Origin of the sequence: Bacillus sp. HNG, assembly GCF_003400205.1 — a bacterium.
Lineage (GTDB): Bacteria > Bacillota > Bacilli > Bacillales > Bacillaceae_L > Ferdinandcohnia.
The window spans coordinates 461,371-519,041 of sequence record NZ_QUQV01000002.1 but is presented as its reverse complement, the minus strand read 5'-3'; the positions used below and the strand labels follow the sequence as shown (position 1 = coordinate 519,041).

The window sequence follows — 57,671 nt, the reverse complement described above, 5'->3', positions numbered from 1 at the left end:
AAAAGAACCATTTTTCCTCGCATTAAATCTGGAAAAGGAGGTAGGTAAAATGGGTGTGAATTTATATGATGTTGCGTATGGAGTTGAAAAGGCAATTCGTGAGAGTGATGAGTTTAAACAGTTAAAGCAACTATACGATCAAGTCAACAATGACCCAGGTGCAAAGAAATTATTTGAAAGCTTCCGAAACATACAATTATCCCTTCAGCAAAAACAAATGATGGGTGAAGATATTTCACAAGCAGAAGTAGAGCAAGCTCAACGACAAGTAGCGCTTGTTCAACAGCATCCTACTATTGCAAGACTTATGGAAGCTGAGCAACGTATGAGCGTTGTCATCGGTGAACTAAATCAGATCATGTTAAAGCCACTTGAAGAACTATATGGCAGCATGCAACAATAAGGTTTGAGGAACCCTACGCGAATTGGCGGGGGTTCTTTTTGTTTTCGTTCATACATGTGAAACCTAATGTTCTAATCAACTTTATTTTTTCATAACCATAAATATAGGGACAGCAACACCGAGAAGGAGGACCTGCATATGTATAGGTTACTTGCAATAAATGTTGATGGAACATTACTCCGTCCGAATGGTCGGCTTCAAAGTGGAACAAAGGAAGCGATTGATTACGTAAGAGCAAAGGAAGTTTATGTGACTCTCGTAACAAGGCGTCACTTCGCATCGACGAAAAAAATAGCCAAGGCTTTAAAGCTAGACTCATTTTTAATTACGCATAATGGAGGTTTCATTAGCACAAATCTAGATGATCCCATTTTTGTAAAACGAATATCTGAAGAGAAAACTTTTAACATTGTCCAAGTTTTAGAAAACTTTAAGTGTAGCATTCGCCTCCAACATGAAAAGTTTTCAATTGGTAATCGGATGAGGTTCCCTGGTAACCTTATCGCAAAGGCAATGTTTGGCTCAGGCGACCCACTCTTTTATCCAATGCAGTTCGTCGATTCACTGGGTGATTATTTAACAGACAATCCTGTTGCCCCACCTAAAATAGAGGTGTATTCACAAAGCGAAGATGAACTGGTGACGATTAAGGAAACCATTAATGAGCACTTCCGGGATATCCAAGTCGATTTAACTGAACCGCATAAGCTAGAAATTACACCATTAGGAGTTTCTAAACTCAATGGCTTACAAGCGCTAGCCAATCATTTAGAAATTCCATTACATGAAACAGTCGTCATTGGTGATTCAACAGATGATATTGAAATGATTAAATCCGCTGGGTTAGGGGTTGCGATGTGGAACGCACCGAAGGAAGTTAAATTTGCAGCCGACTGGGTAACGCGTTCTAACAATATGAATGGGGTCTCCTACATGATCAAAGAGTATTTCCGAAAGCAGCAGAGAATTGAGTTTTTAAAACAGATTAAGGTTGAAAAATAAAGCTGGTTTTGAGTACCTCCACAGTTTGTGGAGGTTTTTATATGGGCAAAGTTGCAAATGTCGATAGATATGGATTATCGCCGCAGAAATGAAATAACGCCGATAGATCATCATCGCGAAATTTTATTCAACTCAAGGCTCTTTTTTAAAAGATTGTTGCTTTCAGATATAAAGTGCAAACCTAGTTGATTGGAGCGTAAGGTGGCGACCCCGGCGGGAAAAGCCTGAGACTTGAGACCCCGCAGAAGCGACCAGTAGAGCGAAGCCTAAAAGCGCCACATCCTGTGGCAACGGCTTCGTGACCTACATCGTGTAGGCCTGAGGAGGCTCAAGCCACGCCAGTGGAGAGCGTCCATTTGAAGCAGAAATCAACGATAAAAAACAACAAAGTTTACGAAAATAGCCCAACCCAAAATCCAACCCAAATTTCTCATATTGATTTAAAAACGTACATTCTGTACACTTGAATAAGCTAAATTTTTGAAAAGGTGAGGCAAACTATGCGTATTTTGTTCAAGGGGCTTGAGGATGAGCGATTTATTCGTCCGCTTCAGCTCATCACAAATCTATTTTTTGAGGAAAGTGAGCTTTCCATTACAGAATTAGAAAATCCTGAACTAATAATAGAATTTCAATATGAATATCATAATCCTTTCATTACCTCAACTGCGAAACTAATTGAATTGAAGTCTGGTAATGAATACGTTGGAAGATATAATAAGGAATTTCCTCCGTTTGAGAATGAAAAAGAACGATTTAAAAAGATTAAAAATGCAGTTTCACATGTCTATGTCATGGTTATGCAAGACTTCACAGGTATAACTCAGCCATGGGGAATGCTTACAGGTGTGCGTCCAACAAAGCTGTTGCACAAAAAGATCCAAGAAGGTGTATCACCAGAAACGGCTCACAAACAATTAAAAGATGATTATTTAATTACCGATGAAAAACTAGATTTAATGCGGCAAATTGTCGACCGTCAACTCACAATGGTACCAGATTTATACCAACTACAAAATGAAGTGAGTATTTATATTGGGATTCCTTTCTGTCCAACAAAATGTGCATATTGCACATTCCCTGCGTATGCAATAAATGGAAGACAAGGCTCAGTGGATTCATTCCTTGGAGGTCTTCATTATGAGATGCGCGAGATAGGTCGTTGGTTAAAAGAGAACAATATTAAAATAACCACTGTCTATTACGGTGGTGGAACCCCAACAAGCATTACAGCTGAAGAGATGGACATGCTTTATGAAGAAATGTATCAGTCTTTCCCAGATGTTCAACATATTCGAGAAATAACGGTTGAAGCGGGAAGACCTGACACGATTACACCGGAAAAACTCGACGTTCTTAAAAAGTGGAATATTGACCGAATCAGTATTAATCCCCAGTCCTATATTCAAGAAACATTAAAAGCGATTGGCCGCCATCATACAGTAGAAGAAACTATTGAAAAGTTCCATCTCGCAAGAAACATGGGAATGAACAATATCAATATGGACTTAATTATTGGTCTTCCTGGTGAAGGAGTGGAAGAGTTCAACTATACACTTGCAGAAACAGAAAAGCTGATGCCTGAATCATTAACTGTCCATACCTTATCCTTTAAACGTGCTTCCGAAATGACACGGAATAAGAAAAAATATAAGGTTGCAGGTCGTGAAGAAATTACAGATATGATGAACAATGCTTCTACATGGACGAAGGAACATGGTTATGTACCGTACTATTTATATCGAATGAAAAACATTCTAGGAAACCTAGAAAATGTTGGCTATTCACTTCCGGGTCAAGAGAGCATCTACAATATTATGATTATGGAAGAAATGCAAACAATTATTGGCCTAGGCTGTGGTGCAGCAAGTAAATTTGTGGACCCAGTAACAGGAAAAATTACGCAGTTTGCAAACCCAAAGGATCCAAAATCCTACAACGACAATTTTATGGAATATACGAATAAGAAAATCACTATTTTAAATGAGTTATTTGGAGTGGCAGAAGGGGTATAGGAAAATATACCCCTACTTTTTTTGATGAAAAAGAGGATTTTTCTCTTTAATGAGGAATTATTCAAGTATTGGACCTCATAAAGATTAACAAACTCCTTTTTACAAAATGTAAACGCTTACTGAAATTTCACTAGCTTATTAGACTTCGAGTACCTAACACTATTTTTACCCACTATTATGACTAAACCCTTAAATAAGGAGGGATAGCGATGACTGCACGTTATTTGCAAGAAGAGCACCACATTTTTCGAGATGCTTTTCGGAAGTTCCTTGAAAAAGAAGCCTACCCCTTTTATGACGATTGGGAAAAGGACAGGATGATACCACGGTCCTTTTGGACAAAAATGGGAGAGAATGGGTTCCTTTGCCCGTGGGTCGATGAAAAGTATGGAGGTTTTAACGCTGATTTTGCCTATTCAGTCGTTATAAATGAAGAGCTAGAACGAGTCGGGGCAAGTATGATTGGAATAGGTCTTCATAGTGACATTGTGGTTCCTTATTTGAATGAATATGGAACAGAAGACCAAAAACAAAAATGGCTATCAAAATGTATTTCAGGTGAAATCATAACAGCGATTGCAATGACAGAACCGGGTGCTGGATCTGATTTAGCGGGGATTAAAACAACTGCTGTAAAGAAAGGTGACCATTATATTGTCAATGGTCAGAAAACATTTATCACCAACGGCATTCACGCGGATTTGGTTGTAGTGGTTTGTAAAACAGATCGAAATGCAAAACATAAAGGGATTAGTTTGTTAGTAGTCGAGAGGGATACTCCTGGATTTTCTAGAGGGAGAAAGCTTGAAAAGGTTGGGCTTCATGCCCAAGATACGGCAGAACTTATTTTTGAGGATGTAAAAGTTCCTGTTGAAAACCTTATTGGAATGGAAGGAAAGGGTTTTTATTATTTGATGGAGCAACTCCAGCAGGAACGTCTGATAGTTGGGATATCAGCCCAAATCGCAGCGGAGACAATGCTGAAGCTAACCTTGAAATATGTAAAAGATCGTGAGGCATTTGGAAAGTCGATTAGTAAATTTCAACATATTCAATTTAGACTCGCCGAAATGGCAACAGAAATTGAGATTGGCAGAACATTTTTAGATGATTTAATTGAACAACATATTGCTGGAAAGGATGTGGTGACAAAGGTTTCAATGGCAAAATGGTGGTTAACGGATATGGCAAAAAAGGTAGCAGCTGATTGCATGCATCTTCATGGTGGCTATGGATATATGGAGGAATACGAGATTGCTAGAAGGTATCGTGACACACCGGTATCAGCCATTTATGCAGGAACAAATGAAATCATGAAAACCATCATCGTGAAAAATATGGGGCTTTAACTTTTAAAAATATAGAAGTGGGGGAATGTATGATGATGAATATACCATTGCTAGTTTCTTCAATGCTCGAGCGCGCAGAAAGGTATTTTCCAAAGAAAACAGTTGTATCGAGAACTGCATCTGGAATTGTAACCCATACGTATCAGGAAATAGGTGAGCGCACAAGAAGATTATCAAGCGCCTTAGAAAAAGTAGGTGTGAAGAAAGGAGACCGTGTTGGAACACTAGCATGGAATCATCATCGACATCTTGAAGCTTATTTTGCTATACCTGGTATCGGAGCAGTCTTGCATACCATTAATATTCGTCTTTCACCTGCGCATATTGTCTATATTATCAATCATGCAGAGGATAAGGTTTTACTTTTTGACGAAGACTTACTTCCTCTATTAGAAAAAGTAAAGGACCAATTAAAATCAGTTGAAGCCTATGTCGTCATGACGGATAAGGATGAATTACCAGAATCGAGCTTGGAGCCACTTTTTCATTATGAAAAACTTATTAGTGAAGGAGACCCATCATTCGAATTTAAGAAAGATTTAGATGAAAATGATCCGGTTGGCATGTGTTATACATCTGCAACTACAGGAAACCCCAAAGGAGTTGTTTATTCCCACCGTGGAGTCGTGTTGCATAGTATGGCGCTTGGCCTTGCAGATAACGCTGGTTTATCGGAAAGTGATATCGCAATGCCGGTTGTTCCGATGTTCCATGTAAATGCCTGGGGCTTACCATTTGCTTCGGTATGGTTTGGAACAACACTTGTGATGCCAGGCCCATATTTCACACCGAAAATCTTAGCTGAATTAATCGATTCCCAGAAGGTAACAATGACTGCTGGAGTCCCTACAATCTGGCTTGGACTTCTTAATGAATTAGAGCAAGGAAATTACGATACGAGTAGTTTGACCCGCATCCTATGTGGTGGTTCGGCTGCACCAAAAGGGCTTATTAAAGCATTTGAATCAAAATATAAAATCCCGTTTATTCATGCGTATGGGATGACAGAAACGACACCACTTGTTGTTTTATCCCGTCTAAAAAGCTACCAAAATGATTTGCCTGAAGAAGAAAAATTAGAAATCCGTTCAAAACAAGGGTCTCTCGTACCGTTAGTGGAAATGAAAATCGTTGGAGCAAATGGGGAGGTCGCCAATGACGGAAAAGAAATGGGAGAGCTTTTGTTAAGAGGAAATTGGATTGCCGATGAGTATTACAAGGATGAGCGAACCAACGAAGCATTTCGTGATGGATGGCTCTATACTGGGGATGTTGTCACAATCGATGAAGAAGGCGTTGTAAAGATTGTTGATAGAACAAAAGATTTAATCAAGAGCGGTGGGGAATGGATCTCCTCTGTCGATATTGAAAATGCACTTATGGCCCATGAGGCTGTATTCGAAGCGGCAGTTATCGCAGTTCCCCATGAAAGATGGCAAGAACGCCCAGTTGCATGTGTTGTGTTAAAGGATGCTGCAAAGGAGCAAACGACAAAGGAAGAGTTGTATGAGTTTCTAAAGCCACAATTTGCAAAATGGTGGTTACCAGATGATATCATCTTCATGGAAGAAATTCCGAAAACATCGGTAGGAAAGTTTTTAAAGAGAGCACTTAGGGATCAACTAAGGAGCATTTATCACAAGTGAAATAATCATGCAGGATTATAATTTGGATGAAGGGGTAAATGCAGTAAAGTGGTTCGTCTTAGGAAAAGTGAGCACGCAAGGTTTGTAAAGAGGTGTGCAACTGGATAAATTCAGAGGATATCCAACCCGTAATGAACCATCCAATACTTAGTTGGATGGTTTAATTTTTTGAAAACGGTTTCTTTTATATTGTTATAATTGTATAATAAGAGAAACACCACCTAAGGGGGCATATCAATGACAACCGAACAAGTTGAAAAAGTATTTCTACACATGGAAGAGCGAGTGGCATACCTTACTCTCAATCGCCCAGATTCACTAAATTCAATGGATTTTGATATGTTAAATGAGATTTTACATAGTTTAAAGGCTGTAGCTGCCAATGATGAAGTCGATATCCTTGTGTTAGCAGGAAGTGGACGCGCATTTTCGGCAGGCGGCGATATAAAAACAATGTTAAGTTCTACAGATGATCATGCTTTTGAGCATGTGATGGGACTTATTTCTGAAATCATGAAAACACTTTATTTATTACCTAAACTCGTAATCAGTGCAATCCATGGACCAGCGGCAGGACTTGGGTTAAGCTTTGCATTAGGTGCTGACTATGTTATTGCAGATCGACTTTCAAGTATAGCCATGAATTTCATCCGTATTGGTTTGATTCCAGATGGAGGTGCACATTTCTTCCTTGAAAAAAGACTTGGTGAAGCAAAAGCTAAACATGTGATTTGGGAAGGAAAGCAATTGTCGCCTGGGGAAGCTTTACATATTGGGTTAATTGATGAGGTTGCAGAGGAAGAACTGCAAACAGCTGTCCTTCACAAGTTGAAAAAGTGGAAAAAGAGACCAATTCTAGCCATGATTCAAACCAAATCCATCTACAATCAAATGCACTTGCCAGAGCTTGAAAGAATACTAGAATTAGAGAAACAAGGCCAACAAGCAATGAGAAATACAAAGGACCACCGCGAAGGTATTCAAGCCTTTTTAGAAAAAAGAAAACCAACTTTTACTGGTGAATAATGAAGAGTCCCGCTGAAAGATCAGCGGGGCTTTCTCATTAAAAAAGCAACCCACCTGAGATACCTTATTAACGATGGAACAACACTAACTTCCCAGAAGAACTTGTGCACCGGTGAGTAGTCTCTAAATAATTTTTTTCTTTAAGGATCTTCTCTCCCATTTCCTTCGCTTCTTTTTCAGTAGCCGCTTCAAAAGTTTCTTCAAGTAATTTTTCTCCCGTTTTATCAAACACAGTTAACACATAATTCATGTTAGATTCCCCTTCCCCAAAGTAAAAAATCTGCTATTACTTAAAGTGTAGTAGATTGCAAATTTTCCCGCAACAAAAATCAAGTGAACAACTATGGTATGATCATTTGGTGAAACTTTTTTCCTACATAATCGTAGATACTACTGGAAAAGGAGGAGAACAGATGGCATTAGTACTAGAACATGTAACAAAACGATTCGGTAGCTTCACTGCCGTTGACGATCTGTCAATTGAAATTCCAGAGAGCGAGATGTTCGGATTTTTAGGTGCGAATGGAGCTGGGAAGACGACAACATTCCGAATGATCTTAGGATTATTAGATGTCAGTGAAGGACGAATAAGTTGGGATGGAAAGAAAATTAATTATGATACAAGCCATATGATCGGTTACCTGCCAGAAGAAAGAGGTCTGTATCCGAAAATGAAGGTACGCGATCAGCTTGTCTATCTAGCAAGACTGCGTGGTATGCAGAAGCAAGATATTTTAAAACAAATTGATTATTGGCTAGAGCGTTTTAAGGTTCCTGAGTATGCAACAAAAAAAGTTGAGGAACTTTCAAAAGGAAACCAGCAAAAAATACAATTTATCGCATCTGTGATTCATAAACCAAAGCTTCTAATTCTTGATGAGCCATTCAGTGGACTCGACCCTGTGAATGTTGAGCTTCTAAAGGAAGCGGTTGTGGATTTGAAAAATGCTGGAACCTCAATTGTGTTTTCGAGTCATCGAATGGAGCATGTTGAGGAATTATGTGAGCATTTATGTATCATGCACCGCGGAAGACCTGTTGTCCATGGGTCATTAAAGGAAATTAAGCGCTCGTTTGGAAAGAAAAATGTCATTGTACACGCTGACTTTGATATTAGTCATTTAAAAACATTAGCAGGCGTTACAAAGGCTAAGGAAACAGCGGAGGGACTTCATTTACAGGTTGAAAGTGAAGAAATTTCACAAAAAATCCTTGATTCAATTGCAGGAAAAGGTTTTGTTCGAAAGTTTGTATTAGAAGAACCTTCCTTAAATGATATTTTTATCGAAAAGGTAGGTGCTTCCTATGAGTAAGTTTTGGATTATTCTCTTTCACACATATGTGAGTAAATTAAAGACGAAATCTTTTATCATCACTACATTGATAACTGCACTGATTATTTTTGGTCTTGCAAACATTCAAACCATCATTGAAAAATTTGATAAAGATGAAACAAGCCATGTTGCGGTTCTAACGGAGTCAAACGAACTTTATCAGGCATATGAACAGACTTTAACACCTATGGCGAGTGACATTATTATAGAAAAAATGGATGGAACTGAAGCGGAAGCAAAAGAGCGGGTTGTAGCTGAAGAAATTACAGGTTATCTCCTATTAACAGAGACTCCTGATGGGCTTCCCCAAGGGATTTATAAAGCTCCATCGATTACTGACTCAGAAATAACTGGGCAGCTCGAACAGGCTCTTCAGCAATTGAAAGTGACAATCGCAACGACAAAAGCAGGATTATCTGCAGAGCAGATTAATGAGCTATATGCTCCTGTTCTATTTGAAAAACAAGCACTAGAAGAAAATGCAAAATCTGAGGAAGAGCTTAATCAAGCACGTGGACTAGTTTATGTCCTTTTATTTGTCATCTATTTTGCTGTCATCATGTATGCAAATATGATTGCAATGGAGGTTGCGACTGAAAAGTCATCCCGTGTGATGGAAATTCTCATTTCAAGTGTTTCTCCGATTAAACAAATGTTCGGGAAAATTCTTGGAATTGCCCTCCTAAGTTTAACTCAATTCGCAGTTATTTTGGCAGTTGGGTACGGCTCCTTAAAGCAAAGTATGGGTGGAATGGAAGGCGGATTTTTTGAAGTGTTTGGCTTTGGCGACCTACCAATTTCAACCTTTGTTTACGCCGGAGTATTCTTTATTTTAGGTTATTTCCTATTTGCAACACTTGCAGCCTTTTTAGGTTCATTGGTAAGTCGAATTGAAGATGTTCAACAAATGATAACTCCAATGACCTTATTAATTGTTGCTGCTTTTATGATTGCGATGTTTGGTCTAACAAAACCGGAATCATCGGTGATTACGATTACCTCATTTATTCCGTTTTTTGCACCAATGATCATGTTCCTTCGTGTTGGAATGCTTACACTACCAGCATGGGAAATCGCATTATCAATCGGAATCCTAGTACTAACCATTACAGTACTAGCAATTTTCGGAGCGAGAGTCTACCGTGGAGGAGTACTCATGTACGGCAAATCATCCTCCTACAAAGACATTAAGAAAGCTCTGCAACTAACAAAGAATGATAAATAAGGACCAGAGGGACGGTTCTTCTGGCTCCAACTAAAACGAGGGGATTATTCCCTTCGTTTTTTTTGTGAAAAATTCATAAAATAAGAACGTGCATTCGCATCTTGGCGGTGGTAGAATAAAGGTATCAGAATAAAGGGAGCGTTGAAATGAATACGATCACTTTTTTACATATCGCGGATTTGCATTTGGACAGTCCGTTTTCAGGACTAGCAAACATACCATCAGACCTATTTAGACGTGTACAAGAAAGTACCTTTACATCCTTAAAGCGATTAATCAATATTGCAATTGAGAAAAAGGTAGATTTCGTAGTGATTGTTGGTGATTTATTTGACGGAGAAGACCGAAGCCTTCGTGCGCAGTCCCGATTTCGAAAGGAAATGGAGCGCCTACAGGAACATCATATTGAAGTCTTTGTCTCCCATGGGAATCACGACCATCTTGGCGGAAACTGGCCACATTTTGAATGGCCAAGTAATGTCCATGTGTTTCAACATGAAAATGTCGAAGTGAAGCCTTTTATAAAAAATGGGGAAACACTTGCGAACATCTACGGTTTTAGTTATACAAAGAGAGCCGTGCTTGAAAACAAAACCTCATCCTATGAAAAACGAGAAAACGCGCCATTTCATATAGGCATCTTACACGGAAGTAGGGAAGGGGAAAGTGCTCATAGCCGCTATGCGCCATTCTTACTTTCGGATCTCCAGCAAAAAGGATTTGATTATTGGGCTCTTGGACATATTCACACTCGGGAGATTCTTTCTGAGGATCCACCTATTATCTACCCCGGCAATATTCAAGGAAGACATAAAAAAGAAACAGGTGAAAAAGGCGGTTATCTTGTAAACCTTTCGAAAACTGGAGCAGAGCACTTATTTTTCCCAACCTCAGACATTACCTGGGAGAATACGACCATCGATATTTCAGAGGTTGCTAGTTTTGACCAACTTGTGGATCAAACATTTGCCCATATAGATACTCTTCGTAAAGAAGATCAAGGCTTATTTTTAACGATTGAATATACAGGAATAGGGCCACTCCATGATCAACTTCAAGAAAAAGGAATGCAAGAAGATCTAGTATCCCTTTTAAACGATGACATTACAGGAAAGAACGTTGTTTATGTAGTAGAAATAAAACTACACACTCAATTGGAATTTAATCGAGAAAAACTAAGGCAGGATTCTCATTTTATTGGTAATTTGTTAGAAAACATGGAGACCTATGAGGATTTTAATCAAGCGCTACTTCCATTGCGGAACCACCAAAGCTTTCGCAGGTATATCGACGCTTTTACGAGTGAAGAATTGCAGGAAATTCTTGAGGATGCCGAAAAGGTCATTCTTCGGGAACTATACCACTCAAATAGGAGGTGATGATATGAGAATTATTGGCATTCAGATTTATGGATATGGAAAACTAGAAAATGTGGAAATCGGAAATCTCTCACCTACTCTTCAAGTTTTTTATGGCCAAAATGAAGCTGGAAAATCCACGCTTATGTCTTTTATTCATAGCATTTTATTTGGATTTCCAACGAAGCAACAAAATGAACAACGCTATATTCCGAAAACAGGATCAAAATACGGTGGAAAGCTGTTGCTCCAAACCGATGAATATGGAGCGGTTATGATTGAAAGGCTGCCTGGAAAAGCAGCAGGGGATGTATCCGTTTATTTACCCGATGGAACGGTTAAAGGAGAGGACTTTATTTCCGAGCTCTTCCAGGGAATGGATAGAGGCCTTTACCAAAATGTATATTCATTCAATATCCATGGGCTTCAAGGTGTACATAGCTTAAAAAGTGAGGATGTCGGTAGATTTCTATTTTCCGCTGGAACAGTTGGAACAGACGCCTTGCTTGAATTACAAAATAAACTAACAAAGGAAATGGATCTTTTATATAAACCAAAAGGGAAGAATCCGCCCCTTAATATGGAATTGAATCGTCTAAAGGATGAACATGTAAAAGTTTCGAAGTGGCAAGAAAAAAACAATGAATATGAGGGATTGCTAGAAGAACAGCAGCGAATTGAAAATGAACTAAGAAAACTAGACGCTAGAAAGCAATTCCTAAGAGACAAAATTCAGGAGTCGGAAAAACTACAATCGATTCAGCCAATTGTAGAAGAATATCAAACCTTAGAATATCAATTGACAGGTTTACCTGTATATGAGCCCTACCCAGAGGATGGATTGAAGCGTTTTGAACAATTACAGGCACTGATTAAGCCTTATGAAGCACAACTAAAAACGCTACAAACCAAATTAATTGAATTTGAAAAGGAAAAAAGCTCAATCCAAGTTTCCTTACGATATCTTGAAAATGAACAGCAAATTGTGGAATTGGTCGAAAATAAGAGCTTGTTTACTGAAAAACAAAACAGGCTACAGTTAGTATCCAAAGAACTCCTACAAATTGAGGAAGAAACGAAACAATTAAATAGTAGACTCAATCTAGAAATATCAGAAGAAAAGGTACAGGAACTTGACCTAAGTATAGCAGCAAAGGATTTGTTTTCAGACATTGTTTCCGAGACAGCGCGCCATAAACAACAGAAGCATTTCCTAGATGAACACTTTTCTAGAGCAAAGGATGCTTTAGAAAATAGTGAACATAAGCTTAAGGTACTTAATAAGCAAATTCTATCTGATGGGGAAAGAGAAGTTCTTGAGAAAAAGAAAAAACAATTTACAGAGATTGAAAGCCTTGAAAAAGAAAAAGACTTAATTGAAGACGAAGTAAATAGAATCAATCAACAAATCCAAAGAGTGACAGTAAAAGAAAAGGAGAATAAGACCAAACTAACCCGTATATTCTACGGAATTGGTTTCGCGATGCTTCTAGCAGCGGTCTATTTTTATATCTCACAAGAATGGCTAACGGGTGGAATTTTAACGGTTTTAGCTCTTCTCATGCTACCAATTGGAAAAATGGTCACCTCACAGATGTCTTCCTCTATTGTTCATGCGCTTAAGGATGATAGAGAAAGTCTAATGAAAAAGCTAAATGCTGTCCAAGAAAAACTTAAAAACTACAGTCCATTAGATCATGAGGAAAATACGGCAAGGCTTCTGCACGATCAACAGGTTAAACAGCAAATTGAAATTGAAAAGGTTACTCTACATCAAAATGAACGTGCATATGAAAAGGTACTTACAGAGTTTGAAGAATGGGAGAAAGTAGATTTTTCTATTGACGAAAAAGCTACAAACATAAAGACTACATACGGACTTCCACAACAAATATCAAGTGAACGATTAATGGATGCTTTTCAAATCCTCGAGGCAATACGTGACAAGGTTTTAAGTAAAAGAAAGCTATTAGAACAAAAAGATGAACTGCAAAAAGAACTTTCTAGCTTCCATCAAAAAATAAATGAAGTGGCAAAGCAGTTAAATATTCTAGACCAGGATTCTATCAATATCGATCAATTGGCAATTCAATTACAGGAAGAAAAAAGGAAGTATGAACAGCATTTGCAGATTGAAGCGAAATTAAAGGATGCAACTGACCAGATTTCTGAGCTTACTATAGAAATTGATCACCTTCAAAAGGAATGCCGCGTTTTGTGGGACATGGCTGAAGTGTCCAACGAAGAAATGTTTCGGGCAAAGGGACAAGCAAATGAACACGCTAAAGAAATTAAGGATCGAATGAACATTCTTAAATCTCAGCTCGAACGGTTTGGAGAGTTAGTGGACAATTGTAACGTAGAAACTAATTATCAAAATTGGATTGAAGAAATGTCAGCTGAACTCACTCAACTTCATGCCCGTGAAAAAGAGGCGCAACGACAGTTGTCTGCTATTCTTCATCGAGTGCAAGAACTTGAGGAAGGTGGAACCTATGCAGAGTTTCTTCATTCCTATGAGGCAAGTAAATCAATGGTCAAGGAACATGCGAAAAAATGGGCAACACTTGCCATTGCAAAGGATATTCTATCTAAAACAGTGGATCAGTATCGAAAAATACGGCTTCCGAAGGTTATTGAAAATGCTGAGCATTATTTTTCAATATTAACAGAGAAAAGATACAAAAAAATCTATCTAGATAATGAAATAGATGGTTTTATTGTTGAGGATGAAAATGGACTTCGTTATAAACCAAATGAACTGAGCCAGGCGACATCAGAACAATTATATATGGCTCTTCGATTTTCACTTGCTAATACGATGCATCCAAATCAATCTTATCCTTTTATAATTGATGATAGTTTTGTTAATTTTGATTCAAACCGACTTTTAAGTGCTGTTCTCTTAATCAATGAGCTATCAAAGGATAATCAGGTTCTTTTATTTACATGCCATCAACATGTTATGGAAGAATTTACAGGAGTTGAACCTATCAAATTAGGTACCGAAGAACTCAGGGTTAACCACAAAAGTGTGCTATAATTTTGATAGAAACAGAGAAATTTCATTGGGGAATTTTTAGATAAAAATGACAAGCAGGGGGAGAACCTATGGTAAAAGGCATTGTTCATTATGATGTTGGACAGCAGGTTGATGTATTTTTATTTATCAAATCGTCTACTAAAGGAATTGCAAGTAACGGAAAACCCTTTTTAACGCTACTATTTCAAGATAAAAGCGGGGAGATTGAGGCAAAGCTTTGGGATGCAACTCCCGAAGATGAGGTTAACTATGCAGCACAAAAAATGGTAAGACTCGCAGGGGAAATCAATAGTTATCGTGGACGTAACCAGTTGAAAATCCGAAATATTCGCCCTGTAACAGATTTAGATGGAGTTACGATTTCAGATTTCCTTGAAGTTGCACCAGTACCGCAGGATGAAATGGCTTCAAAAATTACACAATATATCTTTGAAATGAAGAATTCAAATATCCAGAGAATTACAAGACATCTATTAAAAAAACATCAAGCTGCCTTTTATGAATATCCAGCTGCAACTAAAAATCATCATGAATTCGTGTCTGGCTTAGCCTATCATGTTGTCTCAATGCTGGATTTAGCGAAGGCAATTGCCACCCTATATCCTTCGCTTGATACGGATTTATTATATGCAGGAATTATTTTACATGACCTAGGTAAGGTAACAGAGCTATCAGGTCCTATTTCAACAACATATACAATGGAAGGAAATTTATTAGGACATATATCCATTATGGTTAACGAAGTTGGGCAGGCAGCAAAAGAGCTTGGTATCGAAGGAGAAGAAGTGACCGTACTTCAACATGTCATTCTCAGCCATCATGGAAAAGCAGAATGGGGAAGTCCAAAGCCTCCTATGATTAAGGAAGCAGAAATTCTTCATTATATAGACAATTTGGATGCGAAAATGAACATGTTAGATCGTGCATTAGAACGGGTGAAGCCAGGGGAATTTACAGAACGCGTCTTTGCATTAGATAATAGAAGCTTTTATAAACCAACCTTTCATAAATAAATGATAAACTCGACTCAATTTTTTTAAAGAGTCGAGTTTTTTTATAAATAGAATCTGATTTTTAATGGAAAGCTATGAAAAAAAGAGGTACTGAAAATGGTAAAGGTGATACTTCTATTTTTTCTGCTAACTTTTTCAAACCAATATTTTGCAGTCGAGGCAACATCAAAGTTTGATGAAAAAGACAGCCCACTGAGCTTTAAAGTTGAAATGGTTCCTTGGGATTTGGTGAATGAAATACTTCCCAGAAAATCCTTTTTTACAATTATTGATGTAGAAACCGGTCTCCAATTTCGTGTGCAAAGAAGGGCAGGAAGCAGGCATGCTGATGTTCAACCCCTTACATTTGAGGACACGAAGATCATGAAAAAAATCTATAGTGGGAAATGGAGCTGGAAGCGAAGAGCGATTATTGTAAAATATGGCGATCAGATGATTGCGGCTTCAATGCACGGAATGCCACATGGGGCAGGTGCATTAAAAAACGGTTTTCCTGGGCATTTTTGTGTGCATTTTTTAGGAAGTACCACCCATAGTTCAAAAGAGCCGGATTTAGCTCACAAGCTTATGTTACTAAAGGCGGGTGGAAAGCTTGATGAATACATAAGCAATGCAGACCCATATCATCTCATTGAAATATTTGCTACGGGAATCAATCAAACAGACCGGAAAATTATTAAGCAAACATTACTCCCTCATTCAAATAATAAGAAGCTATATAAGAAATTGAATGAAATTACTATCTTTTCAATAACAAATATGTCCTATCTACCATTAAGTGATTTAGAAGGACTACTAAGCATCGAGATTCCTGTGGAGGTTGAAATATATCGTGATAACCAAGGGAAAGAGCGGAAACAGATTGTTTTCGTCTTAGTTCGCAACAGTATAGTTGATCGTTGGTATATCCAACAAAAGATATTACAAAGAGAAGTCTGATTTTGTAAAAAATATGAAAATGAAAAAGGATTTTTGCATTTTTTGTGGAATTCTGTAAATGATGGGTTTTTTAAGGAGTGATTAAGATGACGTCAACCAAATCTCTTTTTTATGGATTGTTAATTGGAAGTGTAATCGGTGGTGTTTCTGTCCTTTTAAGTACGCCATCTTCTGGAAAGGAAGTTAGAAGGACTTTAAAAAATAATCAAAGACATCTTTCTGAATCACTGTCTCAGGTAGTTTCGGAAGGGAAGTCTCTTACTGAACAGGTTTCAAAATCAACTAAACAGGCTGTAAGCGCGATAACCGAAATGTCTGCAGATGTTAAAAACTCTTTTGAACATTGGAAAAGAGAAATTGAAGGTAATCAAAAAAATATTCAAAAAGAGCTTTTAGAAATAGAGAGCGCTTTAGAAAAGCTTGAAAAAACGGTTACAACCAAGTGAACTCTAAATTTTTTCGCTTAATTTAAAAATTTTGTAAATTTACATCTTTATTAATTTTTATTTTATTGGCATAATAGTAATAAGAAAAAATAGAAAAGTGGGTGGATCTATGAAACATGAAGAAAAAATGGCCTCCATCAAAGAAGCGCTCCTTTTTAGTCAGAGAATCGCACAACTTAGTAAGGCATTATGGAAGTCTATTGAAAAGGACTGGCAACAATGGATTAAGCCTTATGACCTAAATATTAATGAACATCATATTATTTGGATAGCGTATCATTTAAGAGGTGCTTCTATTTCAGAGATTGCTAAATTTGGAGTTATGCATGTTTCGACTGCATTTAACTTTTCTAAAAAGTTAGAGGAACGTGGACTGCTACAATTTTCAAAGAAGGAAAATGATAAGCGAAACACTTATATCGAGTTAACTCCAAAAGGAGAAGAAATCTTCTTGAAAATTGTGGAAGCCTATAATCCTAGTAAAAATGGGGTGCTAGAAGGCGCAATACCACTTAAAAAACTTTACGGGAAGTTTCCAGAAATCGTTGAAGTAATGAGCATCGTACGCAATATTTACGGTGATGATTATATGGAAATCTTTGAAAAGTCTTTCAAAAATTTCGAAGATGACTTTATTGAGGTAGATGGTAAGCTTTATAAACGAGTTGAAGAGAAATTAGAAATGTAAAGGCTATTTGATTGTATCAATTATTCCTTTAAACTCCTGCATCAACGGGGCATATTTTCTTTCTTGTGCTAGGATGTTGATTGTGGCTTTTGGATCTAAATGCGGATGAAGCATCCCGACAAATTGAGTTAAAAGCGGTGTGAAACCAATAAATCCCTCCGCTTTTTGTTTTTTATATTCTATGCTCATTTCTTCACAAGTTTGTAACAGGGATTCAACGTCTGTTTGCGATAATCCAGCCTCCATAATCATTTTGTAAAAAGTGGGTAACTTATCACCTAAAAGGGGTAGGATTAATGACTGATAATACTCAAGACGTGCTAATCGTTCTTCAATGGTCTCCATATTCCACACTCCAGTTAAATCAATCACCTAACTATCATATATAATGTACCCAAAAAATGCGAAAAAAGTCGAAAAAACTCGTATTTTATCGTTCTTTTGGATACCTATTGCATTTTTGTGAGAAACAAAGTAAAGTAATTTAGTAAGTTTAGAGTATCTAACTAGCATAATGATTTTTATTTATTTTACTTCTTATGATTGCGGATGGTGATTTAGTATGACTTGCTGGAAAACCATTAATCTTTCAAAGGATTATGGATTCCATCGAATTATCTTGATATCCTTGATATCAATGTTCATAGCATTTATTCTTTTTTATTTGCCATTGAATCTTATGTATTCTTCTGTTGAACTTAGAGAAGATGGAGCAATTTATTTTTTATTAGCTTTATTATTGATTTATCCAATACATGCGACTTTGCATGTTTTACCATTCTGGATATCTGGTAAGAAGCTTACAGTAACGTTTAAATGGATGTACGGAATTATTCCAATTGTTACGACTCGTTCAAAACATTCACTTTCTAAACCGTTTATTATTTGCGTAATGGGTACACCATTTTTATTTATTACTGCACTTATGCTTGGTGGATGTGTAGTATTTCCAGGATTTATTCATTATTTTTCCATTATTGCAGCGATCAATTTTGGATTATGTGTTCCTGACTTTATCTATTTAGGACAGTTTGTTAAGGCGCCAAGATCTTGTACGGTTGAAGAAATAGAGGACGGCTATGATATCTTAATACACAATTAAGTTTTCTATTCACAGGGGTGCTAAATACTAAATACGAATAAAAACATAGAGTGAACTAAGATTTTATAAGCTAAGGCGCATTCGAAGATGGGGGGATTAGGAGTGATCTTATTTTATATTCCATTTGCTGCTTTTATTTTGTTCTATATTAATCAAATGACTTACCGGCTTTGTGAGCAAAAAGAAATTCCTGATGACCGCCAGCCAAAAGTTTATCGAACAATCAATATTTTAATTACCATTTTGTTGATCTCATCTTATGTAGAGGTCTTATTTACGTGAAAATGGAAAAAGGATGGCTTATTACTGGGGCCATCCTTTTCTTTTTGTAAATTTTACAATCACCTATTGCAGAGGAGCTCTTAGTAAACCCAAGAAGCGCCAATGATAACTAATAGGATGAATAAAACGACGATTAGCGCAAATCCACCACCGAATCCACCAGCATAACCCATAGTAACACCTCCATTTTCCATAGTACGGTATTTTATGCGAAATTATTTGTGAACGAATAGGCGGTTGTCTCGCCTTTAGTAATTCTTTTTCACAATTACCTATAGTTTTGAACCTTGAAGGCTCTCACCTTTACTCAGTTCACAGTTCACTATATCCTATTCCTCAACAGCCTATCCGATTGTGCGAATGTCCCATATTTTTGGATATCTTTTTAGAAAATGTTTTCTTTCTTTTTTAAAAGTATGTTATAGTAATTTTTGTACCATTGGACAAATCGTATATAAAAATTGTACATAGTAGGAGTGTGTGTAATGAAGAAATCAATAATTGCTCTAACGGCAGCAGTAGGTATTTTTGGATTAAGTGCATGTAACAATGCCGACGATTCAGCAGTGCTTGTCGAAACTAAGGCAGGGAACGTAACAAAGGATGAACTATATAATGCTATGAAGGACCAAGCAGGTGCTGTTATCCTTAAAGATTTAGTTTATACAAAAGTATTATCTGAGAAATATGAAGTGACCGATAAAGAATTAGATGCAAAATATGAGGAAATGCAAGCTGCACTAGGTGCTCAATTTGATGCAATCGTTGAGCAAAACGGGGAAGATTTTGTACGCGAGCTTCTAAAATCTGACATGCTAAAAGAAAAAGCTGCATTGGACGAAGTTGAAGTAAAAGAAGGCGAAGTGGTTAAGGCTAGCCATATCTTAGCAAAATTCTCTGATAATCCAACTGCGGAAGTAACTGACGAACAAAAGGCAGCAGCAAAAAAGAAAATCGAAGAAGTTAAGGCTAAGCTAGACAGCGGTGAAAAATTCGAGGATGTAGCGAAGGAATACTCTGATGATAGTACAGCTCAAAATGGTGGAGACCTAGGCTGGTTCGGAAAAGGTCGAATGGTTCCTGAATTTGAAGAAGCTGCGTTTACTCTTAAAGAAGGCGAAACAAGCGATATTATTGAATCACAGTATGGTTACCATATCATTAAAGTAACAGGAACTACTGAAGGTTTCGATAAGATGGATCAGGAAAAGAAAGATGAAATCCGCCGAGCTTTACTTCAAGCAGATCAAAGCGGTGCTACTCTTCAAAAAGCTTTAGACAAAGCAATTGAAGGTGCAGATGTGAAAGTGAAGGATAAAGAATTTAAAGATTTATTTAAAACTGAAGCAGCTGCAGAATAAGTAGTGGGCAAACAAAGGAAAGGACCGTTTTATGACAAAACGGTCCTTTTTTTGTTGTCCCCAAGTGCCATCGGATCGAGGTCACAAGTCAACGAGGGGGAAGATTAGCGCTATTCCGATTTACATGGCTTCTGGTTTATTGATACGTTTTGAACGTCTTTCTTTTTCATCGTTCATTCGTTCGATATAAACATTGCCTTCCTGCTCAATATAGGAGTCTTCAATCTGCTTTTCCTCTCTTGTAGTTCGAATCACCATATATGCACTGAAAAGGACTCCAAATAATGCTACATATACAAACCATGGTACTGATAACATCGCAATCCACTCCTTGTCCCACTTTTTACTTCTACTATATGATGAAAATTCACTAGATATCACTAAAATTCATAGATTTTTGAAGGGGATAGGAAAGCCTAACGGCGATCATTTGAATTCTATCGACGATAATTCGATTCTATCGGTTTTAATTCGTTTCTATCGATTTTATTTGTGTCTATCGGTTTTATTTCGATTCTATCGATTTTGGCAAAATTCACAAACAGAAAAAGGGTGCCCGACACCTTGTCGGACACCCCGTGAAAGTCTGATTATGCACTTACTGTAAAGTTTGTACGTTTTATAATTTGTTGTGCAACTGGGTGAATAATCGCCATTGCAATTGTACCCATTACAGTTGCTGGGATGACTACACTAATGAACAATCCGATGAATGTTCCAGGTAGACCAGCAATAAACAGTGCGGTAGTCAAGAAAACAGTTCCAGAAACTAAAATTCCTACTGCGGTAACAGTACATACCATTACAAGTGATTGTGTGTGCTTTCTTGCAGCCATGAAAATGCCGTAGAATACGAATGCTGATACAAGCTTATCAACTGGGTTCGCAATTTGACCACCTGGGAAATTCGTTGTTAATGCTGAAATAACACCAGCGACAATCGCAACAAGCAGAACGTATTTTTTTTCAGGAAACAACATAATTCCTAAAAACATCATGACTAACATTAAGTCAGGTTTCATACCTAGGTAGATCGGAGGCATAACTGTATGCAGAACAGCACCCATTCCAACTAATAATGATAAAAATACTAAAACCTTTGTATTCATTTCTCATCTCTCCTCAGCTTTTCTAAGCTATATTTTTTTGGATTCTCCAATAGTGCACTCATTGCCTATTGCAAAAATCTTACCTTTTATTATATCAGACTATAATCCTACTTGAAAGTTCTAATTTTCTGATTTAAAGGTTTTCATAAATGAAGCAAGTGCCTCAACAGACTCAAATGGAACCGCATTATAGATGGATGCACGGCAGCCACCAATGGAACGATGTCCATTCAACCCAACAAAACCTTTTTCATTTGCTTGTGCTAAGAACTTTTTCGTTAATTCTTCACTTGGAAGTGTGTATGACACGTTCATAATGGAACGGCTGCCAACCTTTGCGTGTGCTTTATAGAAACCATCTGATTCGTCAATTGTAGTATATAAAAGTGCTGCTTTTTCCTTGTTTTTTGCTTCAATCGCAGGCACTCCACCTTGTTCCTTCACCCAATTCAGGACAAGTGATAGCATATAAATTGAAAAAGTTGGTGGTGTATTATAAAGAGAATTTGACTTCACATGTGTCTGGTAATCCAACATCGTTGGCAGATTGCCGTTACTTTGTTTTAAAAGGGAATCCTTAATGATTGCAACCGTTACCCCAGAAGGACCAAGATTTTTTTGCGCACCGGCATAAATCATCCCGAACTGCTCCACATTCGTTTCTCTGCATAAAATATCACTAGACATATCTGCAATTAATGAGACATCCGTATAGGTTGGGTATTTCTCCCATTGTGTTCCATAGATTGTGTTGTTAGAGGTAATATGAACATATGCTGAGTTAGCCGAATGGTTGTCCCCATTTACTTCAGGGATATAGTTATATTTTTCGTCTTTGCTTGATGCAATGACATTCGTTTTTCCAAGCTTATTTGCTTCATCAAGTGCTTTTTGCGACCAAGAACCAGTTAGAATGTAGTCTGCTGTTTTACCTGGTGTTAGGAAATTCATTGGAATCATTGAAAATTGAAGACTGGCGCCTCCTTGTAAAAATAACACCTGGTAGTCATCTGGAATCCGCAAAAGGGTACGTAAATCTGAAATTGCTTGTTGGTGAACTTGATCATATTCCTTGCTGCGATGGCTTAATTCCATCACAGACATACCAGTACCTTTGAAATTAACTAGCTCGGCTTGTGCACGATTTAACACTTCAAGTGGCAGAGCAGAAGGACCGGCGTTAAAATTGTAAGCTCGTTGCATGGTTGATTCCTCCTATTTTATCGCTTTAGTTGAATAAAGCTATCTTATCACGTTTTCATGAAAAAAAAAGTGAAATTTTTTGAAAAAAACGAAGAAAACGCTAACATGGCAATAAAAAAGACAAGACCTAAAAAGTCCTGTCTTAAAGATTAATTTTGGATTGCTTTTGATATAGATGAAGCGATATTTTGTAAATCCTCGCCTGTATATTGATTTTCATGAGACTTCCATACGATGCCAAATCCATCGCCTTTTCCGTAACGTGGAATGAGGTGGAGGTGAAAGTGGAAAACAGATTGTCCAGCTTGTTCACCATTATTTTGTAAAAGATTCATTCCAATCGGATTGAATTCTGTTTTGATTGCATTTGCAATGGATGGTACGGCTTCAAAAATGTGTTGGGCAATTTCAGGCGTTAGTTCAAAAACGTTTTCCTTATGTACTTTTGGAACGACAAGTGTATGTCCTTTTGAAACTTGACTGATATCTAAGAATGCATATACGTGTTCGTTTTCAAATACTTTCGCGCTTGGAATATCCCCATTGATAATCTTACAAAAAATACAATCACTCATTTATGTCCATTCCTTTCAAAATTCACTTAATACCTCATATTTTATCATAGGTTCCTTAGATGTAAAAATTTTCATGTCGAATTTCAAAAAAGAAACAGGATGCAATCGCAAAGGATGCATCCTGTTCTCGAAGAAGGCTTTTGTTATAGGTTTACGGTATCTTTGATAAACACCTCATTTTTTTAGGAATGAAAGTCTTTATCTAATGGAGTGAGTCAATTTCGTGGTTCAAGCGGACCATCCCCTTGTCTTTTGTATATAAGTTTTTTTACGACTTATACTTCGACTAGGTAGCCTTTAACAAACACCTCATTTACAAAATAATTGTTATTTTGTTGTTAGTGGTAATTTGTTTCGAACTCACTTTCTCTCACATTTCCCAAAGTAACCATCCCCTTATAACAGGTTTAAAAAGCTGTCGTCTAAAACAAGGATATTGTCTTTAACAAACACCTCATTCCAGGTAGATGATTAACATCAAGGCTTTTTTTCTTGCCCTCTTCAAAAATTAGTATGGCTTTTTCATGGTTATATATACAAACTTTTTAACTATGTAAAAAAGGCAATTTTTGATATGATTAAAAGAAAAGTGCAAGGCGCCTTGGTAGCGGAACATCGACTAACTACCGCCACGACCTGTGGCGAACGTCGATGTCAGCACTTCCTGTGCAAGTCAAGCTTAAGACCTCTTGCCGATGGCGCCTGGAGCTAGACAACGAAAAATACGTAATACGGGTAAGAAGGGAGCTTTCCATGGCACTATTAGAGATAAAAAATCTAACAGGTGGATATACGCAAAATCCAGTTTTAAAAGATGTTTCCTTCCAAGTCAAACAAAATGAGATTGTGGGATTAATTGGATTAAACGGTGCGGGGAAAAGTACGACCATCAAACATATCATTGGTCTGATGGAGCCCAAAAAAGGATCCATCCAAATCAACGGAAACACAATCCAAGAGGATATGGAAGCTTATCGTTCCATGTTTAGTTTTATTCCTGAAACACCGATTCTTTATGATGAATTAACCCTTTACGAACACTTAGAATTAACCGCAATGGCCTATGGGTTAGACAAGAAAGTGTTCGAAGAAAGGGTACAACCTTTATTAAAAGAATTTCGAATGGAAAAAAAGGTAAAGTTCTTCCCATCTCATTTCTCAAAGGGAATGAAGCAAAAGGTGATGATTATGTGTGCCTTTCTGGTGGAACCGGACCTTTACATCATTGATGAACCATTTGTTGGATTGGATCCACTAGGTATTCAATCATTATTAGAATTAATGAACAAAATGAAAAATCAAGGTGCAGGTATTTTAATGTCAACCCATATTCTCGCGACGGCTGAAAGGTACTGTGATTCCTTTATTATTTTACATAACGGGAAGGTAAAGGCCTCTGGAACCCTAGAGGATCTTAGGCAGCAATTTAAAATGGAGAACGCCACACTTGATGATATTTATATCAGCCTAACTAAGGAAGAAGAACATGATTGATATCAAAGAATTATGGAGTAAGCGTCAAACCCAACATTTTAAAGAAATAAGCCGTTACTTACGCTATATGTTAAATGACCATTTATTAATTGCCCTTCTATTTTTAGGTGGGGGAGGAGCGTATTATTATAATTTTTGGCTGCAGGATGTTCCAAAGGATTTTCCATATGCCATCATTATTGCGCTTCTTCTAGGGTTCATTTTAACAAATAGTCGTATCCAAACCTTGGTTAAAGAGCCTGACCTTGTGTTTTTATTGCCCATTGAAAAGAAGCTATCTCCTTATTTTCAGAAGGCATTTTGGTATAGTCTGTTTTCTCAAATGTATTTATTGTTAATTGTATTTGCGGTTGCAGCCCCATTGTATCTTGCTGTAACGGATAAAACCTTTTCGTCTTTAGCAGGGATTTTCGTGATTGTCTTGTTATGTAAAGCATGGAATCTTCTAATGACGTGGTTTACGCAATATTACACGGAAAGCTCAACCTATTATACCGATATCGTGATTCGCCTTATTTTAAATATCGTATTGATGTATTTACTATTTTCCGGTGCGTCGATTCTAGTTATCGCAGGTGTTGCGGTCATCATGATTGGGTTAATCCTTTATTTTCATAAGGCAGTTGAAAATAAAGCGGTAAAATGGAATACATTAATCGAATTAGAATCGAAACGAATGCTATCCTTTTACCGAATTGCGAATTTATTTACTGATGTTCCTAAATTAAAGGAACGAGTGAAAAAGAGACCATGGTTTAACTGGGTGACAGGATTTATTTCGTATTCCAAGAAAAATACGTTTCGTTACCTTTATACACGTACCTTTTTGCGTACAAGTGACTATTTAGGAATGTATGTGAGGCTGACGATTATTGGTGGATTGATCATTTATTTCGTTCCATTTCAATATGGAAAAGCCTTTGCTATGATTTTATTTCTTTATTTAACAGGCTATCAGCTTATCACTTTATGGAGACATCATAGCTTGAAGATTTGGGTGCGCTTATACCCTGTAAGTGAAGCTGCAAAGTTAGCCTCCTATTTACAGCTATTATTCCAGCTACTTGTTGTTCAGTCTATTTTATTTACCATACTTTTGTTTCTAACTGCTGAAATCACAACAGCGTTCACTTTCTTAGTAGTAGGTTTACTGTTTGTTTATCTATTTGTGTTTGTTTATACAAAAGGGAAAGTACGTAAGCTTGATCGCATGTATGGATAAATGAAACCTTTTCCTTTGAAGTCACGTAGAAATAATAAACGAAAAGAAGGGTAGAGGTGCATGAACGATTCGTATATGGTAACGGTAGAAGAGGAATTATTTCAATGGCGCAAAAAGCTGATTAAAAAGTCAAATATGCTCCAACGTGTATCGAAAAAAGCACAAGCTAAAGTAAATGAAATAATACCTGAAAAAGCTCATACGGTCATTACGGAAAGTATTAAAAAAATGGTTCAGGCAACATTAGTTGGTTCCGAATATACAACTAAGGGAAACTATCCTCAAGGGATGACATTACAGGTTAAAGAGAAACTGATTGAAGATAAGCTAACCGTTTATCGACGTACTGCCGCAGCAGAGGGAGCTGGTACTGGTGCAGGAGGATTTCTATTATCGTTAGCTGATTTCCCATTACTATTATCAATAAAAATGAAATTCTTGTTTGAAGTGGCAGCTATTCATGGATTTGATACAAAAAACTATGAGGAACGCCTTTTCTTGTTGCAGGTGTTTCAACTCGCTTTTTCAAGTGATGAGCATAAAAAGAAAACCTTACAAGTGATTGAGAATTGGGAAGACGAAAAACACCGACTAGTGGAGTTGGATTGGCGGGTTTTCCAACAAGAGTATCGGGATTATATTGATTTTGTAAAAATGCTTCAACTACTTCCAGGTATCGGTGCTGTCGTTGGAGCTTATGCCAACTACAATCTTCTGGATCACTTAGGTGAAACCGCGAAAAATTGTTATCGATTGCGAATATTAAAAGAGAGCAACTAAATGAAAACGCAAGAATGCTGTAACAACAACATTCTTGCGTTTTGTTTTTGGATTTTTGACAAGATTGGTATAAGCAGTACATGCCTGATTCGAAAAACAAAAACATGCACCGCAAGAAGTGTCTAGCGATACATGCTTAAGCCGAAAAGCAGAAAGTATGTACCGCAAGAAGTGTTTAGCGATACATGCTTAAGCCGAAAAGCAGAAAGCATGTACCGCAAGAAGTGTCTAGCGATACATGCTTAAGCCGAAAAGCAGAAAGCATGTACCGCAAGAAGTGTCTAGCGATACATGCTTAAGCCGAAAAGCAGAAAGCATGTACCGCAAGAAGCGTTTAGCGGTACATGCTTCAGGCAAAAGTCGCAAGCATTGTTCTGCAAGCCCTTTTTAAACCGTAGCTTCCTCAGATTTTTCTATTGATAAGTAGTTTAAGGTTGCCGTACCCAATGTTTTTGCAGCAATCAGCATCGCCTTTTCATCTATATCAAATTTAGGATGGTGATGTGGATAGGCATTAGATTCATCTACTGGCATTGCCCCTGTAAAGAAAAAGCTTCCTGGAACATGCTGTAAATAATAGGCGAAGTCCTCACCACCCATTTGAGGTGCAGTTTCATTTACTTGCACAACACCTGGAACATTCTCCGCTACTTCCACAAGGAAATCCGTTTGTTCTTTATGATTGACGACGGCAGGGTAGCCTCGGTGATAGGCATATGTGTAAGAGCAATCAGATGCGATACAAGTTCCTTTTACAATTCGTTCAATTTCTGTCTCAATTTGACTTCGTACATCCTCACTAAATGTTCGTACCGTCCCCTCAAGTCTTGCAGAGTCTGCAATCACGTTAAATGGATTTTCTGCAACGAATGAACCAAGGGTTACAACTGCAGATTCTATTGGATCAACACGTCTACTCACAATTTGCTGTAAATTCATGACAAGTTGGGATCCAATCACAATTGCATCCTTTGTTGTATGTGGATGCGCACCGTGTCCACCTGACCCTTGAACTTTAATTTCAAACCGGTCGGCTGCAGCCATAATTGGACCTACACGGTATTCAATTGAACCTGTAGGGGTAGTTGCCCATAAATGGGTTCCAAAAATGACGTCCACACCTTCGAGACAGCCATCCTCAATCATCGCTATCGCACCCCCTGGAGCGAATTCTTCGGCATGTTGGTGAATGAGAACAATATTTCCTGCAAGTTGATCCTTCATTTCATGGAGTGTTTTCGCCAACACAAGCAATGTAGCGGTATGCCCATCATGGCCACACGCATGCATAACACCAGGAACGGTCGATTTATATGGAACATCCTTTTCATCTTGAATCGGAAGTGCATCAAAATCAGCTCGTAGTGCAACAGTAGGACCTGGTTTGTTACCGTGAATCTTTGCAACAACTCCATTGCCTCCAACATTTGTGCGGACCTCTACACCCAGGTTTTTATAGTAATTTGCAATGTATTCAGCTGTTTTATATTCCTTAAAAGAAACCTCTGGGTGTTGATGTAAATAACGACGAATATCAACCATTTCGTTGTAATTATTATCTAAAGCATCATATAGGTTATGTAACATTTTTCGATTCTCCCCTCTTTTTAGTACGAATAAATTATATCATGACTATTTAGATTTTTTTGCATTTCATAAAAAAAAGGAGGCAAATACGCCTCCTTAATAAATGGTTTCTAACAATGCATTTCCATTTTTTGCAACTCTTACCTTTGCATGTTTGGCATCACGTTGAAGGTCTAACCCAGTTCCTTCTTTTACAAAATAGCTTTCAATCCCAAGGATGACCCCGTCATACCCATTATATTTACCCGCAATCAGAACCTCATCTTCAGCAAGTTGATAGTTGTTAGGGTCAATGGAGGTAAGTATTTTCTCACGTTGATAAACGCCATCCTGATCTTTTTTAGCCAGGATGTAAACCCGATTTCCAGAATTGACATTTGTTAGTTCAGGAACTTGGGCAATATCATAACGTAAGATCACATAATCCCCCTGAAGCATGGAACGTGGATCAACTGGTGCCAATTCAAGTGTGATTTCTTTTCCATCTTCAAAAGTGATTCATTGCTTCCAATTTGGTAACCGACAAAACCTAATTGGAGAAGGAGTATAAGTCCAATCAGACCCCACTGCTTCTTCGTAAAGACTATTTCATTATGAATGCCTTTTACACCTGACCTTCGATCAAAGATTTGAGTGATTGCAAAGAAGACAAGCCCGATAACCAGAAGTGATAGTGATTTGTGGACAAGTGACCAAACCAAATCATAATAAGTTGAAATAAATAACGCAATCCAGAATACAAGTGTCATTCGAAACATAAATACATCGTCATTGCGTGAATAGAAAAGAACGAGTGTTGTCGTAATGACGAAGAACACCAGACTATATAAAATCTCCTGCCATAACAAATTATCCAAAAAGGTTAGTGAATAGAAGAAGAGCAAAGTATAGAATGAACTAATTCTTTTTAAATTAGGATTTGAGCGAACGAAATAATAGATTATTCCGTTTAACAGGGCAAAACCTATCAACACATACTCTAAATGGACCCATTGGCCCCATGCATCTAAGCATAGATTCAAGAAACAACCAATGATTGTTGTATAGCTTAAAAATCGAATGATTCCATCCTTCATGATGATGGTGACTACGACCGATACGATTAAAAAGAAAATCGTAATGAATGTTGAGAGGAAAAATGCCTCAAGTAAACCAGAGAAGAAACCGATAAATAGCAATGTGTTCCGGACATAGGGTCCCAGCTTTTTTACAAATAAACCTACACTAATGAATATTACACTCAGAATGACAGTTGGATAAAAACTAGAAAATAACAGGAAAAGGACTCCTCCAAAACTTATCGAAAACATAAAGGACCCTATAAGTGTGACAATTACAATTAAGATACCTTTAATTGCCTGACTGACTGGAGTCTCTGTATGTTTCGCCGATAAATGTCTTGCGAGCAGAACCCCACCAATTATTAAGGCAATTGATGCTATGGATCCGATTATTTGTAATCCAAGATAGCCAATGGCATCTCCAAATAAAAATGGGATTTCAATGATTTTCGTACACACGTATATACTAACCATTGTGAATAAGATGATTGAAATATATTTATCAATTTTTTTTGTAACCAGATAGAAATAAGAAATGGAAGCAAATGCAAGATACAATACATTCGTCCAACCACTATATGGTTCATAAAGTTCAAAAATACTCATTCCAATTAACATAGCATGTGTCATTGTATAGGACATATAACGAATTGAATGATTAGCTAAAAATCGTGTAAAGGTTAGCAAAAATAAGATAAAATTAATAACAGCAATGATGAGATATATGAGCCACTCTTGAAAATCTGTGCGGACGACGAAGTATGATGAGGGATTCATATAGAACCAATAAGCAAGGTGAAAAAGCACAAAGCTTAAAATAGACAAAGGTGCATACCGTGTGCAAATTGCAAGCAAAAACGCAGGTATTAGCCAAATAAGGAATAGTACATAACTATCTGCATGAGAGTTGTAAATTTGACCAATTAATCCAACACATAAGCCAAAGGAAATTGCACCTGCAACCAATAGCCATTTACCTAAAAATACTTGATGTGAAAGGAGTTTTGAGGAAAGGACTGATAACAGATAAAACAAAACAATCGCAGCCACTGCAAGACCTACTTTTTCATAACGTGTAAATTCTGGCCAATTTGCAGCAAAAAAGTAAAGGACACCAGATAAAATTAAAACAATCGAAGCAAAGTAACCAAATGGAATTAACTTCTTCATTTATACTCCCCGTTTCTCCTAGGAAAATAAAACTTTTTCTACTAGTACTATATGTTGTAATAAAGAATCGTTGTAACGATTATAATATATATTTCCAATTATGATACCAATATTTAATGAACAAAATCTTAAAAGATAAATGTAATTTGGGGAAACCTATTTTTGAGGTGAATTACTTATGGAATTGTTTTCAGGAGAGTTTTTTTCAGCTCTACTTGCAATTGTAGTAATTGATCTCGTCTTAGCGGGCGATAATGCGATAGTCATTGGATTAGCCGCAAGAAATTTACCGAAAGAACAACAAAAACGAGCCATAATCTGGGGAACGGTAGGAGCCATTATCATTCGTGCTGCTGCTACCTTAGCTGTAGTATGGCTTCTCGAGATACCTGGATTACACCTTGTTGGAGGAATTCTCCTCATTTGGATAGCTTTTAAGCTCCTCACAGATGAACAAGAGGATCATGAAATAGAGGCCAAAGGCTCTTTTGGAGCCGCGGTTCGTACGATTATTGTAGCCGATGCCTTAATGGGACTTGATAATGTTCTTGGAGTTGCAGGTGCTGCCCATGGAAGTTTTGTTTTGGTCATCTCAGGGCTAATCATATCTGTCCCAATCATGGTTTGGGGAAGTACACTGTTCATTAAATTAATTGATCGTTTTCCAATAATTGTTACAATCGGTGCAGCAATACTTGCCTGGACAGCATCAAAAATGATTGTAGGAGAACCATTTCTACAGGATTTCTTTGATAATCCGTGGTTCAGATATGCATTTGAAGCACTAGTCATTATTGCTGTTGTGTTTATTGGAACAAAGATGAAGAAAACAAAAGCACAATCGATACAAGAAAAGCAAAAAGCATCTTAGACAAAGGTGGCCATTATGGTCACCTTTTTAGATGATGTATAAAAATTGGATATTAATGGATACTAACAACGAGTTTGTACATAACAGAAAGGGAGTATTTACATGAAAAGAATGACTGGTTTTGTATTACTATTAAGTTTCTTTCTTTTAGGAGGAATCCAAGCAAATGCTGAAATGGAGAAGAATGAAGAAAGGCCAAAAGTAGAGCTTACAGATCAGCAGAAACAAGAACTTGATAAGCTTTATCTTGAACTCCTCGAAACAAAGAAAGCGATCATTAATAAATACGTTGAATATGGCGTTCTTTCAAAAGAAAAAGCCGATAAAAAGCTCAATTGGTTGGAAGAACATTACCAAAAAATAAAAGAACATGGATATATCCCAATGCATCATTATAAAAAGCATCGTGATGATGAAGATCAAAACGACAATGATTAATCGAAGAACTAGATAAAACAGTACCTGTTTTGTCTAGTTTTTTTCTTTTAACGTTGAATAATCATGAACTCATGAAGTGTCACATCCTCAGGTTTGCGCATTTATTTTTAATTATTCAAATAGGAATAGTATAATATACGTATTGAATTAGTTAGGATTATTCGAAAAAGGAGAGGTGAAAATGCCCATTTCATTTATAAAAACAGAGAAACAAGAGAATTTATATAAGATGGCTAGCGAATTAGCCGAGAGATTTAATGAGAGAGCACAGGAGTATGATGAATCAGGAGAGTTTCCTATATTAAATATAGAGGATTTAAAAAGCTCAGGATATACAAGTCTGTCTGTACCAAAGGAATATGGTGGGAAAGACGGGCTTTCCTTGTATGACCTTGTATTGCTGCAAGAAACACTTGCTGTTGGGGATGGCTCAACCGCTTTGTCAATCGGATGGCATCTTGGTGCAACCATGGATTTATTTGAGAAGCACCGCTGGGACGAAGAAAAACTTTCATCTTATGCAAACCAGGTTTTACAAGGAGCCCTATACAATCGTGCTGCAACAGAACCCCAGACGGGCAGCCCTACTAGAGGAGGAAAACCTCAAACAACTGCTAAAAAAGAAGGGGAAAAGTGGATTCTTTCCGGAAGAAAATCCTTTACAACCATGGTTCCTGTTCTTGATTACATCGGTGTCATTGCTTCGATAGAAGGGACAGATCAAGTAGGTGAGTTTTTAGTCGAACGCTCAAAAGCTGGAGTTACGATAGAAGAAACATGGAATACCATTTCAATGAGGGGGACAGGCAGCCACGATTTAGTTCTTACGAATGTAGAACTAGAAGAAAATGATTTAGTTGAAATTTTAACCCCCGAATTAAAAGCCATGCCAAGTGGCTGGATGTTACACATCCCAGCATGTTACCTAGGAATTGCAATTGCAGCCAGAAATTATGCAGTAAAATTTGCAAATGAATACTCACCAAATAGTATAAAGGGACCGATAAGAACGATACCTAATGTCGGGCGAGTCGTTGGGGAAATGGAAGCTGAGCTGCTGCAGGCTCGTCATGTACTATACTCAATTGCTGACAAATGGGATCGCACTGTTGACCGCAGTCAACTTGGACCGGAATTAGGTCTTGCCAAATATATTGCTACAAATAGTGCACTTTCTGTCGTTGATAAAGCGATGCGAATTGTCGGTGCAAAAAGTCTGCATAAATCAAATCCACTACAACGGTACTATCGCGATGTGAGAGCAGGGCTTCATAACCCACCAATGGATGATATGACAATTGCTAAGCTAGCAGATTTGGCTTTTAAAGAAATGGAATAATGCATAAAAAGTAGTCACAAATGAACAACTTGTGGCTATTTTTTTATCTTTTAAAAATGAAATTTTTAGACTGGAATAATATTTTCATACGATAAATAAGTAATCACTATCTTACAATCCCATCTCGTAAACACTAATAAACCCTTGTATAATTAGGGTAGCTAAGATTTTGATTATTTACGGAACTTTGAAAGTCAACTAGATTAGGAGGTAATAAAGAATAATTATTGGAGGTTTTAGTTTTGAAGAATAGTAAAAAGAAACTTTTAGGAATGTCCCTTGCATTATTGCTTGGAGTTGGTGGACTTGCTGGCTGCTCAGGCTCTAATGCTTCTAACAAAGTAGATTCAAATGGGAAGCCGAGTTTTACGATTATGGCAAATCTTTATACTCCGGAAATTCCATCTGATAAAATTGAAAAGCTACTTGAAGAAAAGACAGGTGTGGATCTTACAATTCAATGGACACCAGATACGAGCTATGAGGAAAAATTAAACACAGCATTTGCTACAGAAACCTTACCAGAAGCAGTATTTTTAAAGAACCAAACAACTTTTATTCAATTTAAAGAAGCCATTCGCGATGACCAGTTCTGGGAAATTGGACCTTATTTAAGCGAATACCCGAATCTGAGCAAGTTAAATGAACAAATTATTGAAAACACAGCAGTCGATGGCAAAATTTATTCGTTATACCAAGGTAGACCATTATCAAGACAAGGTCTTATATATCGTAAAGATTGGGCGGAGAATTTAGGGTTAGAGGCTCCGACATCAATTGATGATGTCTATGAAATGGCTAGAGCATTTACAGAAGATGATCCCGATGGTAACGGCAAGGATGATACTTTTGGAATTACTGACCGTGCAGACCTTTCTTATGGTGCATTTAAAACGGTAGCATCATGGTTCGGCACTCCAAACGGTTGGGGTGAAAAGGATGGACAACTTCTTCCAGAGTTTATGTTTGAAGAGTATATAGACTCCATGGATTATCTTAAAAAGCTGCGTGATAAAGGATATATCAACCAGGACTTCCCTGTAACAAGTAAAGAAGATCAACAAGCATTCTTCAAGAACGGAACGGCTGGTATGTATATTGGCTCAATGGCTGATGTAGTAAGTCTTCATAAGGATGCGGTAACACTTAATCCAGATATTGAGTTTGATGTACAGAATAAAATCACAGGACCTAATGGTGAATATGGAATTTGGGCGATTCCTGGTTATGGGAATGTCGTATTATTCCCTAAATCTGCTGTCAAATCAGAAGAACAATTAAAAGAAATCCTTGGTTTCTTTGATAAACTGGCAACTCCAGAAATTGCGAACTTAATTTTCTGGGGAATTGAAGGGGAACATTATACGGTTCAAGAGGGTAGAGCACTTGCTTCAGAAGATACTGATTTAACAACAAGAGAAGTTAAACCCTACCAGTCACTAGAAGTCGGGGAACCGAAGACAAATGGTAGATATGAGGGTTTATTCACATTGCCTGCTAAAGAAAAGGCTGAAAAATTAATTGAAGATAATGAAAACTACTTAATACATGACCCAACTGTTCCGCTGGATTCTGCAACATCAGCGGAAAGAGGAGAGCTTTTGAACCAGAAAATAAATGATGCAACCTATCAATATATTCTTGGTGATTTAGATAAAGCTGGTTTCAAAAATGCAATTGAAGATTGGAAGAAGTCTGGCGGTGATGACATCATTAAAGAATTTAATGATGCTTATCAAAAACTAAATAAGTAGAATCAATGATAACGGTGAAGGCATCTAGCTTGCCTTCACCGCTTTCTTAACTGAAAATTATAAAGCTTTAGTAAATATAATAATCATTTTCTTATAAATGTTATTGAAAGCGCTTTTAAATAGTTGAATTAAAAGGATATGTGAGAATTTGATTATTCACATCATCTTATCGTGGAGATAAATTAAAGGTGCACCAAAATTAAATAAATAGGGGGAATATCATTGAAGAAAAGTAAAAAGTTTTTAGGCTTATCCCTTGCCTTAATGATAGGGGTAGGTGGGCTTGCTGCTTGTTCGAATGAAAGCGCTTCAGGCGATAAAAATTCAGACAAGCCAAAAGAACAAAAGGAAGAGAAAGTTAGCTTTACGATTATGGCTAACCTTCACACACCTGAAGTTCCATCTGACAAGATTGAAAAGCTGTTAGAGGAAAAAACAGGTGTTGAACTAACCATTCAGTGGACACCAGATACAAGCTATGAGGAAAAACTGAATACAGCTTTTGCAACAGAAACATTACCAGAAGCGGTATTCTTGAAAAACCAAACAACTTTTATTCAATTTAAAGAAGCTATTCGCGATGAACAGTTCTGGGAAATCGGACCTTATTTAGACGAGTTTCCTAATTTAAGCAAATTGAATGAGCAAATCTTAGCAAACACAGCGGTTGATGGGAAAATCTATTCCTTATACCAAGGTAGACCATTATCTCGTCAAGGTTTAATTTATAGAAAAGACTGGGCAGATAAATTGGGGTTAGGAACTCCTGAAACAACTGAAGATATCTATGAAATGGCTAAAGCCTTTACTGAACAAGATCCAGATGGAAACGGGAAAAATGATACGTTTGGTCTTACTGATCGCGCTGATTTAGCTTATGGTGCATTTGATACAGTAGCATCATGGTTTGGAACTCCAAATCAATGGGGTGAAAAAAATGGGGAATTACAACCAAGATTTATGTTTGACGAGTTTTACGACACAATGGATTTCTTTAAAGAACTTCGTGACAATGGGTATATTAACCAAGACTTCCCAGTAACAAGTAAAGAAGATCAACAAGCGTTCTTCAAGAATGGCACTGCTGGAATGTATATTGGTTCAATGGCTGACGTTGTAAGCCTTCATAAGGATGCAGTTCAATTAAACCCTGATATTGAATATGATGTGCACAATAACATTCATGGACCAAATAATGACTTTGGTGTATGGGCAATCCCAGGTTACGGTAACGTTGTGTTATTCCCGAAATCGGCTGTAAAAACGGAAGAACAGTTAAAAGGCATTCTTGGTTTCTTTGATAAATTAATGACTCCTGAACTGTCTAACCTTATTTTCTGGGGAATAGAAGGCGAGCACTATGAAGTACAAGATGGCAGAGCGTTAGCATCTGAGGATCAAGATTTAACGAATCGTGATGTGAAGCCATATCAGGCACTTGAAATTGGTGAAATCAAAACAAACGGTAGATATGATGGAGTATTTACATTACCTGCCAAGGAAAAAGCAGAAAAATTAATCCTTGATAATGAAAATTACTTAATTCATGACCCAACAGTTGCACTTGACTCTGCGACATTTGCAGAAAAAGGCGAACTTCTTAACCAAAAGATTACAGACGCTACCTATCAATATATCTTAGGCGATCTTGATAAAGCAGGCTTTGAAAAAATAATTAATGATTGGAAAAAGTCTGGTGGAGACGATGTAATTAAGGAATTTAACGAGTCCTATAAGAAGTCTAAATAATCTATTAATCTTTGACTTTAACAAATAAAAGGCTGTACTTTACAGCCTTTTATTTATTCATATCGATCGAAAATAACGAAATTGTATCTCAGGGAAGTGTACGTATGTTACGTATTGAAAAGGAAAAAAGATTAAATCAGCAAGCAGTCATTTCTCTTGTGAATCATGCCATTTACCAATTTGGAAATTCGATGTCACTTATCTTTCTCAATATTTATCTATGGAGATTAACCAATAGTTTGTTTATAAATGCTGTTTTCAATTTGGTAGCTCTTCTTGCACAGGCTATTACAACATTTTCGATTGGTAAATTCGCAAAGCGGAAAGGAAAACTGCTTGCATATCGATTAGGTATCTTTATTACGGCCCTCTTCTATCTCTTTATTTTACTTGCCCAAGAAGAAATCGTGACATTTTATATTGGATTTGCCATCATGAAAGGTATTTCGCAAGCCTTATATTGGTTAGGCTATTTCACCATTGTCCATGAAGTGTCAACAGATCAAAATCGTCTTCGGGTGTTAGGGTTAAATACAATTGTAATGAATGGTACAAATCTATCAGGACCAGCGATTGCTGGATTTATCATCGGTTTATACTCAGGATTCCAAGGTTATATGATTGTTTTCGGTGCTGCTTTCGTGATGTTTGCAATTGCAGCAATTGGAAGCATGAAGTTGAAAAAAGAGGAGAACCATCATACATCCTATTATATGAAGTACCTCCCCTTAATCTTAAAAAGGGAACCAGTGTTTAAGAAGTCAATGGTTGGTTGGTTTATTTTAGGGTTTCCACACGGAATTTTATCGTTTATTCCATCCATTTTATTATATGAAATCTTTCTAAAAGAACAGACAGTGGCTAATTTAAATATTTTATTCCTGTCGTTGTCAATTATTTCAAGCTATTTTATTTCAAGGTTTGCACAGTCGGAAGGGACTGTAAAGTATTTGCTCCTTTCAGCCGCTGGTTTTACATTGTCTAGCGTTTTTTTACTAGCCGATTTATCTGCATTAACGGTTATTTTGTTTATGTCCATTTATTCCATTTTTAAGCCTTTGCAGGGGAATGCATATGAAGCGTTTTACTATAACATGATCGGACAGCTTCCGTTAAAATCGAATTTTAGGACGGAGGCCGTTGTATTACGAGAAACCATTATTAATTTAGGTAGAGGTTTTGGGATAATCATTTTCTTAACTTTTGTAAATGGCATTGAAGCTGAAAGTATTCCATTCGTGCTTTTTGCAATAGCGGTAGTGCAGTGGCTCATCCCGTATTTGGTAGTAAATAAACACTCTTTTATTACGAAAAACAGTAGTGGTAGATATAATCATAATCTAAGATAAGCGGTCAAAGTCGTCTAAACTACCACAATGTAATGAGTATATGAAACTTTGATTATTTACGATATATAAAAAGATTTACAAAATAAAAGTATAAGGTTTTTTTCATATCGGTAACATCAAAAACTCCTATTGTATTTGCTTGCACAAACCTTTAGCAAATACGTAAAAGATTACAAATTAAAGATGAAAGGAAGATGAGGGTGAAATCAGAAATAGTTATTGAACAAAGCAGTCAAACCGAACTAACGGCACAAAAGACAACTGTTAGACCTGATTTGCAACGAAGTTTTAAAGCCGAAATAAAAAGGCGCATATTTAAAAATAAACTATTATATTTGATGATTCTACCAGGTTTGCTGTATTTACTTATTTACAAATATGTTCCTATGTTTGGTCTCGTGATCTCGTTTCAGAATTATAAACCATATCAAGGGATTTTGGGAAGTGAATGGGTAGGGTTTGAACACTTTATCCGTTTGTTCTCAGATTCGGATTTTTGGATGATATTACGAAATACACTTGTCCTTTTTGGATTGCATATTTTTATAGCGTTTCCAATTCCGATTATTCTAGCTTTAATGCTTAATGAGGTTAAAAATCTTTTCTTTAAAAGAACGATTCAGTCACTAATTTATATTCCCCACTTTATGAGCTGGGTCATTATTGTTTCAATCAGCTTTGTTCTATTAACAATGGACGGTGGATTAATCAATGAATTATTAGTGAGTCTAGGGATGGATAAAATAAACTTCTTAATGAACTCGGATTGGTTCAGACCTATTTATATTACTCAAGTTGTATGGCAAAGTGCCGGATGGGGAACAATCATATATTTAGCTGCTATCTCCGGGGTAGATCCTGGATTATATGAAGCTGCGAAAATGGACGGAGCAAGTAAATTACGTCAAATCTGGCATATTACATTACCGGCAATTCGACCAGTTATCATTGTGCTTCTTATCCTAAAAATCGGAGATGTGTTAGAGCTTGGTTTCGAGCATGTTTATCTATTATTAAATGCTTCAAACCGAAACGTTGCTGAAATTTTTGATACGTATGTATATGTAACTGGATTATTACAGGGTCAATATAGCTACAGTACAGCTGTCGGTTTATTTAAAGGGCTAGTTGGTTTAATCCTTGTTGTCTTTGCAAACAGAATGGCAAAGAAATTTGGGGAAGAAGGTATCTATTAGAAAGAGGAAAGGGAGTGAGAGAATGGTCGGAGAAAAACAACTCGGCAGCCGCATTTTCCGTTTAGGAAATAATTTATTACTTGTATTGATAGCACTTACAATGGTTCTACCATTTATTCATGTGATCGCAGCTTCGTTTACTACCAGTGCAGAGTTAGCAGATAAGCGTTTTGTCTTGTTTCCAACTGTATTTAGTTTAGATGCCTATAAATATATATTCTCAACGAATACAATCTTTAAGGCATTATTCGTTTCAATTGGAGTGACACTCATCGGTACATTATGGAGTATGTTTATTTCATTATTAACAGCTTATGGGTTATCACGTAAGGACCTAATCGGTAGAAGACAAATCTTGTTCTTATTCGTATTCACTATGTTATTTAGTGGTGGTATGATTCCGACTTTCTTAATTGTTAAAAACACGGGTTTACTAGATAGCTATGCTGCGTTAATCGTACCAGTCACCATCAACGTTTTTAATATGATTATTTTACGAAGCTTTATCATGGGTTTACCAGAAGGTTTAATCGAGTCAGCTAAAATTGATGGCTGTAACGACTTTGGGGTCCTATTTAGAATTGTTATGCCTATCTCTAAGCCGGCCCTTGCAACCGTGTCTTTATTCTATGCTGTTGCCTACTGGAACACATACATGCATGCAATTCTTTATATCAATGATGCGGCCAAATGGCCAATTCAAGTCTTACTAAGACAGATTGTTGTTCTCGCTAGTGGACTTAGCTATGATAGCTCAGAATTTACAAATATCCCACCGCCAGATATTACAATCAAAATGGCCGTTATTGTTGTAGCAACAATCCCGGTATTAATGGTTTATCCGTTCCTACAAAAATACTTCACAAAAGGAGCTATGCTTGGCTCAATGAAGGAGTAGTTTAATAGGACTATACCAAATCTAAAAATTTAATATAAAGGTGAGCTGTAGATGAATTTTACCAATTCCTTTGAGAAATTAGATTCTCTATTTGATGGATTTTTTGAATGGTTGGCAGGCCAATATGATCCGATTACAGGAGGGTTTTATTATGCAAAAAGTTCTATATCTGATAGCTCCTTTACACCTGATATCGAATCAACTGCCCAAGCCTTAAACATTTTATCGCGAAATGAATTACTGACGAAAATGCCCGTAGAATTACGGGCAAAATTTGTTTCTTTTTTTCAAAATAAACAAGACCCTGAAACAGGTTATTTTCTAGATGAAAACCCACATATGAAAGATGATGAAGTAATGGTGAGCAGAGCCTTCAATTATTCTATTAACTCATTAGATCGTTTAGGTGGTTCACCTTTATATCCATCACCTGTTGAACTTAATCAAGCCCCCCATTATGTAAATTCAGAAGAAGAATACGTAAAAAAGTGGAAGAGTATTAGTTTAGTGAATAGTTGGCGCGGCTGTGATTTATTAGCATCATCATGCATGTACATCGGGCAGATGGAGCAAGAAAAACAGGAAAAAATGATTCAAATTGCTGAAAAGTACTTAGAAAGCATCCAAGATCGACAAACAGGTCTTTGGGGAGAAGGCAGCATGTATGTACGGATCTCAGGGACGTTCAAGCTTCATACATTCTATCATAAGTTCGGATTAACGATGCCAAGGGTTGAGAAAATGTACCAAAGCATCCTTCACTGCTTACGCACGGAAACAGCAAAGGATATGTGCTATATCAGGAATCCTATCGATTTGTTGTCCTATATTAATGTAGAGATACCAGGGCACGAACTTGAAGAAATTGTCCAAATTACAGTTGATAACATTGAAAAACTAAAGCGTCCTGATGGTGGTTTCTCAAGAGAGATTGACGATTCACCATCTGCACCAAATGTTGCTCAGGTTAAAGCGGACGAGTTTTATCCAGATATGCCTGTTGCCGTTCATTTAGGTAAGGGTTTATATGAAGGGGATATGAATGCCGGAACCCAAACGACCTTAATTCGATTGCAATTACACAAACTAGCTGGTAAAAAGGTAATCCCTATTAATGGTTCTGGAAGATTTTATGAACTCGTTGAAAATAGATTACAAGAGAAATAGTAAATCATTGTTGGAGGGAAGAGAATGGCTTTTTTAGACATTACACAATTAGGAGCGATTGGGGATAATCACACAGACCATACAGAGATTTTTGCGCAAGCCATTAATCAGGCTGCCAAAAATGGTGGAGGAACTGTATATGTACCTGCTGGAACTTATTTAACAGGGCCGATCGTCCTTAAAAGTAATATTACCCTTTACTTAGAAGCAGGCGCTACAATCCGTTTTTTTGATGATTTTGATCGCTACCAACCTGTTAAAACCCGTTGGTCAGGCTATGAGTGTTATGGCTATTCTCCATTAATTTATGGAGATCAACTTCACAACGTCACAATTAAAGGGGAAGGTTCCTTCGATGGGCAAGGGAAAGCTTGGTGGTTAATTAATAGACAGCTTCGTAAGAATAGCAGAGCATACTCCTCAGAAACGACAGAACGAATTGCCGGGCTTAATCAAGATTTTATGGAACCGATTGATACGAATTTAGTAGAATGGGATTCACAATTCTTACGTCCACCATTATTGCAATTGATGAATTGTCAGCATGTCACAATAGAAGGTGTCACATTAAAAAATTCACCATTTTGGAATACACATCTCGTTTATTGCGACCATGTTACTGTCCATAATGTAACGTTTGAAAATCCCGCAGACACACCAAATGGTGACGGATTTGACATTGACTCTTGTTCGAATGTACGTGTTTCAGACTGCCACTTTGCTGTGGGTGATGACTGCCTCGTTTTAAAGTCGGGTATAAATGAAGACGGTAGAAGAGTAGGAAAACCAACAGAAAATGTGGTTGTAACGAACTGTACAATGCACCATGGACATGGCGGAATCGTTCTTGGAAGTGAAATGTCCGGTGGAATTAAAAATGTAACCATATCGAACTGCACATTTATTGGAACAGACCGCGGGGTACGGATTAAAACAAATCGTGAACGTGGCGGCTATGTGAAAAACATCCTCGTGAATAATATTTATATGGAGGATGTATTATGTCCAATTGCAATCAATTCATTTTATCGCCATGGTGTGAATGAGAACGACCCGACAGTGAATAGTCTTCAGAAGCAACCAATAACTGAAAAAACACCAGAAATCGAACATATCCAAATTAGTCATATCACAGCTAAAAACTGTCGAGCAGCTGCAGGATTTATTTATGGACTTCCGGAACGACCAGTTAAAGATATATCCATCCATCATTCTACAATTGAAATGACCCTTGACCCAAAAGAAAAAGGTGGAGAGCCAGACATGGTTCAAGAAGAATTGGTGATGGCAGGAGCGGGAATCTTCGGCAAGTATATTTCAAATCTAGATATTCATCATGTACGTGTAGAAACCCGTCAAGGTGCAGGACTGCAAGTCGAGGATAGTGAGCATGTTACGATTGATCATTTTTCAATGAGAAACCAAAATGAGTCCACACCAGTAATCGTTTTAAACCAAGTTGAAAACAAAAATATTAATGGTACCGCAACGCAAATGGCGAGCAAGAATTATGTGAAAGTTAACGAGTCAAATCGTGTTTTAAAACAAGATTTATAATTTTTTTATAGTTGTGTTTTAAAGGAATTGGAGGGATTAACATGTGGGTAATCCATCAATTTTTGGATGAATTATATCAAGATACAGTAAAAAGGAATCCAAAAACCTATGATGAAGATTGGCAATCGTCATTAACTTTAAAATTTCAAGAGTTACTTGGGTCTTTTAAGAGTGATGTATCACTTCAACCCACAATAATCGAACAAAAGGTTTATGACCAATATACAAGATACAGTATAGAAATTACGACACTACCAAGTGTTAGGTTACAGATGTATGTCCTAGTTCCAAACAATCTGAAAGGGAAAAAAGCCCCAGCGATCCTTGCTTTGCATGGTCATGGATACGGAAACAAAGATATTGTCGGTCTAGACCCATCTGGTAATGATCGAAAAGGTGATCCAGGGTTACATAAGGATTTTGCAATCGAACTTGTTAAACGGGGATTTGTTGTGATGGCTCCGGAACTAATCGGTTTTGGAGAACGAACTTATTCGATTGATAAGCGCCAATCACCTTCCGATAATTCCTGTTATTCATTGGCAAGCCAATTGCTCCTTTTTGGTAAGACGCTTGCCGGACTTCGTGTCTTTGAATGTCAAAGAGTATTAGATTTTATGGAAGATTTTAAGGAAGTAGATTCTAGCCGCATTGGCTGTATGGGGATATCTGGAGGGGGACTTATTGCTGCCTTCACAACCATTCTTGATAAACGGATACAGGCAACTGCTATATCAGGCTATACCAACACATTCAAAGGAAGCATCATGAATAGAAGACATTGTTTAGACAATTATATACCAGGAATCCTGCAGTACGCAGAAATGCCTGAGTTAATCGCCTTAATGGTACCTCGTCCGTTATTTATTGAGTCAGGAAAAATGGATCACCTTTTTCCTGTAAAAGAAACAGAAAAGGCCATTAAAGATATTAAAAGCATTTACTCTGAACGTAATGTTGACCACCTTGTAAAATGGCATCTATTTGAAGGTGGTCACGAAATATGTGGAGATCAATCTTTTGAATGGTTATGTTCAACTTTGAATCCAGAAGAACAGTAAACGTACATTTTAATAACTTGTGTGGAGTTGAATCGTACATGACAGAAACTAAGAAGAGTCCTGCTGTTCAAAAAGTGTGGCAAGCCGATTTAGAAAATGGAATGTTTCAAAACCCAATTTTACATGCAGATTACTCAGACCCAGACGTTATTCGTGTTGGCAAAGATTATTATATGGTTTCATCAAGCTTTCATATGACGCCTTGTTTACCCATTTTGCATTCAACTGATCTTGTTAACTGGAAAATTATCAATCATGTTGCGGAAACATTACCTTTTGAAAGCTATGATAAACCACGTCATGGCGATGGGGTGTGGGCGCCCAGTCTTCGATATCACAATGAAAAGTTTTGGGTGTTTTTTGGTGCGCCAGATGAAGGGATTTTTATGAGTACGGCAGATGATCCAGCTGGGGAATGGACGCCCCTACATTTAGTTAAGAAAGTAAAGGGGTGGATTGATACTTGTCCATTTTGGGATGATGATGGTCAGGCTTACCTTGTGAGTGCTTTTGCAAGAAGTAGAATTGGGTTTAAAAGTATTCTTCATATAAGTCGAATGAAGCCGGATGGAACAGCGCTGCTGGACGATGGGGTCCATGTGTTTGATGGTTGTGAAAACCATCCGACGATAGAAGGCCCCAAATTGTACAAACGTAATGGCTATTATTATATTTTTGCACCTGCTGGCGGAGTTGCAACGGGTTGGCAAACTATTCTTCGCTCTAAAAATATCTTCGGTCCTTATGAAGACAAAATTGTGTTACATCAAGGAAATACGAATATAAATGGCCCCCATCAAGGCGGGTGGGTTGAGACAGAAACAGGAGAATCATGGTTTGTTCATTTTCAGGATAAGGGAGCATACGGTCGAATTGTTCATCTCCAGCCAATGGATTGGGAAAATGATTGGCCAGTGATGGGGCAAAATCAAAACAAGGATGGTGTAGGTGAACCTGTTCTTCAATGGAAAAAGCCAGGAACTCTAGTAGATTCAGAGATTACAGTTCCTGACATGAGTGATGATTTTAGTTTGAATCAATTAGGACTTCAATGGCAATGGCAAGCAAATCGTAAATCTCATTGGTATGAATTAAAGGATGGTATGCTGCGATTGCACGCAATCGGACACCCTGGTGAAACAAATCTTTATCATATCCCAAATATCATGACTCAGAAATTTCCTGCTGAAACCTTTAAAGTAACAACAAAACTAAGAGTTGCTCCCGAATCAGAGCAAGACCAAGCGGGCCTACTAATTTTAGGAAGACAATATGCTTCGATTACCATAAAACAGACCGGCGAACAGTTAGGCGTTTTTTATTTGACTGGAGATGAGGAGAAGCTTCAAAGTGAAGTCTATGTTGGGAATTTGGGTGGGAATGAACTATATCTACATGTAGAAGTAAAAGAAGGCGCGATGTGTAGCTTTAGTTATAGTCAGGATGGAGTCACCTATAAGATGATAGAGGATGCATTTGAGGCCACTCCAGGAAAATGGGTAGGTGCTCAAATTGGAATCTACTGTTGTAACAGCGAACATGAATTTAGCAAAGGGTACGTAGATTTCGACTATTTTACTGTTCACAAATAAAGGGGAGAATTTTTTATGTCTACGTTCAAAAACCCAGTTATTCCAGGATTTTACCCGGACCCGTCGATTTGTCGAGTCGGAGATGTGTATTATCTCGTTACATCTACTTTTGAATATTTTCCTGGGATTCCCATTTTCAAAAGTAAGGATTTAGTAAATTGGAGTCAAATCGGGCATGTTCTAACCCGACCAAGCCAACTAAATTTGGATGGAACACCGAATTCAAAAGGCATTTATGCAGCAACAATTCGATATCACAAAGGTATTTTTTATGTCATTACTACTTTTGTCGAAAGTCAGACGGGTGCAAGAAGAAATTTCTTTGTTACAGCTGAGAACCCTGAAGGTCCGTGGTCTGACCCATATTGGTTAGATGACTGTCCTGGTATTGATACATCTTTATTTTTTGATGATGATGGAAAAGTATATGTTACAGCAAATCGGCGCCCGCCAGGTGGTCAGCTATACCCAAAACATATGGAAATTTGGCTGCAGGAATTAGACCTAGAAACGAAGCAATTAACCGGAGAGAAGTATAGTCTTTGGGACGGGGCATTGAAGTATATTCATGCCCAGGAAGCCCCACATATTTATAAAGTGGATGGTAAGTACTATTTATTAATTGCAGAAGGTGGTACAGGCTTTACCCATTCAGTAACGGTTGCCCGAAGTGAATCAATTACAGGACCCTATGAAGGCGCCAAAACAAATCCGATTTTGACACATCGTCATTTAGGAAGAGAATACCCAATCGCGAATGTAGGGCATGGAGATCTAGTTGAAACAACTAATGGTGAATGGTGGATGGTTTGTTTGGGGTCACGTCCATACGGAGGCATGTATCGCAACCTAGGCAGGGAGTCTTTTCTTGTTCCTCTTAAATGGGAAGAGGGGTGGCCCGTTGTCAATCCAGGAAAAGGGATTGTTGAAATGGAAGGGGTCAAACCCAATTTAAAAGAAAAAAGATGGCCAACAGAGCCTGCTTGTGATCATTTTGATCTTCCGGAATTACGGATGCAATGGAATTTTATCCGCACACCAAGAGAGGATTTTTGGTCTTTAGACGAACGCCCGGGCTATTTACGATTACACTTAAAGTCTGAAAGGATAACAGAAGATGTTAACCCGGCTTTTATTGGACGTAGACAATGTCATATCAACTTTGCAGCTCGAACAAAAATGGAATTTACTCCAACCAATAGAAATGAGGTAGCAGGATTAGTTTTACTGCAAAATACTGATTTTCACTACCGGGTTGAATGCACACAATCAGAGATTCGATTAGTGAAGAGAGAAGCAGGGGAGGAAGAACTCCTCGCATTACAACCGTATCAACATCAAAAGGTCTTTTTAAAAGTAGAGGCATATGGACAGTCCTATCATTTTTATTTTGCAGAAGAACAAGAAAAGTGGGAAGTCCTTAAGGAAGACGTTGATGGGAGAATATTAAGTACAGATGTTGCTGGAGGATTTACTGGTGCATATATGGGAATGTATGCAAGTTCCAATGGAACAGATTCATCCAACTATGCTGACTTTGATTATTTCGAATACATCGGTTTAAAGTAATAACTAAAAAAATAAGCTCCCAAATCGGGAGCTTATTTAGGTAACCATGTATCTTTTAAATAGAAAATATTTTCCATTGTGTACTTGGCAACTTGCTCTTCTGTTAATTGTTTAGCCCAACGAACCCTTCCAGAGGATTCACTTCCAGGTCCAGTGCTATCAAATTCAAAATAACGAGCGGTTTTTTCATTTTCTTCATTTCGCCAATTATCCCAACCATCTGGATGGATATGCTCACCCATCCAAGTATTAATAAATACTGTATGAGCATATGGTCGCCATGGACGGCCTAAAAAAACTCCAGTGGCTTCCTTTTCACCTGTTAGCTTACAGTTTTTAAAGCAAAAGCCAAATTCCTTTTCCTCTGGTGTGGAAGCAGCGGTAATATAGCCTTTCCGCAAACTATGAATCGTGCAATCTTCAAAAACAGCAACACTTGACCCAAAGATAAAATCAACATGACCTTCAATATAACAATTAGAAAAATAATGCCGACCCTTCGAGGTGTATAGTGTGTCTTGGTTTGCTAAAAGTCTAACATGGTTAAAGCTACATTTGTCGCCAGCTACATATAACGCAAGTGCTTGGCCGATTTCATCACCGAAACCAGCGACGTTTTGAATCGTTAGCTGTTCCAAGTGGAAGAGGTCTGCAAAGGCATGGAAAACAGCTGTTTCAAATGTACCGATTTCCACGCCATTTTTATTTTTCATACGGGCATATTTACTTCCAGAGATGATTGTTTTGTTTTCTCCTGCACCAACGATAGTGATAGTAGGTTTGTTTTCTGGAACGGTAATGATTTCCTCATATATGCCTTCTTTTACATCAATCCACACTGGTTCCAATGGAAAGACCCGAACGGAATCAATTGCAGCTTGAATGGTTGTAAAATCCCCATCACCATTTTGAGAGACTACCATTTTTTGCATGAGTGTATCTCCTTTTCTAATGTCTAGCTCCAGTGCCTAGCCAGATTTTACTTTGAATAGGTTTTGCGAGTATCTTGCAAGAAGCTTAGCTTTGAGTAGCTAGAGGTCACAATTCCTGGCTAGTCAAGGCTAATTTGCTCTTACGGATTCACGGTATTTACCAGGTGTTGTTCCTTCGATTTTCTTAAACGAGCGAATAAAATTCTGGGAGTTATTAAAGTTTAGTTTATCTGAAATATCTTTGACAGAGATGTCCGTTTCAGCGAGCCATTTTTTCGCCATATTAATTCGATACATGGATAAATATTCACTAAACGAAATGTTCATTTCCTTTCTAAATATACTACTTAAATAGTTCGGGTTATAGTGAAGTCGATTCGCAATCATATCCAGTGTAATGTTAGATTCAAATTCTTCATGGATAATATGAACAATGTTTTCTGAAATAGATTTATATTGTGATTCAGCACGATCCTCAATTTTTTGAAGAAGAGGGTCGATTATTACGTTAATAAACCATTCCTTTACATCTTCCCTTGATTTCAATTCATAGATTTTTTCAAAAATAGAACGGTTGTCTTCTAAATCAAGAACATTGATTGCCAAAGTATGCATTAACTCTATTAAATCACTTAAAAATCGAACTAAAGAAATCTGGTATTGAACATGATTTAAATCCTCGGAAAAGATTTCATCAATTAACTCGTTTAGTAAGCTATATACTTTTTCTTTATCGTTTACCTTAATTGAATCGAATAGTTCATTTTCAACCCGTTTAGGGAAATAGGTGTGTAGCCCTTTTCCGATTTCAAGATTTTCAAAAAAGATAATCGATTCCGTGCCATATTTAAGTGTGTATTTAAGCGCCTCTAGACATTCTTTATAGGCTGTTCTTGTCTCTAAAACATCTTTAAAAGGTTCACTTACTCCGATACTAATTGGAATACTGTATTCTTCTCTTACCCTTTTCTGAATTCTTTCAGCAATATCATTTACATACTGATTAAACTCAATTTTTGATTCAATATTGCTGAGTAATAGGGTGACTTGGGTTTGTTTATTAACAGTTGGTGACATTCGCTCATCGCTTGGGATTAGTTCTTCCACAAGACCATTGATTACAAATAATAATACATCTTCTTCCTTTGATTTGTAGGAAGTACCCTCAAGGCTGTCAATTTGAACTGTTAAAACACTAAGCCATTTAAAATCCAAATTATACCCATAATATTGCATTCTACCCTCAAGTTCTTCTTCATTAACTTTACCGGTTAAAAGCCGGTGCATGAAAAATTGCTTTAGCTGACTAATTTGGTTTTGTAATGATTTTTCCAAGAAATCGTTTTGCTTTAGCATGTCTTTCACATGATTCTCGATAAAGACAAATTCATTCCTGTCTTTGCTTTCTTCTTTATTTGTGAGTGAATGTAAAATGACATTTTGCAGTTGTTTAATAGGTTGATAGATTAGTTTACTTCCAAATAACGCTAATAATAAAGAAATACCTGCAATCAATAATGTGATGGCTAGCGTCAACCATCCAATTGATCTTGATTGCGCAGCTAATTCATTAAGCTCAACAATGGAAACATAAATCCAGCCATTGTAAAACGATTTTCGATAGGTAAATAGATAATCTGTATTGTTTGATGTAATCGTAAATTGACCAGAATCATTTTCAAGAGTTGTGTTTTCAGTAATGACATCACTATATTCGAAGGCTTGTCCAATTTTTTGCAGATCATTGTGAAGGACAACGCTTTCATTTTCATCTAGGATGTAGAATTTTTCTAAAGAATCGTCCTTCTGTAAAATATCACGAAAACTACATGTTGGAATATTTGCGATTATCATCCCTGTTGTATTAGATGAGATAATCGGGATTTTTTTAATTAAATTTAAATTGTAACCGCAGGCACGAGAAGCAACCTTTTTGTACAGTGGCTCTTTTGAATTCTCTTCTAAAAGCCAGACAGAGCTTGTCCTAAGGGAAAGATAGCGATCTGAAATTTCCTGAAGTTGAGGTTCAGAAAGTCGTTGCAACCCATAGTTGTTTACAAGCCAGTCGTTTTCAAGACTAATCAGTGCAACATCTGTTAAACGAGTATCGAATGTTTGTTGATGACTAAGGTCGTCTCTGAGCTGGTTATAAAGTTGGAACTGTCTTGTTGTAAGTGGCTCCCTTAATGATTCAATTATTTTAGATGAGGATGCTAATTGAGTTAAGGACTGATCCACTGACTTAATTACTTGCTCAACATTTGTTTGAATTTGATACACGCTATGCTCTTTTTCTTTTGCAACATAATTTTCTACAACAGAGGTAGAACGAATGAAAGAAAATATTCCAACAACGACGACAGGTATAATGGCTAGTATGCTAGCAAATAAAATCATCCTATGGAAGAAACTTCCGGGTAACTTAAATTTCATGTAATCACTCCAAACTATTCAAATGAGAGGGGAATTAATAAAAATGTAACATCCCTGTAATATTTGAATGTCCTTTTATTATAGATGTACTTTTAAATAAATTGAATAATCATTATGTCACATTGTGTTCATAATATTAGAATGTTTCTACTAAACTCATGGGATTATGGTCTTATTTAAAAGTAAATTAAATGATTATAGTTATTATTTTATAAATATCCTATCATGAAATCAGGAGGTTTGTTACCGTTTACAAATTTTACAAATGATCACTATGAGAAAGGGTGTTGATTCTTGAATAACACAAAAATTGAAAAATCACCTTTATATTTTGCGAAAAAAACATGTGATACACTGATGAAAAAATTCACTCCTGAGGAGCTTCCACCTGGTGGACGTTGGCATTATCACCAAGGTGTATTTTTATGTGGGATGGACTTAGTTTATAACAAAACAGGTGAACAGAAATATTATGATTATTTAAAGTCATATGTTGATCACAATATCGATGACAATGGGAATTTATTATTTGCGAGAGATGAACTAGATTCTATTCAAGCGGGACTCTTATTGTTCCCATTATATAAAGCTACTGGTCTAAAAAAATATGAACTAGCAGCTCGTCGTTTACGTCATATTTTTTCGACATTAAATCTTACGAATGAAGGTGGATTTTGGCATAAGGACAAGTATCCATATCAAATGTGGTTGGATGGTTTATATATGGGTGGACCATTCGCTCTACACTTTGCACAAAATTTCAATGAGCCTGAATTAATCGATATGGTTATTCATCAAGAAAAATTAATGCGTAAGTATACAAAGAGTGAAGCGACTGGCTTATATCATCACGGCTGGGATGAAAAATGCGTTCAACCATGGGCTCGTCCAGATGGAAAAGCTCCAGAAATTTGGGGGCGTGCACTTGGTTGGTATGGATTAGCTGTTATTGACATGATTGACCTTTTACCTGAAGACCATCCACATAAAGAAGAGTGGATTGTATTAATTCAAGATTATGTTCGCGATATCGTGAAATATCAGGATGAAAAAACAGGTCTATGGTACCAAGTCATTGATAAAGGTAACCTTGAAGACAATTGGCTCGAAACTTCTGCTTCTAGTCTATTTGTTTATGTGATTGCAAAAGCTGTTTCGAAAAAATATGTGGGGGAAGAATTTGCTGCACTGGCCACGAAGGCTTACGAAGGATTACTCAAACATAAAATCAAAGAAACAGAAGATGGAAACTTAATCATTGATGATATTGTAATCGGTACTTCAATCGGAGTATATGATTATTATATCAATCGTGAGCGAAGTCATAATGATTTACATGGTGCAGGTGCGTTTATCATGGCTAGTATGGAAATGGAAAAATTACTAACTCAACATGCGGGGGTTACTTTATAAATGAAGAGATATGCTGTTTGTGGATTAAGTAACAGAGCATTAAAAATGTTTATTCCACCATTACTAGAAAAATTCGCAAAGCAAAGTGAGATTGTTGGATTATTAGATAGTGATGAGTACCGTATTGAATTATGTAAGGAAAAATTTCCAGTCTTGGCCCAAACCCCTTCATACCAACCAGATCAAATCGAACAAATGATTAAAGAAACGAAGCCGGACAGTATCATTGTTGTAAGTCGCGATAACACACATATCGATTATATTTTAAAAGCGCTCGAACATGATGTGGATGTAATCACCGAAAAGCCGATGGTTACAACAGCTAACGATGCAGCAAAAGTGATGGAGGCAGAAAAGATAAGTAAAGGTAAAGTGACAGTAGCGTTTAATTATCGCTACAGTCCATACCACCGAAAAATTAAAGAGCTTGTTTTAGAAGGCAAAATTGGAAGAGTAACTTCAGTTGATTTGAATTGGTATATCGACACTTATCATGGAGCAAGTTACTTTAAGCGTTGGAATCGAAAGCGTGAGTTATCTGGTGGGCTTTCCATTCATAAATCTACACATCATTTTGACTTGGTAAATTGGTGGATAGACCAATATCCAGAAGAAGTTTTTGCTCATGGTGCCTTACATTATTATGGACCAAATGGTGAGCTTAACCCAGATCCAACTACAGATAATCGATTTTGTGGTACCTGTGATGTCAGAGACAAATGTGATTATTATGTTAGATGGAATCCTCGTGAATTTTCAGAGGTTGTAGAAGATGATCACTTAAACATGGGTGAACATAAGGATAATACCTATACCAATTATCGGCCTGATGCTTGTATTTTTGATTCAGAGATTAACATTGAGGATACGTATACAGCGACAGTAAAATATAATAAAGGTGCTTTATTAAGCTATTCCATAAATTTCTCAACTCCATTCGAAGGCTATCGTTTAGCTATCAATGGAACAAAGGGGAGGATTGAAACTCAAGAATTCCATGCGCCAAGTAGGGTTCCATTTGAAGTTCCTGAACAAACAATTGATTTTTACCCGTTATTTGGCTCAAAGGAAATCATTCACGTTGTTAAAACAGCTGGTGGTCATGGTGGTGGTGACCCTATATTAATTCACGATTTGTATCAGGGAATTGATCCACGACGCCATTATGAAATTTTAGCAGGTGCTGAGGCAGGCGCCTATTCGATTGCGCTTGGAGAAGCGGTTTGGAAATCCGTACTGGAACATAAACCTATCTCTATTAATCAATTATTAAAAAGCTATCAAGGTCAAATATAAGAAATCAGAAAGGGGACAGACGTATGCTAGGAGGATTGGATAGTCCATTTTATAAATGGTGCGGGGTCATCTCCCGTTTAGTCTATTTAAATTTGCTATGGCTTCTATTTACAGTAGTAGGACTTGTTATTGCTGGCTTTGTACCTGCTACAGTAGCCCTTTTTGCAGTAACTAGAAAATGGATTATGGGAGAAGAGGATATCCCTGTTTTCTCAACATTTTGGAGTGTATACAAAAAGGAATTTTTAAAATCCAACCTCCTAGGACTGACCCTATTCATCGTTGGATATATTTTATATGTCGATCTTGTGTTTCTTCCGACCACGAGCGCTATATACATTGTGATTCGGTACGCATTAATCGCGATTAGTTCGGTTTTTATCGTCATTCTACTTTATATTTTTCCTATTTATGTACACTTTAATGGAACGATAAAAACCTATTTGAAACACGCCGTCATGTATGGCTTATCATATCCTCTTGTTACGTTTTCAATGGTAATCGGAATAATTATACTTTATGTCGGCTTTTCCTATGTTCCATCGCTCATTCCTTTCTTGAGCGCAAGTATCCTAGCCTATCTGATCATGTGGCTGTCTATCAAGGTATTTGCAAGAATAGAAGAAAAAGTAAACGGAAAAACCGAAGTCAAATCAGACAAGAGCGAACCTAGTTTTCGATAGATGAAGGTGACAAGATGAAAAACATTCATATCTATATTGCAGGAGATTCAACTGTATCCGATTGTCCTCCGAACGAAGAACCAAGAGCAGGTTGGGGACAGGTGCTTCATCATTATTTTCTTGACAATGTCATCGTCCACAACCTAGCCATAGGAGGAAGAAGTTCCAAAAGTTTTATTGATGAAAAAAGACTTGAAACAATCCTGAATGAAATCCAACCGAACGACTACCTCTTTATTCAATTCGGACATAATGATCAAAAACAGGACCAGCGAAGAACGGAGCCATATTCATCGTACCAGTCTTATCTTACGCAATATATTCGTGGAGCAAGGGAGAAAAAAGCAATTCCAGTTTTAATTACCTCCATGCATCGAAGGACTTTTCATGAAAATGGAAAAATTATCAACAGTCTTGGAGAGTATCCAAAGGCGATGATGGCTTTGGCGAAGGAGCAACAAGTAAGTCTCATTGATTTATGGAATGAGTCTAAACAACTATATGAATCATTAGGACCCGAAAAGTGTAAAGACCTTTTTATTTGGTTTGATCCTGGTGAACATCCAAACTATCCAGATGGAATCAGTGATGACACGCATTTTCGCGTGGAGGGGGCATATAAGTTTGCCAGTATTATTGCCAAAGAAATAAAAGAAGGAGTTCCAAGTCTAGCAAAATATGTAAAGTAAAGAAGGTGCTCATATGATGAATCTAGGTATTCGAGCTCATGATGTAAAGGCAAGCTCCTTGGATGAACTTGTTCAAACGATAGCCAAAAAGGGATTATCATCTGTGCAATTGGCATTGGCGAAATCGTTTCCAGACCTTAACACGAGCTTGGGGAGTCTTTCTCCGGGCTTTGGTAGATATATAGGGAAGGCTTTTCAACAAAAAAACATCGAAATTGCTGTCCTTGGCTGTTATATTAATATGATTCATCCCGACCTTAAGGAACGACAAAAAGCATTAGACCGTTTTAAGGAACATATCCGTTTTGCGAGAGATTTTGGTTGTAGTGTCGTCGGAACGGAAACAGGTAATGTTCATGCGAAAATGGGATTTACGGTAGATAATTTTCAAGAAAAACCTTTCTCAGATGTAGTAGAAAGTGTGAAAGAGCTTGTTAAAGAAGCGAAGGAATTTGGTGTCATCGTCGGGATAGAGGCGGGAGTTAATCATCCTGTTTATAATCCAAGTCGTTTAAAACGATTATTGGATGAAGTGAATTCACATAATCTTCAAGTCATCTTTGATCCGGTCAATTTATTAACAGTCGAAAATTATCATCTTCAGGATGAAATCTTCGAGGAAGCAATTGAACTTTTTGGGGATCGAATCATTATTGTTCATTGTAAAGATTTTGTGGTCGAAGAAGGTAGGCTGAAATTTGCACCTCCAGGAAAAGGCCTTTTAAACTATGATTTAGTTATGAAATTAATCAAGCCGAAAAAACCTTACATCCAATTTCTCCTTGAAAGTACAACGGAACCATTTATTGATGACAGTATTGCATTTTTACAAGAAAAATATGAAAATGCATAATAACAGGTAAATTTTCCTAGCATACACATCTTGCTTGAAGGGACGTAAGGAATTTGAGGGAAAAAGGAAAGGTCAAAGAATTGTTTGCTGCAATGAGTACTGCAGAAAAGGCTAAGTATATTTGGGAGTATTATAGATATTATTTGTTTGCATTTTTATTAATAGTCGCTGTTACTGTCTTTCTAGTAAGTAACCATTCTCAAAAAAAGGAGCCTGCACTTTCCATTTTCGTTTTAGGGGATTTAGTAGATTCGAATGAGATCAATAAAATCGCTCAAAAGCTAAATGAAGAAATTCTTTCGGATGAAGAAAGAAAAACACATGAAGTATCGATTCAAGTTATCCCATATGCACCGGATGCAGCAGATTTTAATATTGTAATGGCTGCTTTGCAAAAGGTTTCCGCGGAAATTTCCACAGGAGACCTCGATGTTCTGTTCATTGATAAAAAACAATTTGAGATGATGAATCATGATCAATATTTCTATAGTCAAAATGAATTGGTAGATAATACTCTTCCAGTTGATGAAGAATTTTTATATTTTGATAACAAGAATCAAATAACCGGAATTGATAGTTCAGCAGTACCACTATTTAAAGAAGCAATTGATGATTCTGATATGGTAATGGGAGTGCTTGTGAATTCTCAAAAAATAGAAAAAACGAAGAAGCTTTTTAAAGTTTTATTTATGAATTAACCAATTTTTTATTAACAATTCTAGTATATTACGATATTATTTTAATAGAATGGCATTAATTTTAGGAGGCTATATCCATGGAGCAATTAAAACAGCTAGTTGAAGCTTTAAAAAACGAAAGCGTTTTCGAGTATGTGGGTGACGTTAAGGTATATGAAAAATCTCTAACACACCTCGATAATGTAAGCCTTATCATGGTGAGAGATTCACAACAAAAATGGATTCTTGCAACTGGCGAAGGTGCTTTATATGATGAATTAGAGGGGACAGTAGTTGCTGAAAATGGCAAAGCATGTCCATTAACACATGAAAATCGTCTTGTATTAAACCGTTATTTTGAATATACAGTACCAAGAGCTTTCGGTACAAAAATGGCAACTATGGGACTTGGTGACCGTCTAGGGCTCGCTTCTCCAGGACATATTGAAACCGTTCGCAACCATAGCGTAAAGCCAATTCTAGCTCAACAAAGTATTCGTGAATTAACATTGACCAACCGAACAATGAATGATGTGATTGATGCTGCTAGCTTTGCTGTTTTTCAAGAAGGCTATACAGGCGGATTTGGTGCAGATGGCGACCATTTAAAGGAAGAAGAAGATATTAAAATGGCGTTGTCGCTTGGAATGTCAATGCTTACATTAGACTGCTCAGACCATATTCAAAACCGTGTAGAAGGTTTGACAGAAGACGAAATCAGTGCTGAATTTGATAACCTTCCAGAAGAAACAAAGAATCATTATCATGAACTTTATGTAAATAAAGAATTTGATGTTAATGGCATAGATATTGCGTTTGACGAAAAAATCGTCAAGAAATTTGTATTGTTATATGGAAACGCTTTAGATTATATGGTTCATATTCATAACACATATATTGTAAATGCTGGTCGTGATATTGATTTTGAAATTTCGATTGATGAAACGGAAACCGTTACTTCACCGGCAGCACATTTCTTTGTAGCAAATGAACTTCAAAAACGTGGTGTAACTGTAACAAGCCTTGCTCCAAGATTCTGTGGTGAGTTCCAAAAGGGAATTGATTATATCGGGGATATCGAACAATTCGAAAAAGAATTACGTGAGCATGCGTTAATTGCAGAATACTTCGCTTATAAATTAAGTATTCACTCTGGTAGTGATAAATTTACAGCGTTTCCAATTATCGCGAAATATACAAACGGTGTTCTTCACGTAAAAACTGCTGGTACAAACTGGCTTGAAGCGGTTCGTGTGATTGCGAAGGTAAAACCAAACCTTTATCGAAGAATGCACGCATATGCACTAGAACATTTAGATGAAGCACTTAAGTATTATCATATTACACCAGATATGAGTACAATACTTCCACTTGATACGGTTGCGGATGCCGATCTTCCTGAATATATGAATAATGATGCAGCAAGACAGGTTATTCACGTGACATACGGATTATTACTGACAGCAAAAGGTGAAGATGGTAACCATATTTTTAAGGATGAATTCTTCAACACGTTAAATGATAGAGAAGAAGAGTATCGTCAAGGTCTAGTAAAACACATTGGTAAGCACGTTGAATTATTAAACCTATAATTGTTCAAAAACACCTTCCTTTTAGTTATACTAACTAGGGGAAGGTGTTTTATGTATAGATTCATGTTTTTACTCATACTTGGCTTATTTTTAAATGGATGTGGGTCTCCTGAGGTAAATGATGATGTTG

Annotated in this window: 53 protein-coding genes (1 of these 53 running past the window's edge); 41 read left to right on the top strand and 12 right to left on the bottom strand. The window is 37.1% G+C overall.

The genetic code is table 11. From position 1 onward, the window contains the following. The first annotated feature begins 49 nt into the window (after nucleotides 1-49). The 6 genes from DZB84_RS05825 (at nucleotide 50) to DZB84_RS05800 (ending at nucleotide 7,441) form a co-directional block, all read left to right on the top strand. Complete coding sequence (locus DZB84_RS05825) at nucleotides 50-403, top strand: YlbF/YmcA family competence regulator (protein WP_116351312.1); 354 nt, start codon at nucleotides 50-52, stop codon at nucleotides 401-403. A gap of 138 nt (nucleotides 404-541) precedes the next feature. Then, nucleotides 542-1,405: a Cof-type HAD-IIB family hydrolase gene (locus tag DZB84_RS05820; protein ID WP_116351311.1), complete on the top strand. Its 864-nt coding sequence runs from the start codon at nucleotides 542-544 to the stop codon at nucleotides 1,403-1,405. 500 nt (nucleotides 1,406-1,905) lie between these two features. Beyond that, nucleotides 1,906-3,420 (top strand): coproporphyrinogen III oxidase, encoded by a 1,515-nt coding sequence (locus DZB84_RS05815; RefSeq protein WP_116351310.1) that lies wholly within the window; start codon nucleotides 1,906-1,908, stop codon nucleotides 3,418-3,420. A gap of 209 nt (nucleotides 3,421-3,629) precedes the next feature. Next, nucleotides 3,630-4,769, top strand: a complete 1,140-nt coding sequence (locus tag DZB84_RS05810; RefSeq protein WP_116351309.1) for an acyl-CoA dehydrogenase family protein — start codon at nucleotides 3,630-3,632, stop codon at nucleotides 4,767-4,769. Between the two features lie 32 nt (nucleotides 4,770-4,801). After that, the gene (locus DZB84_RS05805; RefSeq protein ID WP_116351308.1) at nucleotides 4,802-6,415 is read left to right on the top strand and encodes a long-chain fatty acid--CoA ligase; all 1,614 of its coding nucleotides are present in this window, start codon (nucleotides 4,802-4,804) and stop codon (nucleotides 6,413-6,415) included. A gap of 237 nt (nucleotides 6,416-6,652) precedes the next feature. Further along, the gene (locus tag DZB84_RS05800) at nucleotides 6,653-7,441 is read left to right on the top strand and encodes an enoyl-CoA hydratase (protein ID WP_116351307.1); all 789 of its coding nucleotides are present in this window, start codon (nucleotides 6,653-6,655) and stop codon (nucleotides 7,439-7,441) included. Between the two features lie 67 nt (nucleotides 7,442-7,508). Here the strand turns inward: DZB84_RS05800 and DZB84_RS05795 are convergent, their stop codons facing one another. After that, a complete protein-coding gene (locus tag DZB84_RS05795) occupies nucleotides 7,509-7,691 on the bottom strand; it encodes a YhzD family protein (protein ID WP_116351306.1) in 183 nt (60 codons plus the stop codon). 163 nt (nucleotides 7,692-7,854) lie between these two features. Between DZB84_RS05795 and DZB84_RS05790 the strand changes: the two genes are divergently transcribed. From DZB84_RS05790 to DZB84_RS05755, 8 genes are all read left to right on the top strand, one after another. Beyond that, nucleotides 7,855-8,754, top strand: a complete 900-nt coding sequence (locus tag DZB84_RS05790; protein ID WP_116351305.1) for an ABC transporter ATP-binding protein — start codon at nucleotides 7,855-7,857, stop codon at nucleotides 8,752-8,754. Further along, nucleotides 8,747-10,000, top strand: coding sequence for an ABC transporter permease (locus tag DZB84_RS05785; protein WP_116351304.1), 1,254 nt, complete (start codon nucleotides 8,747-8,749; stop codon nucleotides 9,998-10,000). The genes DZB84_RS05790 and DZB84_RS05785 overlap by 8 nt, the downstream gene beginning before the upstream one ends. Nucleotides 10,001-10,146: 146 nt before the next feature. Next, complete coding sequence (locus DZB84_RS05780; RefSeq protein WP_116351303.1) at nucleotides 10,147-11,379, top strand: metallophosphoesterase family protein; 1,233 nt, start codon at nucleotides 10,147-10,149, stop codon at nucleotides 11,377-11,379. 4 nt (nucleotides 11,380-11,383) lie between these two features. Further along, nucleotides 11,384-14,401, top strand: a complete 3,018-nt coding sequence (locus tag DZB84_RS05775) for an ATP-binding protein (RefSeq protein WP_189655159.1) — start codon at nucleotides 11,384-11,386, stop codon at nucleotides 14,399-14,401. A gap of 68 nt (nucleotides 14,402-14,469) precedes the next feature. Next, nucleotides 14,470-15,414: a 3'-5' exoribonuclease YhaM gene (gene yhaM / locus DZB84_RS05770; RefSeq protein ID WP_116351301.1), complete on the top strand. Its 945-nt coding sequence runs from the start codon at nucleotides 14,470-14,472 to the stop codon at nucleotides 15,412-15,414. Between the two features lie 96 nt (nucleotides 15,415-15,510). Further along, nucleotides 15,511-16,353 carry a hypothetical protein gene (locus DZB84_RS05765; RefSeq protein ID WP_116351300.1) on the top strand — a complete coding sequence of 281 codons (843 nt, stop codon included), beginning with the start codon at nucleotides 15,511-15,513 and terminating at the stop codon, nucleotides 16,351-16,353. 86 nt (nucleotides 16,354-16,439) lie between these two features. Beyond that, complete coding sequence (locus DZB84_RS05760; RefSeq protein WP_116351299.1) at nucleotides 16,440-16,799, top strand: YtxH domain-containing protein; 360 nt, start codon at nucleotides 16,440-16,442, stop codon at nucleotides 16,797-16,799. Nucleotides 16,800-16,908: 109 nt separating this feature from the next. Further along, complete coding sequence (locus DZB84_RS05755; RefSeq protein ID WP_189655158.1) at nucleotides 16,909-17,487, top strand: HTH-type transcriptional regulator Hpr; 579 nt, start codon at nucleotides 16,909-16,911, stop codon at nucleotides 17,485-17,487. Between the two features lie 3 nt (nucleotides 17,488-17,490). Here the strand turns inward: DZB84_RS05755 and DZB84_RS05750 are convergent, their stop codons facing one another. Next, on the bottom strand, nucleotides 17,491-17,832 hold the full coding sequence (locus tag DZB84_RS05750) for a DUF1878 family protein (RefSeq protein WP_116351297.1): 342 nt from the start codon (nucleotides 17,830-17,832) through the stop codon (nucleotides 17,491-17,493). Nucleotides 17,833-18,049: 217 nt separating this feature from the next. Between DZB84_RS05750 and DZB84_RS05745 the strand changes: the two genes are divergently transcribed. Together DZB84_RS05745 and DZB84_RS05740 are read left to right on the top strand one after the other, a co-directional pair. After that, nucleotides 18,050-18,589, top strand: coding sequence for a DUF3267 domain-containing protein (locus DZB84_RS05745; RefSeq protein WP_116351296.1), 540 nt, complete (start codon nucleotides 18,050-18,052; stop codon nucleotides 18,587-18,589). Nucleotides 18,590-18,676: 87 nt separating this feature from the next. Continuing rightward, on the top strand, nucleotides 18,677-18,871 hold the full coding sequence (locus DZB84_RS05740) for a hypothetical protein (protein WP_396232308.1): 195 nt from the start codon (nucleotides 18,677-18,679) through the stop codon (nucleotides 18,869-18,871). An 80-nt stretch (nucleotides 18,872-18,951) separates the two neighbouring features. Here DZB84_RS05740 and DZB84_RS05735 read toward each other — a convergent pair whose 3' ends face one another. Continuing rightward, the gene (locus tag DZB84_RS05735) at nucleotides 18,952-19,044 is read right to left on the bottom strand and encodes a YjcZ family sporulation protein (RefSeq protein ID WP_116351295.1); all 93 of its coding nucleotides are present in this window, start codon (nucleotides 19,042-19,044) and stop codon (nucleotides 18,952-18,954) included. Between the two features lie 312 nt (nucleotides 19,045-19,356). On the opposite strand from DZB84_RS05735, the gene DZB84_RS05730 reads away from it, so the two are divergent. Then, nucleotides 19,357-20,232 (top strand): peptidylprolyl isomerase, encoded by an 876-nt coding sequence (locus DZB84_RS05730; RefSeq protein WP_116351294.1) that lies wholly within the window; start codon nucleotides 19,357-19,359, stop codon nucleotides 20,230-20,232. A 120-nt stretch (nucleotides 20,233-20,352) separates the two neighbouring features. Here DZB84_RS05730 and DZB84_RS05725 read toward each other — a convergent pair whose 3' ends face one another. The 4 genes from DZB84_RS05725 to DZB84_RS05710 all read right to left on the bottom strand — a co-directional run bounded on the left by DZB84_RS05725 (nucleotide 20,353) and on the right by DZB84_RS05710 (nucleotide 23,119). Further along, complete coding sequence (locus tag DZB84_RS05725; RefSeq protein WP_116351293.1) at nucleotides 20,353-20,550, bottom strand: sporulation YhaL family protein; 198 nt, start codon at nucleotides 20,548-20,550, stop codon at nucleotides 20,353-20,355. Between the two features lie 272 nt (nucleotides 20,551-20,822). Further along, complete coding sequence (locus DZB84_RS05720; RefSeq protein ID WP_116351292.1) at nucleotides 20,823-21,341, bottom strand: tryptophan transporter; 519 nt, start codon at nucleotides 21,339-21,341, stop codon at nucleotides 20,823-20,825. Nucleotides 21,342-21,461: 120 nt separating this feature from the next. Next, nucleotides 21,462-22,544: a 3-phosphoserine/phosphohydroxythreonine transaminase gene (gene serC, locus DZB84_RS05715; protein ID WP_116351291.1), complete on the bottom strand. Its 1,083-nt coding sequence runs from the start codon at nucleotides 22,542-22,544 to the stop codon at nucleotides 21,462-21,464. Nucleotides 22,545-22,693: 149 nt separating this feature from the next. Beyond that, nucleotides 22,694-23,119 carry an HIT family protein gene (locus tag DZB84_RS05710; protein ID WP_116351290.1) on the bottom strand — a complete coding sequence of 142 codons (426 nt, stop codon included), beginning with the start codon at nucleotides 23,117-23,119 and terminating at the stop codon, nucleotides 22,694-22,696. 753 nt (nucleotides 23,120-23,872) lie between these two features. Here DZB84_RS05710 and DZB84_RS05705 point away from each other — a divergent pair. From DZB84_RS05705 to DZB84_RS05695, 3 genes are read left to right on the top strand one after another with little or no spacing between them, the layout of a single operon-like run. After that, complete coding sequence (locus tag DZB84_RS05705; protein ID WP_116351289.1) at nucleotides 23,873-24,613, top strand: ABC transporter ATP-binding protein; 741 nt, start codon at nucleotides 23,873-23,875, stop codon at nucleotides 24,611-24,613. Beyond that, entirely contained in the window at nucleotides 24,606-25,835 is a 1,230-nt protein-coding gene (locus DZB84_RS05700) for an ABC transporter permease (RefSeq protein ID WP_116351288.1), read from the top strand. The genes DZB84_RS05705 and DZB84_RS05700 overlap by 8 nt, the downstream gene beginning before the upstream one ends. Before the next feature lie 60 nt (nucleotides 25,836-25,895). Next, complete coding sequence (locus DZB84_RS05695; protein WP_116351287.1) at nucleotides 25,896-26,615, top strand: EcsC family protein; 720 nt, start codon at nucleotides 25,896-25,898, stop codon at nucleotides 26,613-26,615. Between the two features lie 387 nt (nucleotides 26,616-27,002). Here the strand turns inward: DZB84_RS05695 and DZB84_RS05690 are convergent, their stop codons facing one another. From DZB84_RS05690 to DZB84_RS05680, 3 genes are all read right to left on the bottom strand, one after another. Continuing rightward, entirely contained in the window at nucleotides 27,003-28,202 is a 1,200-nt protein-coding gene (locus tag DZB84_RS05690; RefSeq protein WP_116351286.1) for a M20 family metallopeptidase, read from the bottom strand. A gap of 96 nt (nucleotides 28,203-28,298) precedes the next feature. Further along, nucleotides 28,299-28,640: a GDYXXLXY domain-containing protein gene (locus DZB84_RS05685; RefSeq protein WP_262983882.1), complete on the bottom strand. Its 342-nt coding sequence runs from the start codon at nucleotides 28,638-28,640 to the stop codon at nucleotides 28,299-28,301. After that, a complete protein-coding gene (locus DZB84_RS05680; protein ID WP_116351284.1) occupies nucleotides 28,619-30,433 on the bottom strand; it encodes a DUF2157 domain-containing protein in 1,815 nt (604 codons plus the stop codon). The genes DZB84_RS05685 and DZB84_RS05680 overlap by 22 nt, the downstream gene beginning before the upstream one ends. Before the next feature lie 178 nt (nucleotides 30,434-30,611). On the opposite strand from DZB84_RS05680, the gene DZB84_RS05675 reads away from it, so the two are divergent. The 13 genes from DZB84_RS05675 to DZB84_RS05615 all read left to right on the top strand — a co-directional run bounded on the left by DZB84_RS05675 (nucleotide 30,612) and on the right by DZB84_RS05615 (nucleotide 46,973). Beyond that, complete coding sequence (locus DZB84_RS05675) at nucleotides 30,612-31,304, top strand: TerC family protein (protein WP_116351283.1); 693 nt, start codon at nucleotides 30,612-30,614, stop codon at nucleotides 31,302-31,304. Between the two features lie 102 nt (nucleotides 31,305-31,406). After that, nucleotides 31,407-31,742, top strand: a complete 336-nt coding sequence (locus DZB84_RS05670; RefSeq protein WP_116351282.1) for a DUF2680 domain-containing protein — start codon at nucleotides 31,407-31,409, stop codon at nucleotides 31,740-31,742. 181 nt (nucleotides 31,743-31,923) lie between these two features. Then, nucleotides 31,924-33,081, top strand: a complete 1,158-nt coding sequence (locus tag DZB84_RS05665; protein WP_116351281.1) for an acyl-CoA dehydrogenase family protein — start codon at nucleotides 31,924-31,926, stop codon at nucleotides 33,079-33,081. Nucleotides 33,082-33,353: 272 nt separating this feature from the next. After that, nucleotides 33,354-34,835 carry an extracellular solute-binding protein gene (locus DZB84_RS05660; protein WP_116351486.1) on the top strand — a complete coding sequence of 494 codons (1,482 nt, stop codon included), beginning with the start codon at nucleotides 33,354-33,356 and terminating at the stop codon, nucleotides 34,833-34,835. Nucleotides 34,836-35,099: 264 nt separating this feature from the next. Continuing rightward, entirely contained in the window at nucleotides 35,100-36,584 is a 1,485-nt protein-coding gene (locus tag DZB84_RS05655; protein ID WP_116351485.1) for an extracellular solute-binding protein, read from the top strand. A 104-nt stretch (nucleotides 36,585-36,688) separates the two neighbouring features. Further along, on the top strand, nucleotides 36,689-37,933 hold the full coding sequence (locus tag DZB84_RS05650) for an MFS transporter (RefSeq protein ID WP_116351280.1): 1,245 nt from the start codon (nucleotides 36,689-36,691) through the stop codon (nucleotides 37,931-37,933). Nucleotides 37,934-38,127: 194 nt separating this feature from the next. Beyond that, nucleotides 38,128-39,129: an ABC transporter permease gene (locus DZB84_RS05645; RefSeq protein WP_116351279.1), complete on the top strand. Its 1,002-nt coding sequence runs from the start codon at nucleotides 38,128-38,130 to the stop codon at nucleotides 39,127-39,129. A gap of 22 nt (nucleotides 39,130-39,151) precedes the next feature. Further along, nucleotides 39,152-40,027 carry a carbohydrate ABC transporter permease gene (locus tag DZB84_RS05640; protein WP_116351278.1) on the top strand — a complete coding sequence of 292 codons (876 nt, stop codon included), beginning with the start codon at nucleotides 39,152-39,154 and terminating at the stop codon, nucleotides 40,025-40,027. A gap of 51 nt (nucleotides 40,028-40,078) precedes the next feature. Beyond that, on the top strand, nucleotides 40,079-41,194 hold the full coding sequence (locus tag DZB84_RS05635; protein ID WP_116351277.1) for a hypothetical protein: 1,116 nt from the start codon (nucleotides 40,079-40,081) through the stop codon (nucleotides 41,192-41,194). Nucleotides 41,195-41,218: 24 nt separating this feature from the next. Then, on the top strand, nucleotides 41,219-42,751 hold the full coding sequence (locus DZB84_RS05630; RefSeq protein ID WP_116351276.1) for a glycoside hydrolase family 28 protein: 1,533 nt from the start codon (nucleotides 41,219-41,221) through the stop codon (nucleotides 42,749-42,751). A gap of 41 nt (nucleotides 42,752-42,792) precedes the next feature. Next, nucleotides 42,793-43,812, top strand: a complete 1,020-nt coding sequence (locus DZB84_RS05625; protein ID WP_116351275.1) for an alpha/beta hydrolase family protein — start codon at nucleotides 42,793-42,795, stop codon at nucleotides 43,810-43,812. 38 nt (nucleotides 43,813-43,850) lie between these two features. Beyond that, the gene (locus DZB84_RS05620) at nucleotides 43,851-45,404 is read left to right on the top strand and encodes a glycoside hydrolase family 43 protein (protein ID WP_116351274.1); all 1,554 of its coding nucleotides are present in this window, start codon (nucleotides 43,851-43,853) and stop codon (nucleotides 45,402-45,404) included. Between the two features lie 15 nt (nucleotides 45,405-45,419). Next, on the top strand, nucleotides 45,420-46,973 hold the full coding sequence (locus DZB84_RS05615) for a glycoside hydrolase family 43 protein (RefSeq protein ID WP_116351273.1): 1,554 nt from the start codon (nucleotides 45,420-45,422) through the stop codon (nucleotides 46,971-46,973). A 32-nt stretch (nucleotides 46,974-47,005) separates the two neighbouring features. Here the strand turns inward: DZB84_RS05615 and DZB84_RS05610 are convergent, their stop codons facing one another. Together DZB84_RS05610 and DZB84_RS05605 are read right to left on the bottom strand one after the other, a co-directional pair. Then, nucleotides 47,006-47,905 (bottom strand): pectinesterase family protein, encoded by a 900-nt coding sequence (locus DZB84_RS05610; RefSeq protein ID WP_116351272.1) that lies wholly within the window; start codon nucleotides 47,903-47,905, stop codon nucleotides 47,006-47,008. Nucleotides 47,906-48,034: 129 nt separating this feature from the next. Next, the gene (locus tag DZB84_RS05605) at nucleotides 48,035-50,338 is read right to left on the bottom strand and encodes a helix-turn-helix domain-containing protein (protein WP_116351271.1); all 2,304 of its coding nucleotides are present in this window, start codon (nucleotides 50,336-50,338) and stop codon (nucleotides 48,035-48,037) included. 294 nt (nucleotides 50,339-50,632) lie between these two features. On the opposite strand from DZB84_RS05605, the gene DZB84_RS05600 reads away from it, so the two are divergent. From DZB84_RS05600 to modA, 8 genes are all read left to right on the top strand, one after another. After that, entirely contained in the window at nucleotides 50,633-51,751 is a 1,119-nt protein-coding gene (locus DZB84_RS05600; RefSeq protein WP_116351270.1) for a glycoside hydrolase family 88/105 protein, read from the top strand. Then, entirely contained in the window at nucleotides 51,752-53,047 is a 1,296-nt protein-coding gene (locus DZB84_RS05595; RefSeq protein ID WP_116351269.1) for a Gfo/Idh/MocA family protein, read from the top strand. It begins immediately after the preceding gene. 23 nt (nucleotides 53,048-53,070) lie between these two features. Further along, nucleotides 53,071-53,730 (top strand): YesL family protein, encoded by a 660-nt coding sequence (locus DZB84_RS05590; RefSeq protein WP_116351268.1) that lies wholly within the window; start codon nucleotides 53,071-53,073, stop codon nucleotides 53,728-53,730. Between the two features lie 14 nt (nucleotides 53,731-53,744). Continuing rightward, nucleotides 53,745-54,419, top strand: coding sequence for a rhamnogalacturonan acetylesterase (locus DZB84_RS05585; protein ID WP_116351267.1), 675 nt, complete (start codon nucleotides 53,745-53,747; stop codon nucleotides 54,417-54,419). A gap of 13 nt (nucleotides 54,420-54,432) precedes the next feature. Then, nucleotides 54,433-55,272 (top strand): sugar phosphate isomerase/epimerase family protein, encoded by an 840-nt coding sequence (locus DZB84_RS05580; RefSeq protein ID WP_317616354.1) that lies wholly within the window; start codon nucleotides 54,433-54,435, stop codon nucleotides 55,270-55,272. A gap of 53 nt (nucleotides 55,273-55,325) precedes the next feature. Then, entirely contained in the window at nucleotides 55,326-55,970 is a 645-nt protein-coding gene (locus tag DZB84_RS05575; protein WP_116351266.1) for a hypothetical protein, read from the top strand. Nucleotides 55,971-56,047: 77 nt separating this feature from the next. Continuing rightward, the gene (locus DZB84_RS05570) at nucleotides 56,048-57,541 is read left to right on the top strand and encodes a tagaturonate epimerase family protein (protein WP_116351265.1); all 1,494 of its coding nucleotides are present in this window, start codon (nucleotides 56,048-56,050) and stop codon (nucleotides 57,539-57,541) included. Nucleotides 57,542-57,592: 51 nt separating this feature from the next. Beyond that, nucleotides 57,593-57,671, top strand: partial view of a molybdate ABC transporter substrate-binding protein gene (gene modA / locus DZB84_RS05565; RefSeq protein ID WP_116351264.1) — the beginning only. 692 nt of this gene lie beyond the right edge of the window; the window shows 79 of its 771 coding nt (coding positions 1-79); it begins with the start codon at nucleotides 57,593-57,595; the stop codon falls past the right edge of the window.

Coding starts and splice junctions, on each gene's coding strand:
- DZB84_RS05825 (WP_116351312.1), top strand. CDS start 50: ATGGGTGTGAATTTATATGATGTTGCGTATGGAGTTGAAAAGGCAATT.
- DZB84_RS05820 (WP_116351311.1), top strand. CDS start 542: ATGTATAGGTTACTTGCAATAAATGTTGATGGAACATTACTCCGTCCG.
- DZB84_RS05815 (WP_116351310.1), top strand. CDS start 1,906: ATGCGTATTTTGTTCAAGGGGCTTGAGGATGAGCGATTTATTCGTCCG.
- DZB84_RS05810 (WP_116351309.1), top strand. CDS start 3,630: ATGACTGCACGTTATTTGCAAGAAGAGCACCACATTTTTCGAGATGCT.
- DZB84_RS05805 (WP_116351308.1), top strand. CDS start 4,802: ATGATGAATATACCATTGCTAGTTTCTTCAATGCTCGAGCGCGCAGAA.
- DZB84_RS05800 (WP_116351307.1), top strand. CDS start 6,653: ATGACAACCGAACAAGTTGAAAAAGTATTTCTACACATGGAAGAGCGA.
- DZB84_RS05795 (WP_116351306.1), bottom strand. CDS start 7,691: ATGAATTATGTGTTAACTGTGTTTGATAAAACGGGAGAAAAATTACTT.
- DZB84_RS05790 (WP_116351305.1), top strand. CDS start 7,855: ATGGCATTAGTACTAGAACATGTAACAAAACGATTCGGTAGCTTCACT.
- DZB84_RS05785 (WP_116351304.1), top strand. CDS start 8,747: ATGAGTAAGTTTTGGATTATTCTCTTTCACACATATGTGAGTAAATTA.
- DZB84_RS05780 (WP_116351303.1), top strand. CDS start 10,147: ATGAATACGATCACTTTTTTACATATCGCGGATTTGCATTTGGACAGT.
- DZB84_RS05775 (WP_189655159.1), top strand. CDS start 11,384: ATGAGAATTATTGGCATTCAGATTTATGGATATGGAAAACTAGAAAAT.
- yhaM (WP_116351301.1), top strand. CDS start 14,470: ATGGTAAAAGGCATTGTTCATTATGATGTTGGACAGCAGGTTGATGTA.
- DZB84_RS05765 (WP_116351300.1), top strand. CDS start 15,511: ATGGTAAAGGTGATACTTCTATTTTTTCTGCTAACTTTTTCAAACCAA.
- DZB84_RS05760 (WP_116351299.1), top strand. CDS start 16,440: ATGACGTCAACCAAATCTCTTTTTTATGGATTGTTAATTGGAAGTGTA.
- DZB84_RS05755 (WP_189655158.1), top strand. CDS start 16,909: ATGAAACATGAAGAAAAAATGGCCTCCATCAAAGAAGCGCTCCTTTTT.
- DZB84_RS05750 (WP_116351297.1), bottom strand. CDS start 17,832: ATGGAGACCATTGAAGAACGATTAGCACGTCTTGAGTATTATCAGTCA.
- DZB84_RS05745 (WP_116351296.1), top strand. CDS start 18,050: ATGACTTGCTGGAAAACCATTAATCTTTCAAAGGATTATGGATTCCAT.
- DZB84_RS05740 (WP_396232308.1), top strand. CDS start 18,677: ATGGGGGGATTAGGAGTGATCTTATTTTATATTCCATTTGCTGCTTTT.
- DZB84_RS05735 (WP_116351295.1), bottom strand. CDS start 19,044: ATGGGTTATGCTGGTGGATTCGGTGGTGGATTTGCGCTAATCGTCGTT.
- DZB84_RS05730 (WP_116351294.1), top strand. CDS start 19,357: ATGAAGAAATCAATAATTGCTCTAACGGCAGCAGTAGGTATTTTTGGA.
- DZB84_RS05725 (WP_116351293.1), bottom strand. CDS start 20,550: ATGTTATCAGTACCATGGTTTGTATATGTAGCATTATTTGGAGTCCTT.
- DZB84_RS05720 (WP_116351292.1), bottom strand. CDS start 21,341: ATGAATACAAAGGTTTTAGTATTTTTATCATTATTAGTTGGAATGGGT.
- serC (WP_116351291.1), bottom strand. CDS start 22,544: ATGCAACGAGCTTACAATTTTAACGCCGGTCCTTCTGCTCTGCCACTT.
- DZB84_RS05710 (WP_116351290.1), bottom strand. CDS start 23,119: ATGAGTGATTGTATTTTTTGTAAGATTATCAATGGGGATATTCCAAGC.
- DZB84_RS05705 (WP_116351289.1), top strand. CDS start 23,873: ATGGCACTATTAGAGATAAAAAATCTAACAGGTGGATATACGCAAAAT.
- DZB84_RS05700 (WP_116351288.1), top strand. CDS start 24,606: ATGATTGATATCAAAGAATTATGGAGTAAGCGTCAAACCCAACATTTT.
- DZB84_RS05695 (WP_116351287.1), top strand. CDS start 25,896: ATGAACGATTCGTATATGGTAACGGTAGAAGAGGAATTATTTCAATGG.
- DZB84_RS05690 (WP_116351286.1), bottom strand. CDS start 28,202: ATGTTACATAACCTATATGATGCTTTAGATAATAATTACAACGAAATG.
- DZB84_RS05685 (WP_262983882.1), bottom strand. CDS start 28,640: ATGCTTCAGGGGGATTATGTGATCTTACGTTATGATATTGCCCAAGTT.
- DZB84_RS05680 (WP_116351284.1), bottom strand. CDS start 30,433: ATGAAGAAGTTAATTCCATTTGGTTACTTTGCTTCGATTGTTTTAATT.
- DZB84_RS05675 (WP_116351283.1), top strand. CDS start 30,612: ATGGAATTGTTTTCAGGAGAGTTTTTTTCAGCTCTACTTGCAATTGTA.
- DZB84_RS05670 (WP_116351282.1), top strand. CDS start 31,407: ATGAAAAGAATGACTGGTTTTGTATTACTATTAAGTTTCTTTCTTTTA.
- DZB84_RS05665 (WP_116351281.1), top strand. CDS start 31,924: ATGCCCATTTCATTTATAAAAACAGAGAAACAAGAGAATTTATATAAG.
- DZB84_RS05660 (WP_116351486.1), top strand. CDS start 33,354: ATGTCCCTTGCATTATTGCTTGGAGTTGGTGGACTTGCTGGCTGCTCA.
- DZB84_RS05655 (WP_116351485.1), top strand. CDS start 35,100: ATGATAGGGGTAGGTGGGCTTGCTGCTTGTTCGAATGAAAGCGCTTCA.
- DZB84_RS05650 (WP_116351280.1), top strand. CDS start 36,689: ATGTTACGTATTGAAAAGGAAAAAAGATTAAATCAGCAAGCAGTCATT.
- DZB84_RS05645 (WP_116351279.1), top strand. CDS start 38,128: ATGAGGGTGAAATCAGAAATAGTTATTGAACAAAGCAGTCAAACCGAA.
- DZB84_RS05640 (WP_116351278.1), top strand. CDS start 39,152: ATGGTCGGAGAAAAACAACTCGGCAGCCGCATTTTCCGTTTAGGAAAT.
- DZB84_RS05635 (WP_116351277.1), top strand. CDS start 40,079: ATGAATTTTACCAATTCCTTTGAGAAATTAGATTCTCTATTTGATGGA.
- DZB84_RS05630 (WP_116351276.1), top strand. CDS start 41,219: ATGGCTTTTTTAGACATTACACAATTAGGAGCGATTGGGGATAATCAC.
- DZB84_RS05625 (WP_116351275.1), top strand. CDS start 42,793: ATGTGGGTAATCCATCAATTTTTGGATGAATTATATCAAGATACAGTA.
- DZB84_RS05620 (WP_116351274.1), top strand. CDS start 43,851: ATGACAGAAACTAAGAAGAGTCCTGCTGTTCAAAAAGTGTGGCAAGCC.
- DZB84_RS05615 (WP_116351273.1), top strand. CDS start 45,420: ATGTCTACGTTCAAAAACCCAGTTATTCCAGGATTTTACCCGGACCCG.
- DZB84_RS05610 (WP_116351272.1), bottom strand. CDS start 47,905: ATGCAAAAAATGGTAGTCTCTCAAAATGGTGATGGGGATTTTACAACC.
- DZB84_RS05605 (WP_116351271.1), bottom strand. CDS start 50,338: ATGAAATTTAAGTTACCCGGAAGTTTCTTCCATAGGATGATTTTATTT.
- DZB84_RS05595 (WP_116351269.1), top strand. CDS start 51,752: ATGAAGAGATATGCTGTTTGTGGATTAAGTAACAGAGCATTAAAAATG.
- DZB84_RS05590 (WP_116351268.1), top strand. CDS start 53,071: ATGCTAGGAGGATTGGATAGTCCATTTTATAAATGGTGCGGGGTCATC.
- DZB84_RS05585 (WP_116351267.1), top strand. CDS start 53,745: ATGAAAAACATTCATATCTATATTGCAGGAGATTCAACTGTATCCGAT.
- DZB84_RS05580 (WP_317616354.1), top strand. CDS start 54,433: ATGATGAATCTAGGTATTCGAGCTCATGATGTAAAGGCAAGCTCCTTG.
- DZB84_RS05570 (WP_116351265.1), top strand. CDS start 56,048: ATGGAGCAATTAAAACAGCTAGTTGAAGCTTTAAAAAACGAAAGCGTT.